This window comes from Caulobacter sp. SRI_014, assembly GCF_057586315.1.
On the sequence record NZ_JBYCZQ010000004.1, the window covers coordinates 109,863 to 164,174 of the forward strand.

General features: G+C 64.7%; 57 protein-coding genes and 1 pseudogene (1 of these 58 cut by a window edge). 29 read left to right on the forward strand and 29 right to left on the reverse strand.

The genetic code is table 11. The features are described from left to right. Window positions 1-674: the 5' portion of a GGDEF domain-containing protein gene (locus AC2YG9_RS11405; RefSeq protein WP_487298094.1), read on the reverse strand. It extends 385 nt beyond the left edge of the window; the window shows 674 of its 1,059 coding nt (coding positions 1-674); it begins with the start codon at window positions 672-674; its stop codon lies off the left edge, out of view. 190 nt (window positions 675-864) lie between these two features. Between AC2YG9_RS11405 and AC2YG9_RS11410 the strand changes: the two genes are divergently transcribed. Both AC2YG9_RS11410 and AC2YG9_RS11415 read left to right on the forward strand, forming a co-directional pair. Beyond that, a complete protein-coding gene (locus AC2YG9_RS11410) occupies window positions 865-2,295 on the forward strand; it encodes a coniferyl aldehyde dehydrogenase (protein WP_487298095.1) in 1,431 nt (476 codons plus the stop codon). A gap of 131 nt (window positions 2,296-2,426) precedes the next feature. Next, the gene (locus AC2YG9_RS11415; protein WP_487298096.1) at window positions 2,427-2,765 is read left to right on the forward strand and encodes a hypothetical protein; all 339 of its coding nucleotides are present in this window, start codon (window positions 2,427-2,429) and stop codon (window positions 2,763-2,765) included. Window positions 2,766-2,836: 71 nt separating this feature from the next. Here AC2YG9_RS11415 and AC2YG9_RS11420 read toward each other — a convergent pair whose 3' ends face one another. Continuing rightward, window positions 2,837-4,561: a DEAD/DEAH box helicase gene (locus AC2YG9_RS11420; RefSeq protein ID WP_487298097.1), complete on the reverse strand. Its 1,725-nt coding sequence runs from the start codon at window positions 4,559-4,561 to the stop codon at window positions 2,837-2,839. A 191-nt stretch (window positions 4,562-4,752) separates the two neighbouring features. On the opposite strand from AC2YG9_RS11420, the gene AC2YG9_RS11425 reads away from it, so the two are divergent. Both AC2YG9_RS11425 and AC2YG9_RS11430 read left to right on the forward strand, forming a co-directional pair. Beyond that, window positions 4,753-5,097 (forward strand): hypothetical protein, encoded by a 345-nt coding sequence (locus AC2YG9_RS11425; RefSeq protein ID WP_487298098.1) that lies wholly within the window; start codon window positions 4,753-4,755, stop codon window positions 5,095-5,097. An 84-nt stretch (window positions 5,098-5,181) separates the two neighbouring features. Further along, window positions 5,182-5,544 (forward strand): hypothetical protein, encoded by a 363-nt coding sequence (locus AC2YG9_RS11430; protein ID WP_487298099.1) that lies wholly within the window; start codon window positions 5,182-5,184, stop codon window positions 5,542-5,544. Here AC2YG9_RS11430 and AC2YG9_RS11435 read toward each other — a convergent pair. The 8 genes from AC2YG9_RS11435 to AC2YG9_RS11470 form a co-directional block, all read right to left on the reverse strand. Continuing rightward, a complete protein-coding gene (locus AC2YG9_RS11435) occupies window positions 5,519-6,226 on the reverse strand; it encodes a sterol desaturase family protein (RefSeq protein WP_487298100.1) in 708 nt (235 codons plus the stop codon). The genes AC2YG9_RS11430 and AC2YG9_RS11435 overlap by 26 nt on opposite strands. A gap of 357 nt (window positions 6,227-6,583) precedes the next feature. Beyond that, window positions 6,584-8,002: an alpha,alpha-trehalose-phosphate synthase (UDP-forming) gene (locus AC2YG9_RS11440; RefSeq protein WP_487298101.1), complete on the reverse strand. Its 1,419-nt coding sequence runs from the start codon at window positions 8,000-8,002 to the stop codon at window positions 6,584-6,586. Further along, window positions 7,999-8,772 carry a trehalose-phosphatase gene (gene otsB, locus AC2YG9_RS11445; protein ID WP_487298102.1) on the reverse strand — a complete coding sequence of 258 codons (774 nt, stop codon included), beginning with the start codon at window positions 8,770-8,772 and terminating at the stop codon, window positions 7,999-8,001. The genes AC2YG9_RS11440 and otsB overlap by 4 nt, the downstream gene beginning before the upstream one ends. 318 nt (window positions 8,773-9,090) lie before the next feature. Beyond that, window positions 9,091-11,148 (reverse strand): DNA topoisomerase IV subunit B, encoded by a 2,058-nt coding sequence (parE, locus tag AC2YG9_RS11450; protein ID WP_487298103.1) that lies wholly within the window; start codon window positions 11,146-11,148, stop codon window positions 9,091-9,093. A 262-nt stretch (window positions 11,149-11,410) separates the two neighbouring features. Then, window positions 11,411-12,157: a VOC family protein gene (locus AC2YG9_RS11455; RefSeq protein WP_487298104.1), complete on the reverse strand. Its 747-nt coding sequence runs from the start codon at window positions 12,155-12,157 to the stop codon at window positions 11,411-11,413. 10 nt (window positions 12,158-12,167) lie between these two features. Then, window positions 12,168-12,623 carry a hypothetical protein gene (locus AC2YG9_RS11460; RefSeq protein ID WP_487298105.1) on the reverse strand — a complete coding sequence of 152 codons (456 nt, stop codon included), beginning with the start codon at window positions 12,621-12,623 and terminating at the stop codon, window positions 12,168-12,170. Further along, window positions 12,620-13,987: an amidohydrolase family protein gene (locus AC2YG9_RS11465; RefSeq protein ID WP_487298106.1), complete on the reverse strand. Its 1,368-nt coding sequence runs from the start codon at window positions 13,985-13,987 to the stop codon at window positions 12,620-12,622. Before AC2YG9_RS11465 ends, AC2YG9_RS11460 begins: the two co-directional genes overlap by 4 nt. After that, complete coding sequence (locus AC2YG9_RS11470) at window positions 13,984-15,444, reverse strand: amidohydrolase (protein ID WP_487298107.1); 1,461 nt, start codon at window positions 15,442-15,444, stop codon at window positions 13,984-13,986. The genes AC2YG9_RS11465 and AC2YG9_RS11470 overlap by 4 nt, the downstream gene beginning before the upstream one ends. 249 nt (window positions 15,445-15,693) lie before the next feature. On the opposite strand from AC2YG9_RS11470, the gene AC2YG9_RS11475 reads away from it, so the two are divergent. Together AC2YG9_RS11475 and AC2YG9_RS11480 are read left to right on the forward strand one after the other, a co-directional pair. Next, window positions 15,694-18,102 carry a hypothetical protein gene (locus AC2YG9_RS11475; protein WP_487298108.1) on the forward strand — a complete coding sequence of 803 codons (2,409 nt, stop codon included), beginning with the start codon at window positions 15,694-15,696 and terminating at the stop codon, window positions 18,100-18,102. Between the two features lie 64 nt (window positions 18,103-18,166). Beyond that, window positions 18,167-18,517 (forward strand): Kazal-type serine protease inhibitor family protein, encoded by a 351-nt coding sequence (locus tag AC2YG9_RS11480; RefSeq protein WP_487298109.1) that lies wholly within the window; start codon window positions 18,167-18,169, stop codon window positions 18,515-18,517. A gap of 1 nt (window position 18,518) precedes the next feature. Here AC2YG9_RS11480 and AC2YG9_RS11485 read toward each other — a convergent pair whose 3' ends face one another. The 3 genes from AC2YG9_RS11485 to AC2YG9_RS11495 form a co-directional block, all read right to left on the reverse strand. Next, on the reverse strand, window positions 18,519-19,115 hold the full coding sequence (locus tag AC2YG9_RS11485; RefSeq protein ID WP_487298110.1) for a YdeI/OmpD-associated family protein: 597 nt from the start codon (window positions 19,113-19,115) through the stop codon (window positions 18,519-18,521). A 71-nt stretch (window positions 19,116-19,186) separates the two neighbouring features. Beyond that, window positions 19,187-20,596 (reverse strand): type I glutamate--ammonia ligase, encoded by a 1,410-nt coding sequence (glnA, locus tag AC2YG9_RS11490; RefSeq protein ID WP_487298111.1) that lies wholly within the window; start codon window positions 20,594-20,596, stop codon window positions 19,187-19,189. Between the two features lie 45 nt (window positions 20,597-20,641). After that, entirely contained in the window at window positions 20,642-20,980 is a 339-nt protein-coding gene (locus AC2YG9_RS11495; RefSeq protein ID WP_487298112.1) for a P-II family nitrogen regulator, read from the reverse strand. Between the two features lie 388 nt (window positions 20,981-21,368). Between AC2YG9_RS11495 and AC2YG9_RS11500 the strand changes: the two genes are divergently transcribed. The 3 genes from AC2YG9_RS11500 (at window position 21,369) to AC2YG9_RS11510 (ending at window position 24,295) form a co-directional block, all read left to right on the forward strand. Beyond that, entirely contained in the window at window positions 21,369-21,938 is a 570-nt protein-coding gene (locus tag AC2YG9_RS11500; protein WP_487298113.1) for a histidine phosphatase family protein, read from the forward strand. 34 nt (window positions 21,939-21,972) lie between these two features. Beyond that, window positions 21,973-23,415 carry an NAD(P)H-hydrate dehydratase gene (locus tag AC2YG9_RS11505; protein WP_487298114.1) on the forward strand — a complete coding sequence of 481 codons (1,443 nt, stop codon included), beginning with the start codon at window positions 21,973-21,975 and terminating at the stop codon, window positions 23,413-23,415. Between the two features lie 277 nt (window positions 23,416-23,692). Beyond that, window positions 23,693-24,295, forward strand: a complete 603-nt coding sequence (locus AC2YG9_RS11510; protein WP_487298115.1) for a hypothetical protein — start codon at window positions 23,693-23,695, stop codon at window positions 24,293-24,295. Between the two features lie 11 nt (window positions 24,296-24,306). Here AC2YG9_RS11510 and AC2YG9_RS11515 read toward each other — a convergent pair whose 3' ends face one another. The 4 genes from AC2YG9_RS11515 to AC2YG9_RS11530 form a co-directional block, all read right to left on the reverse strand. Then, a complete protein-coding gene (locus tag AC2YG9_RS11515) occupies window positions 24,307-24,633 on the reverse strand; it encodes a hypothetical protein (protein ID WP_487298116.1) in 327 nt (108 codons plus the stop codon). Then, window positions 24,633-24,998, reverse strand: a complete 366-nt coding sequence (locus AC2YG9_RS11520) for a DUF3768 domain-containing protein (protein WP_487298117.1) — start codon at window positions 24,996-24,998, stop codon at window positions 24,633-24,635. Before AC2YG9_RS11520 ends, AC2YG9_RS11515 begins: the two co-directional genes overlap by 1 nt. After that, on the reverse strand, window positions 24,995-25,222 hold the full coding sequence (locus AC2YG9_RS11525; protein WP_487298118.1) for a hypothetical protein: 228 nt from the start codon (window positions 25,220-25,222) through the stop codon (window positions 24,995-24,997). Before AC2YG9_RS11525 ends, AC2YG9_RS11520 begins: the two co-directional genes overlap by 4 nt. A gap of 288 nt (window positions 25,223-25,510) precedes the next feature. Beyond that, on the reverse strand, window positions 25,511-25,786 hold the full coding sequence (locus AC2YG9_RS11530) for a hypothetical protein (protein WP_487298119.1): 276 nt from the start codon (window positions 25,784-25,786) through the stop codon (window positions 25,511-25,513). A gap of 146 nt (window positions 25,787-25,932) precedes the next feature. Between AC2YG9_RS11530 and AC2YG9_RS11535 the strand changes: the two genes are divergently transcribed. From AC2YG9_RS11535 to AC2YG9_RS11565, 7 genes are all read left to right on the forward strand, one after another. Then, window positions 25,933-26,265, forward strand: coding sequence for a copper-binding protein (locus tag AC2YG9_RS11535; RefSeq protein WP_487298120.1), 333 nt, complete (start codon window positions 25,933-25,935; stop codon window positions 26,263-26,265). Window positions 26,266-26,347: 82 nt separating this feature from the next. Continuing rightward, complete coding sequence (locus AC2YG9_RS11540) at window positions 26,348-26,980, forward strand: DUF2231 domain-containing protein (RefSeq protein ID WP_487298121.1); 633 nt, start codon at window positions 26,348-26,350, stop codon at window positions 26,978-26,980. 102 nt (window positions 26,981-27,082) lie between these two features. Further along, window positions 27,083-28,852, forward strand: a complete 1,770-nt coding sequence (locus AC2YG9_RS11545; RefSeq protein WP_487298122.1) for a copper resistance system multicopper oxidase — start codon at window positions 27,083-27,085, stop codon at window positions 28,850-28,852. Next, complete coding sequence (locus AC2YG9_RS11550) at window positions 28,849-29,877, forward strand: copper resistance protein B (RefSeq protein WP_487298123.1); 1,029 nt, start codon at window positions 28,849-28,851, stop codon at window positions 29,875-29,877. Before AC2YG9_RS11545 ends, AC2YG9_RS11550 begins: the two co-directional genes overlap by 4 nt. After that, complete coding sequence (locus AC2YG9_RS11555; RefSeq protein ID WP_487298124.1) at window positions 29,868-30,326, forward strand: DUF411 domain-containing protein; 459 nt, start codon at window positions 29,868-29,870, stop codon at window positions 30,324-30,326. Before AC2YG9_RS11550 ends, AC2YG9_RS11555 begins: the two co-directional genes overlap by 10 nt. Before the next feature lie 127 nt (window positions 30,327-30,453). Then, a complete protein-coding gene (locus AC2YG9_RS11560; RefSeq protein ID WP_487298125.1) occupies window positions 30,454-31,578 on the forward strand; it encodes an acyltransferase family protein in 1,125 nt (374 codons plus the stop codon). Between the two features lie 17 nt (window positions 31,579-31,595). Then, the gene (locus AC2YG9_RS11565) at window positions 31,596-32,060 is read left to right on the forward strand and encodes a YybH family protein (protein ID WP_487298126.1); all 465 of its coding nucleotides are present in this window, start codon (window positions 31,596-31,598) and stop codon (window positions 32,058-32,060) included. Here AC2YG9_RS11565 and AC2YG9_RS11570 read toward each other — a convergent pair. The 4 genes from AC2YG9_RS11570 to AC2YG9_RS11585 form a co-directional block, all read right to left on the reverse strand. Continuing rightward, window positions 32,057-32,632 (reverse strand): RNA polymerase sigma factor, encoded by a 576-nt coding sequence (locus tag AC2YG9_RS11570; RefSeq protein ID WP_487298127.1) that lies wholly within the window; start codon window positions 32,630-32,632, stop codon window positions 32,057-32,059. The genes AC2YG9_RS11565 and AC2YG9_RS11570 overlap by 4 nt on opposite strands. Then, complete coding sequence (locus tag AC2YG9_RS11575) at window positions 32,629-33,072, reverse strand: Spy/CpxP family protein refolding chaperone (RefSeq protein ID WP_487298128.1); 444 nt, start codon at window positions 33,070-33,072, stop codon at window positions 32,629-32,631. The genes AC2YG9_RS11570 and AC2YG9_RS11575 overlap by 4 nt, the downstream gene beginning before the upstream one ends. Further along, complete coding sequence (locus AC2YG9_RS11580; protein WP_487298129.1) at window positions 33,069-33,395, reverse strand: hypothetical protein; 327 nt, start codon at window positions 33,393-33,395, stop codon at window positions 33,069-33,071. Before AC2YG9_RS11580 ends, AC2YG9_RS11575 begins: the two co-directional genes overlap by 4 nt. Window positions 33,396-33,466: 71 nt before the next feature. Beyond that, window positions 33,467-33,742 carry a metal-sensitive transcriptional regulator gene (locus AC2YG9_RS11585; RefSeq protein WP_487298130.1) on the reverse strand — a complete coding sequence of 92 codons (276 nt, stop codon included), beginning with the start codon at window positions 33,740-33,742 and terminating at the stop codon, window positions 33,467-33,469. 83 nt (window positions 33,743-33,825) lie between these two features. Between AC2YG9_RS11585 and AC2YG9_RS11590 the strand changes: the two genes are divergently transcribed. The 4 genes from AC2YG9_RS11590 to AC2YG9_RS11605 all read left to right on the forward strand — a co-directional run bounded on the left by AC2YG9_RS11590 (window position 33,826) and on the right by AC2YG9_RS11605 (window position 38,018). Continuing rightward, window positions 33,826-36,249, forward strand: coding sequence for a heavy metal translocating P-type ATPase (locus AC2YG9_RS11590; RefSeq protein ID WP_487298131.1), 2,424 nt, complete (start codon window positions 33,826-33,828; stop codon window positions 36,247-36,249). A 102-nt stretch (window positions 36,250-36,351) separates the two neighbouring features. Next, window positions 36,352-37,452, forward strand: coding sequence for an acyltransferase family protein (locus AC2YG9_RS11595; RefSeq protein WP_487298132.1), 1,101 nt, complete (start codon window positions 36,352-36,354; stop codon window positions 37,450-37,452). A 92-nt stretch (window positions 37,453-37,544) separates the two neighbouring features. Next, window positions 37,545-37,826, forward strand: a complete 282-nt coding sequence (locus tag AC2YG9_RS11600) for a hypothetical protein (protein WP_487298133.1) — start codon at window positions 37,545-37,547, stop codon at window positions 37,824-37,826. 39 nt (window positions 37,827-37,865) lie between these two features. After that, window positions 37,866-38,018 (forward strand): hypothetical protein, encoded by a 153-nt coding sequence (locus AC2YG9_RS11605; RefSeq protein ID WP_487298134.1) that lies wholly within the window; start codon window positions 37,866-37,868, stop codon window positions 38,016-38,018. Between the two features lie 75 nt (window positions 38,019-38,093). Here AC2YG9_RS11605 and AC2YG9_RS11610 read toward each other — a convergent pair whose 3' ends face one another. From AC2YG9_RS11610 to AC2YG9_RS11620, 3 genes and pseudogenes are all read right to left on the reverse strand, one after another. Then, window positions 38,094-38,261 (reverse strand): metal-sensing transcriptional repressor, encoded by a 168-nt coding sequence (locus tag AC2YG9_RS11610; RefSeq protein ID WP_487298135.1) that lies wholly within the window; start codon window positions 38,259-38,261, stop codon window positions 38,094-38,096. Between the two features lie 19 nt (window positions 38,262-38,280). Beyond that, window positions 38,281-38,358 (reverse strand): annotated as a pseudogene (locus tag AC2YG9_RS11615) (hypothetical protein); the annotation flags it as partial. A 10-nt stretch (window positions 38,359-38,368) separates the two neighbouring features. Next, on the reverse strand, window positions 38,369-39,514 hold the full coding sequence (locus AC2YG9_RS11620; protein WP_487298136.1) for a nickel/cobalt efflux transporter: 1,146 nt from the start codon (window positions 39,512-39,514) through the stop codon (window positions 38,369-38,371). A gap of 220 nt (window positions 39,515-39,734) precedes the next feature. On the opposite strand from AC2YG9_RS11620, the gene AC2YG9_RS11625 reads away from it, so the two are divergent. Both AC2YG9_RS11625 and AC2YG9_RS11630 read left to right on the forward strand, forming a co-directional pair. Continuing rightward, window positions 39,735-40,508: a type IV toxin-antitoxin system AbiEi family antitoxin domain-containing protein gene (locus AC2YG9_RS11625; protein ID WP_487298137.1), complete on the forward strand. Its 774-nt coding sequence runs from the start codon at window positions 39,735-39,737 to the stop codon at window positions 40,506-40,508. Further along, complete coding sequence (locus tag AC2YG9_RS11630) at window positions 40,501-41,451, forward strand: nucleotidyl transferase AbiEii/AbiGii toxin family protein (protein WP_487298138.1); 951 nt, start codon at window positions 40,501-40,503, stop codon at window positions 41,449-41,451. Before AC2YG9_RS11625 ends, AC2YG9_RS11630 begins: the two co-directional genes overlap by 8 nt. Before the next feature lie 29 nt (window positions 41,452-41,480). On the opposite strand, the gene AC2YG9_RS11635 is transcribed toward AC2YG9_RS11630, so the two are convergent. Then, complete coding sequence (locus AC2YG9_RS11635; protein ID WP_487298139.1) at window positions 41,481-42,902, reverse strand: MobA/MobL family protein; 1,422 nt, start codon at window positions 42,900-42,902, stop codon at window positions 41,481-41,483. 914 nt (window positions 42,903-43,816) lie between these two features. On the opposite strand from AC2YG9_RS11635, the gene AC2YG9_RS11640 reads away from it, so the two are divergent. Together AC2YG9_RS11640 and AC2YG9_RS11645 are read left to right on the forward strand one after the other, a co-directional pair. Beyond that, on the forward strand, window positions 43,817-44,239 hold the full coding sequence (locus tag AC2YG9_RS11640; protein ID WP_487298140.1) for a hypothetical protein: 423 nt from the start codon (window positions 43,817-43,819) through the stop codon (window positions 44,237-44,239). Window positions 44,240-44,380: 141 nt separating this feature from the next. Then, complete coding sequence (locus tag AC2YG9_RS11645) at window positions 44,381-46,144, forward strand: type IV secretory system conjugative DNA transfer family protein (protein WP_487298141.1); 1,764 nt, start codon at window positions 44,381-44,383, stop codon at window positions 46,142-46,144. Between the two features lie 6 nt (window positions 46,145-46,150). On the opposite strand, the gene AC2YG9_RS11650 is transcribed toward AC2YG9_RS11645, so the two are convergent. Genes AC2YG9_RS11650 through AC2YG9_RS11660 form a run of 3 tightly spaced genes read right to left on the reverse strand, consistent with a single transcriptional unit; the run spans window position 46,151 to window position 47,861 of the window. Next, window positions 46,151-46,660 carry a hypothetical protein gene (locus AC2YG9_RS11650; protein WP_487298142.1) on the reverse strand — a complete coding sequence of 170 codons (510 nt, stop codon included), beginning with the start codon at window positions 46,658-46,660 and terminating at the stop codon, window positions 46,151-46,153. Window positions 46,661-46,672: 12 nt separating this feature from the next. Further along, on the reverse strand, window positions 46,673-47,527 hold the full coding sequence (locus AC2YG9_RS11655) for a hypothetical protein (RefSeq protein ID WP_487298143.1): 855 nt from the start codon (window positions 47,525-47,527) through the stop codon (window positions 46,673-46,675). Window positions 47,528-47,537: 10 nt separating this feature from the next. Then, window positions 47,538-47,861: a hypothetical protein gene (locus AC2YG9_RS11660; protein ID WP_487298144.1), complete on the reverse strand. Its 324-nt coding sequence runs from the start codon at window positions 47,859-47,861 to the stop codon at window positions 47,538-47,540. A 123-nt stretch (window positions 47,862-47,984) separates the two neighbouring features. Here AC2YG9_RS11660 and AC2YG9_RS11665 point away from each other — a divergent pair, with 123 nt between their 5' ends. The 5 genes from AC2YG9_RS11665 to AC2YG9_RS11685 all read left to right on the forward strand — a co-directional run bounded on the left by AC2YG9_RS11665 (window position 47,985) and on the right by AC2YG9_RS11685 (window position 53,093). Continuing rightward, a complete protein-coding gene (locus AC2YG9_RS11665; protein ID WP_487298145.1) occupies window positions 47,985-48,203 on the forward strand; it encodes a helix-turn-helix domain-containing protein in 219 nt (72 codons plus the stop codon). A gap of 231 nt (window positions 48,204-48,434) precedes the next feature. After that, on the forward strand, window positions 48,435-49,565 hold the full coding sequence (locus AC2YG9_RS11670; RefSeq protein WP_487298146.1) for a ComEC/Rec2 family competence protein: 1,131 nt from the start codon (window positions 48,435-48,437) through the stop codon (window positions 49,563-49,565). Between the two features lie 58 nt (window positions 49,566-49,623). Further along, complete coding sequence (gene cap2-3 / locus AC2YG9_RS11675; protein WP_487298147.1) at window positions 49,624-51,813, forward strand: anti-phage 6A-MBL system cap2_3 protein; 2,190 nt, start codon at window positions 49,624-49,626, stop codon at window positions 51,811-51,813. A gap of 1 nt (window position 51,814) precedes the next feature. Beyond that, complete coding sequence (locus tag AC2YG9_RS11680) at window positions 51,815-52,429, forward strand: hypothetical protein (RefSeq protein WP_487298148.1); 615 nt, start codon at window positions 51,815-51,817, stop codon at window positions 52,427-52,429. A gap of 40 nt (window positions 52,430-52,469) precedes the next feature. Continuing rightward, on the forward strand, window positions 52,470-53,093 hold the full coding sequence (locus AC2YG9_RS11685; RefSeq protein WP_487298149.1) for a DUF2026 family protein: 624 nt from the start codon (window positions 52,470-52,472) through the stop codon (window positions 53,091-53,093). 2 nt (window positions 53,094-53,095) lie between these two features. On the opposite strand, the gene AC2YG9_RS11690 is transcribed toward AC2YG9_RS11685, so the two are convergent. Continuing rightward, complete coding sequence (locus tag AC2YG9_RS11690; RefSeq protein WP_487298150.1) at window positions 53,096-54,289, reverse strand: hypothetical protein; 1,194 nt, start codon at window positions 54,287-54,289, stop codon at window positions 53,096-53,098. Window positions 54,290-54,312 lie beyond the last annotated feature (23 nt).

The following is a 54,312-nucleotide window of genomic DNA, read 5'->3' on the forward strand; positions in this document are numbered from 1 at the left end:
GTCTTGAAGTGGTCGATGTCGAGCACCGCCAGGGTCAGGGCCGTGCCCTGTTCGTCGGCGTCGGCGCAGGCGCGGGCCAGCTCGTCGTCAAAGGCCTTGCGGTTGGCCAGATTGGTCAGGCCGTCGGTGGTGGCGTCGCGGCGCACCTGTTCCAGGTGTTCGCGCAGACGAGCGACCTCGGTGGTCGAGTCCGACAGCTTCTGCTCGAGGGTGTCGTTCTGCTTCTGGACGCGCTCGGTGGCGCTGGCCAGGGTCTGCACCATCTTCTTGAGCGAGGCGGGGTCGGTCGCGGCGCCCAGGCTGTCGCTGGCCGTGGACAGGGTCTCACCATAGGCGGCGGTCGACTTCTGGGCCGTCTGGATGGCCTTGGCGACCGAAGCCAGTTCCTTGGTCAGCTGGTCCCCGGCGTCACGGATCTGTTCGTTGAGCTTGGCCTTGGCCAGGTAGGCGGCGGCCAGTTCCTCGCTGATCGCCTCGGTCATCGGCTCGCCGGCGCTGATCAGCCGGGTCAGTTCCTTGGCCAGGGCGCCTTCGGGATCGGCGACGAAATGCGACCAGAGCTCGAAGTTGAGCGGGGTCGGCCAGATGTTGTGGCGTTCCATCATGTCGATGGCCTTGCGGGTGATCTTGTAGGCCTGAGGCCCCCGCAGGGATTGTTCAAAAGCGCCGGGCATCGTCTCGTATTCCCCCGAAACGCAGCCGCTTTCGGCGGATGCGCGTGTTTCAGTGGAACGACACTAGTGGGTAACGCCAAACGTCAGGTTAAAACTGGACGCTGTTGCGCGCTTGCCGACACAGCGTTCGACCGCCATGCTGATCAGCGATCACCTGAGCCGGAGCAACCGGCCGCCTGGGAGGGAAACCATGACCGACGCCGCCGCGATGCAAGGCATCCTAGACCGCCAGAAAGCGGCCCACCTGCGCGACGGCGCGCCGACGGCCGAGCAGAGGATCGACCGGATCGACCGCTGCATCGGCCTGCTGGTCGATCACGCCAAGGCCATCGAGGATGCGCTTAACACCGATTTCGGCAACCGGTCGCGTGAGGCGACGCAGCTGACCGACATCGCCGGCTCGATCGGGCCGCTGAAGCATGCACGCGACAACCTGCGCAAATGGATGAAGGGCGAGAAGCGCAAGACCTCGCCGGCCATCCTGGGCCTGTTCGGGGCCAAGGCCGAGGTGGTCTTCCAGCCCAAGGGCGTGGTCGGGGTGATCAGCCCCTGGAACTTCCCGGTCAACCTGACCTTCGCGCCGCTGGCCGGCATCCTGGCGGCGGGCAACCGGGCGATGATCAAGCCCTCGGAGTTCACCCCGGCGACGTCCGAGTTGATGAAGGTGATGTTCGGCAAGGTCTTCTCCGAAGAGGAGATCGCCGTGGTCACCGGCGGGCCGGAGGTGGGGCAGGCCTTCAGCGAGCTGGCCTTCGACCACATGATCTTCACCGGCGCGACCAGCGTGGCCAGGCATGTGATGCGCGCCGCCGCCAATAACCTGGTGCCCCTGACCCTCGAGCTGGGCGGCAAGAGCCCGGTGATCATCTCGCGCAGCGCCGACATGGCCCTGACCGCCGCCAGGGTGATGAACGGCAAGACGCTGAACGCCGGCCAGATCTGCCTGGCGCCCGACTATGTGCTGGCCCCCGAAGAGAAGGTCGGCGAGTTCGTGGCCGGGGCAAAAGCGGCGGTGACGAAGATGTTCCCGACCATCAAGGACAACCCGGACTACACGGCCGTGGTCGCCCAGCGGCACTACGACCGGATCATGGGCTACATCGACGACGCCCGGGCCAAGGGGGCCGAGATCGTCGAGATCAAGCCCGAGGGCGAGGACCTGACCCAGCAGGAGCATCGCAAGATCGCTCCGACCCTTATCCTCAACCCGACCGACGACATGAAGGTCATGCAGGAAGAGATCTTCGGGCCGGTGCTGCCGGTGAAGACCTACAAGACGCTGGAAGAGGCGACCGGCTACATCAACGCCCACGACCGGCCGCTGGGCCTCTACTGGTTCGGGACCGACGAGGCGGAGAAGACCAGGGTGCTGGAGACGACGACCAGCGGCGGCGTGACGGTCAACGACGTGGTCATGCACGTGGCCCAGGAAGAGCTGCCGTTCGGCGGTGTGGGGCCGTCCGGCATGGGCAGTTACCATGGCCACGACGGCTTCAGGGAATTCAGCCACCGCAAGGCCATCTATACCCAGTTGAAGAAGGACATCGGTCCGCTGGTCGCCATGCGGCCACCCTACGGGCCGGCGATCCGCAAGATGCTGGCCGGGCAGATCACCCGGTAGCTGAACCAGGGCTGAAGATTTGGGGCGCGGCGCTACGGCATAGAGCCGCAGTGTCGCGCCCTTTCAGCGCCGTTATTCCTACCTACATTGTAGGTGTCGCGGATCGTCGCGACTCGAAACGGAGAATGCTCATGCGCGCCCCCATCCTGGGCGGGCTGATCCTGGCTACCCTGACCGGTTTCTCGGTCCAGGCCCAGGGACCTGTCGACTTCCGCGCGCAGGCCCGGTGCCTTGCTGTCTATGAAGCGGCCGCCAGTGCGGTCGAGCAGGGCGGCGGCGACAAGGCCCTCGTCAAGAGCTTCGACCGTAACCGCGAACGCACCGCCCTGGCCCTGGCCGCCCGCCGCGACCTGCCGGCCGGGACCAACCCCGCCGCCATCCAGTCAGCCGAAGCCGACAAGCTGGACGGGCAGGGCAAAGACGCCTTGGTCAACGAAGCCAAGGCCTGCGACAAGGCGCTCGGCTACTAGCCAGGGCCCGAACATGAAGACGCCCGCCCGCGAGACGCGGACGGGCGTTTTTCTTTGCCTGCCTCTTGGGCTCAGTCGTCTTTCGACGGCGCCATCGGCGGGACGGGGCGGGCCAGGAAGGCCGGCAGTTCGTTGCCGAAGCCAACCACGCGGCGGTCGTCGTCGTCACGCGGCGTCGGCGCACGGACGCCGCGCACCGGGTCGGGGCGGCGTTCAGGACGGGCAGGGCGCTCGTCGCGTTCGGCGCGGTCCTCACGGGCCGGGCGCTCTTCACGCGCAGGACGCTCTTCGCGGGCGGGGCGTTCTTCACGGGCTTCGACGGGAGCGGCCTCACGGGGCGCCTCGTCGCGCGGCTTGCGGTCGCGACCACGGCCGCCGCGTTCGCGGCGCGGACGTTCTTCGCGGGCTTCGTGTTCGACCGGAGCGGTTTCCTCGGCGGAGAACACCGGCTCGGTGCTGGCCCGTTGCGGGCGGTCTTCGCGGGGCGCGCGTTCGGGGCGCTCGGCGGGGGCGCTGATGGCGTCCATGCCGACAGTCGAGGTTTCCGATTCCGGACGGCCACGGCTGAATTCGCGTTTGCGCTCGCGACCCCGGTCGCCGCCACGCGGGCCGCGTTCACGGTCGATTTCCTTGCGGCGGGCGTCCTTGTCCTTGGCGGCGGCCCAGTCGAGGTCGAGAACGACTTCGTTCGGCATCTTGCCGGTCAGCTTGAGGACCTTGTCGAGGTTCTTGTCGTCGGCCGGGGTGACGATCATGTAGGTCTCGCCCAGCTTGCCGGCCCGGCCGGTGCGGCCGATGCGGTGGACGTAGTCGTCGGCATGGTGCGGCACGTCGTAGTTGAAGACGTGGCTGACGTCCGGAATGTCGAGGCCGCGCGCGGCGACGTCGGAGGCCACCAGCAGCTTGAGCTCGCCCTTGCGGAAGCGCTCCAGCGTCTTCATCCGCGTGCCCTGGTCGAGGTCGCCGTGGATCGGGGCGGCGTCATGGCCGTGGACAGTCAGCGACTTGGCGACGATGTCGACTTCGCTCTTGCGGTTGCAGAAGACGATGCCGTTGCGGACGTCGGCGCGTTCGACCAGCGATCGCAGGGCCATGCGCTTGGCGCTCGGCGAGACGACGGGCACGCGCACCAGGTGCTGGGTGATGGTCTCGGCGGTGGTGGCGGGACGGGCGACCTCGATGCGGGTCGGGTCCTTGAGGAACTGCTTGGTCAGCCGTGTGATTTCCGGCGGCATGGTGGCGCTGAAGAACAGGGTCTGCTTCTTCGGCGGGGTCATCTTGAAGATGCGCTCGATGTCCGGGATGAAGCCCATGTCGAGCATGCGGTCGGCTTCGTCGACGACCAGAGTCTGGACGCCGGTCATCAGGAGCTTGCCGCGTTCGAAATGGTCGAGCAGCCGGCCGGGGGTGGCGATGAGGACATCGACGCCGCGGTCGAGCTTCATTTCCTGGTCGCCGAACGAAACGCCGCCGATCAGCAGGGCCCAGGTCAGTTTCTGACCCTTGGCATACTTCTCGAAGCTCATCGCGACCTGGTCGGCCAGCTCGCGGGTCGGGCAGATGACCAGGCCGCGCGGCATGCGGGCCTTGGTGCGGCCGGCCGCCAGCTTGTCGATCATCGGCAGGGTGAAGGCGGCGGTCTTGCCGGTGCCGGTCTGGGCGATCCCGAGGACATCGCGGCCCGCGAGGGCGACAGGGATGGCCTGTTCCTGGATCGGAGTGGCGACAGTATAGCCGGTGTCAGCCACCGCCTTGAGGGTGAGGGGCGACAGCCCCAATTCGGAAAATTCGGTCATTATCACTTTGCATGAATTCGAAACCGCCCAGGCTGGGCGAGCGGGCGGCGCGGAATCGCCAGACCTGTCCCGAATGCCGGCCTAGATAGGCGTTATCGCCGCAAAGTCAATGCAAAGCTGGCTTTGGCCCAGATTCCCTCAAGTCAACCAAAGCTCAATTTGCGCGTTACTGGGCGATGAAGAAGACTCTCATGCTGGCGACAACGATCGCCACGATTATGCTCGCCCCGACGACAACTTTCGCCGCCTCGCCGGTCGAGGCGGCGTTCGGCAACACCATTGTCTCGACCTACCCCAGCGGGCGGTCGACGAAGCTCTGGCTGAACCGCAACGGCACCTATCAGGGCCAGCGGACCAACGGCAAGCGCACGGCCGGCAAGTGGTCGCTGAGGGGCGGCAAGGTCTGCCTCAAGCAGAACGGCCTGCCGCTGACCTTCTGTTCGAAGATCCCGACCGGCAAGGTCGGGCTGACCTGGTACAGCAAGAGCCCCAAGGGCGAGCCGCTGAAAAATCGCCTGGTGGCCGGGCGCGGCTGACATAACAGTGGTTAACGAGCGGGTTTTGCTCCGCTAGGCTCCCGCCGCCCAAGTCGGGCCAATCAAACGGTGGGAGCGAAATCAATGAACATCCTGGCGAAGGCGGCCGTGGCCGCCCTGGCCCTGGCCGCTGTGGCGAGCCCGGCCCTGGCTGATCCGATGGCCTCGGCCTATGGCAACACGGTGGTGGTCACCTATCCCGGCGACGCCAAGGTCAAGATCTACGTCAACGCCGACGGCACCTACACCGGCACGGCCCCTGATGGCTCGGCCAGTAGCGGCGCCTGGAAGATCGAGGGCGGCCAGACCTGCTTTACCCAGACCGCGCCGGCGGCGGGCCCGCCCTCCTGCTCGCCGACGGTCGAGAAGAAGGTCGGAGACACCTGGACCGCCACGGGCCAGGGCGGGGCCCCCGTTTCGATCACGATCGTCGCGGGACGTCCGTAGGACCTGGGCTTTCGGGGGCGGGCATGACGTCCGTCCCCATCAGCCTGTCCCAGAGGCGAAAGTGCAGGCCGAAGTTTGTCTGCATGCGCTTGTGATGCATGCCGTGGTGGGTGGCGGTGATCAGCCAGCCGCCGATGGGCCCACGCACGAAGCGGGCGGGCAGGATTTCCACCCCGCAGTGGTTGAGGGTGGCCGTCGCCGTCATGGCGATCAGCAGGAACAGCACCACCCCGACATGGATCGGGATCAGGAAGGTCAGCAGCGGCAGGACCCAGGCGACCAGCGCCGCCTCGGTCAGGTCGAAGGCGAAGCTGGCCCAGGCGGTCGGCGTATGGCTGCGGTGATGGCCGGCGTGGAACCAGCGGAACAGGGACCGGTGATGCATCAGCCGGTGGACCCAATAGTAGTGGGCGTCCTGGATCAGCAGGTAGGCGAGGGCGGATAGCGGGACCCACCACAGGGGGTATTGGCTCCAGTCGCTGTAGATCAGGGTGTGACCGGCCTTCCACTGCTCGACGACATAGGCCGCGGGCAGGGCGTAGACGGCCGATGAGGCCAGCGAGAGCAGGATCTCGTGACGCACGGCGCCGGGCGGTGGCGTCGGCTTGTCGGGGCGGCGCTGGACGAGCGCATAGATCAGCCCCGAGGTCAGCAGATAGCGCGCCGCGATGATCGCGGTCATGGCGGCGAAGGTGATCAGGAAGCTGGTCAGGAGCGGGCCCGGGGCGGCAGGGTGGTTTTGCGCTGTCGAAGCGATTGTAGCATATTCGGCCGAGCGGGGCGCGGATAAAACGCTATAAAAAACAAACGGATATGACCACCCTGCGGTCTGCGAACGACCTGTCGGATTGCGACTTTCGACCAGGTTTCTGGCCGCCAGGGACCACCCGGAAACCACCCTGCATAGACGGCTGTGGCGGCGGCGGGGGTGAGATGGCGTTAGAGACGGGCAAGTGGGTGATGAATATGTCTAGACATATTCATCTGGCGGTGGCGGTGACAGTCATCCGGCTGCGCCGGAGGGCAGTCACCGTGCAGCCTAGCGCGCCGTTCCGCCGACCCGGACCATGCGCGGGCTGGGCTTGGGGCGTTCGGCGAGGGCTTCGAGGAAACCCTGCCACCAGTGGTCGAGGGTCTCGGCGTCGAGGCCGGACTTCAGCTCGCGCCAGCGCAGCATGCGTTCGGTCAGGTCCATGGTCAGGGCGCGGTGGATGGCCTCGGCCATCTCGTCGCGGTCGTAGGGATTGACGATCAGGGCGGCCTTCATCTGGGCCGCCGCGCCGGCGAAGCGCGAGAGGATGAGGACGCCGGGGTCGGCCGGGTCCTGGGCGGCGACGTACTCCTTGGCGACCAGGTTCATACCGTCGCGCAAGGGCGTGATCAGGGCGGCGCGGGCGGCGCGGTAGATGCCGGCCAGTTCGTCCTGGCGATAGCCCGAGTTGACGTAGCGCAGGGGGACCCAGTCGAGGCTGCCGTACTGGCCATTGATGTGGCCCGCGATGGCGTCCAGGCGGTTGCGCATCTCCTGATAGGCCTCGACGCCATCGCGGCTGAGGGTGGCGATCTGGAGCATGAAGACCTTCTCGTGGGCCTCCGGGTGGTTCTCCAGATACTGCTCGTAGCCGAGGAAGCGCTCTTCCAGGCCCTTGGAATAGTCGAGGCGGTCGACGCCGATGATCATCTGGCGGCCGGCCAGGCTCTTTTCGGTCCGCTTCTGGGCGTCGTCGGAGGCCGGCGAGGCGTTCTCCGGGGCGAAGTCGGCGGTGTTGATGCCGATCGGGAAGACGCCCAGTCGGGTCTTCTTGCCGAAGGCGGAGGCCAGGCCGTCGTCGCCGACCTCGACGTTCAGCTCGTTGTGCAGATAGTCGGTGAAGGCCGACAGCCATTCGGCGGTGTGGAAGCCGATGAGGTCGTAGTCGAACAGCTGGGCGACCAGCTTCTCGTGTCCGGGCAGGGTGGTGAACAGCTGCCGCGCCGGCCAGGGGATGTGCAGGAAGAAGCCGATGCGGTTGGTAATGCCCAGCTTGCGCAGCTTCGAGGCCAGCGGGATCAGGTGGTAGTCGTGGATCCAGAGGGTGTCGGTCGGCCCGACCACGGCGCGCAGGGCCTCGGCGAACCGCTGGTTCACCCGCGTGTAGCCGGCGGCGTAGGCGCGGCTGAAGTTGGTCAGGTCGAGGCGGTTGTGGAACAGCGGCCACAGGGTGTTGTTCGAATAGCCGTTGTAGTAGGCGGCCACATCGTCGGGCTCTAGGTCGATCTTGGCGACGGTGACATCGCCGATGCGATCCAGCGCCAGCTGGCCGGTGTAGTGCGGGGTGGTCTCGCCGCTCCAGCCGAACCAGACGCCCTGGTTCTGTCGCAGGGCGGCGGTGATGGCGGCGGAGAGCCCGCCGACGGCGCCGCCGCCGACATCGCGCGACAGGCCGACCCGGTTGGAGACGACGATCAGGCGGCTCATGCGGTCACCGGGGCCATGGACGCTTCCAGCCAATCCAGCAGGGCGTCGGGGTCGTCCAGCCGCCAGCGCGAGCGGCTGCGGCGAGGCAGTCCGATCAGGATGGCGTCCCCGCCGTGGGCGACGGCGGCGGCGAAGGCGTCCTCATCGGTGAGGTCGTCGCCGATCATGACGGGTTTGGCGCCCTTGAAGGGCGCCTCGCGCATGAAGGCCGCCAGGGCCTCGCCCTTGTCGGGACCGGGGGTGCGCAATTCGGCGACCATATGGCCTTCCTGCAGGATGAGGCCCGTCTGGCGCGCCAGGCGGCGGGCGCAGTCGATGACGGCAGGTCCGGCCTCCGGCCGCAGACGGTAGTGCAGGGCGACGCTGGTCTGTTTGTCCTCGAGCAGAAGGCCGCGCTCGGCCCTGGAGAGCAGGGCGAGGGTTTCGCGGACGTCGGCGAGGGCTGGGTGGGGCGGTGTGCTGTCGAGCTTGCCCTCGGCGGTGCGGCGGTCGAGGCCGTGCATGCCGGCGACGCTGGGGACGGCGTGTTCAAGGATGCGGTCGATTTCGGTGATCTCGCGGCCGCTGAGGATGGCGAGGCGGCCGTCGAGGGCGCGGCCGAGCGCCTTCAGCACCCGCGTGCGACGCGCGACCGGTCCGACCTCGCCGGGGGTTTGCGCGATATCGGCCAGGGTGCCGTCGAGGTCGAGAAACAGGGCGGTGGTGGAGAGGTCGAGACTCGGCGGGGTCTGGAAGGGGACTTCCAGGCGCTCGTCGGGAATGTCGTGCATCGGATTACCGTGGGCCCCGGGGGTACAGGCGCGCGGACCCGGGCGGGCCTGCGCGTTCGTTGCGGGGTGAACGCGGGACGCGGGCGATGGCTCCCTCGGTCGAGGGATTGTGACGAGGAGCAAGCTCTCCCCCCGCGAAGTGGGGGGAGGACAGATTTCGAGCCTTGGCGAGAAATCAGGAGGCGGGCCCCACCGGCGGTAGGGAGGTTCCTCCTGCAACGGAGTTGCCCCCCTCCTGCTTTGTCGCTGAACGCTCCAAAGCGGTCCTCCCCCCGCTCGCGGGGGGAGAGCTTAGATCTTGCTGCCTTGTCGGTGGCTTCAGACGTCCAGTTCGCCGGCGAATTCGGCGTTTTCCTGGATGAAGCGGAAGCGGGCTTCGGGTTTGCGGCCCATCAGGCTTTCCACCAGTTCCTCGACCAGTTCCTCGGCCTTGGGCAGGGTGACCCGCGCCAGGGTGCGGGTGGCCGGGTCCATGGTGGTTTCCTTGAGCTGGCTGGCCATCATTTCGCCGAGGCCCTTGAAGCGGCTGATCTCCGGCTTCTTGCCCTTGAACTCGGTGGCCAGCAGTTCGTCCTTGTGGGCGTCGTCGCGGGCGTAGGTGGACTTGCCGCTGTGGGTGATGCGGTAGAGGGGCGGCAGGGCGAGGTACAGGGCGCCCGAGCGGATCATCTGCGGCATGGTGCGGTAGAAGAAGGTGATCAGCAGGGACGCAATGTGGGCGCCGTCGACGTCGGCGTCCGTCATGATGATGATGCGGTCGTAGCGGAGGTCTTCCTCCTTGAACTTGTTCCCCGGCTGCACCCCGAGGGCCAGCATCAGGTCGCTGAGTTCCTTGTTCTGCGTCAGCTTCTCGCCGGTCGCCGAGGCGACGTTGAGGATCTTGCCGCGCAGGGGAAGGATCGCCTGGTTCTTGCGGTTGCGGGCCTGTTTGGCCGAGCCGCCGGCGCTGTCGCCCTCGACCAGGAAGATCTCGGAGCCGCCGGCCGCTTCACCCGAACAGTCGGCCAGCTTACCGGGCAGGCGCAGCTTGCGGGTCGCCGAGGCGCGGGCGACGTCGCGGTCCTTGCGGCGCTTGAGGCGCTCCTCGGCCCGCTCGATGACGAAGTCGAGCAAGGCGCGGGCGACCTTGGGGCTGGCGGTCAGCCAGTGGTCGAAGGGATCGCGCAGGGCGGTCTCGACCAGCTTCTGGGCGTCAGAGGAGCTGAGGCGTTCCTTGGTCTGGCCCTGGAATTCCGGGTTCTTGATGAAGACGCTGATCAGGGCCCCGGCGTTGGCGATGACGTCGTCCGCGGTGATGATCCCGGCCCGCTTCTCGCCGGCCAGTTCGCCGTAGGCTTTCAGACCCCGGGTCAGGGCGGCGCGGAAGCCGCTTTCGTGGGTGCCGCCCTCGGGGGTCGGCACGGTGTTGCAGTAGCTTTGGACGAAGCCGTCGGCCTCGCCGAAGCCCTGGGGCGTCCAGGTCACCGCCCATTCGACGGCCCCGGCTTCGCCCTGGCGCTCGATGCGGCCGGTGAAGGCCTCCGGCGTGACGGTGTTGATGCCTTGCGTGCGCTCGGCCAGGAAGTCGGCCAGGCCGTTAGGGAAGTGGAAGGTGGCCTCGGGAAGCGTCTTGTCCTGGATGCGGCTGGGGTCGCAGGACCATTTGATGGTCACGCCGCGGAACAGGTAGGCCTTCGACCGGGCCATGCGGTAGAGCCGCGCCGGCTTGAAGGCGACGCCCTCGCCGAAGATCACCGGATCGGGGATGAACTTGATGGCCGTGCCGCGCTTGCGGCTGGGGGCGATCTGCTCGAGCTTGCCCAGCGGCTTGCCGCGCGAGAACACCTGGCGGTGCTCGAAGCCGTCCTTCCAGACGGTGACCTCGACCCGTTCGGACAGGGCGTTGACGACGGAGACGCCGACGCCGTGCAGGCCGCCGGAGGTCTCGTAGGCCTTGCCCGAGAATTTCCCGCCCGAGTGCAGGACGGTCATGATGACTTCCAGCGCCGACTTGCCTGGATATTTCGGGTGGGCGTCGATCGGGATGCCGCGGCCGTCGTCGCGCACGGTCAGGGCGCCCTCGGCGTCGAGGCTGACCTCGATCAGCTTGGCGTGGCCGGCGACGGCCTCGTCCATGCTGTTGTCGAGAACTTCGGCGAACAGATGGTGCAGGGCCCGCTCGTCGGTGCCGCCGATGTACATGCCCGGGCGCATGCGCACCGGCTCGAGGCCTTCGAGGACCTCGATGCTGCTGGCGTTATAGTCGCCGCCTTTCGGGGCGAGGGACGGTTTCGGTTGGGCCTTGGGCACAGGCTCGTGCGGCGTCGCCAGCGGCGGGGCGGCCGGCGGGTTCAGGGCGTCATCGAAGAGGGAGGGGAGCGGCTCGGGCTTGGACATTACGCTGGGGAGTCTAGGCGATTCGGGACCGGACTAATGGGCTGACATGTCGTCGCGCGCAAGCTCTCCCCCCGCCTCGCGGGGGGAGGACAGCTCTGGAGCGCCAGCGACAGAGCAGGAGGGGGGGAAGTCTGCTGCAGGAGGAACCTCCCGACCGCCGGTGGGGCCCGCCTCCTGCTTTCTCGCTTGGGCTCGAAAGCGGTCCTCCCCCCACTTCGCGGGGGGAGAGCTTGATTGGCTGCTTTGCGCCTGAAGTCTGAAATCAAGCGGTGGTCTGCAGATAGACCCGCGTGCCGCACAGCACGACGGCGCCATCAGCATCTATCAAACCACGCCGCTTGGCCGCCGCCCGCGCCGCGTCAGGATCGGGCAGGGCGACGTCGAAGCCTCGCAGGCCTTCACCCCGCTCATCGCCCAGCGGAACGAACCGAACTTCGCCGCCCTCCAGACCGATGCGCCAGGCGTAGTCGGTGCGTTCGGCGGGCCGCCCGAGCACTTCACTCCAGCGCGCGGCCATCGCCGCGGGGTCGTTCGCTTGCAACTCCGCCCCGACAATCGCCTGGCCGGGAACCGCATTGGCCTGCCAGCCCTTGCCGCCCCATTCCCAGCGCTCCCAGGGGTCCATCCAGTCGATGGAGAGGATCGCCGCGCCGACATCGCGCGGGTGGTAGTGGGTGGCGGCGACGCCGTCGCGGTCGATCTGGTCGACGATGCGGGCCCCGGCGGCGGCGGCCGTGGCGCGGGCGGCGGCGAGGTCGCGGACCTGCAGGATGACCATGTAGCCGCCGTCGCCGCCGCGCTTGTCGATCAGGCGGCCGGCGGTGGTGCCGTCCTGTTTGGGCGAGACCACTTCCAGGAAGGTGTGGCCGACGGCCCAGACGCCGTTGCGCAGGCCGTAGTGGCCGACGCCCGGGTCGTCGTAGGGGCTGCGCACGCCGAGGACGGCTTCGATGTCGGCCGACACGGCGGCGAGGTCGGCGCCGACGAGGGCGATCTGGCGAAGGCGCATGGCGGTTCCTCTAAGGCGCGGCCGCCGCCAGGGCCTTGAACAGATCGGCTTCCATCTCGCCGGTCGAGGGGCAGTCGTAGGTCTTGGTCACCCGACGGCCCTTGATGAACAGGAAGCGCCGGCGGCGCACCAGGTCGCCGGCCCCGTCGAGGCTGACGATGACCGTGGTGCGGTCGGCGCCTTCCGGCGCCAGCATGACGGTCAGCTGGTACTCGCCGGTGATGTGCCTGATCTTCGGACAGGTGACGTAGGCGGCCCAGACCTTGTCGCTGGAGGCGACGATCCGGCCGTTGGCCCGGTCGGCCACCGAGGGCGTCAGGTCCTTGGCGGCGAGAAACTTCAGGACCTCGACCCAGGCCCGATCCTGGCTGAGCGGAACGGTGCGGCTGGCGTCCGTCGCCTGGGCGGCCGCCCCCAGAGGGGCGGCCAGCGCCAGGATCAGCGCAAGGGGAAGCAGGCGTCTCACGGCTTGGTGTAGGCCTGCGGATAGGCCCCCACCGGCGCGGCGTAGCGGTCGCGCAGTTCGAAGGCCCGGACGTCCTGCGGCTGCCGCTGGCCGGCGATGAAGACGTCGGTGGGCCAGGTGGAGAGTTCCAGCGGGTCGCCGGTCCAGACCACGACGTCGGCCGTCTTGCCGACCTCCAGGCTGCCGACCTGGCCGTCCATCTTCCAGATCTTTGCCGGGTTGAGGGTCAGCGAGGCCAGGCCCTGCTGGTAGGTCAGGCCGTAGGACACGGCCAGGCCGGCGTTGAACCGGGCCTGGCGCAGGTTGTTCTGGTCGCGGCTGCCGATGATGGCGACCGTGACGCCGGCGGCCTGCAGCCGGGCGGCGTTGTCCAGGCGGGCGGCGAGGGTCTCGAAGCTGGTGGGCAGGTCGCGCTGGGCGTCGACGATGACCGGGACCCTGGCGGCGGCGATCTGCTCGGCGACCAGCCAGCCCTCCTCGGCGCCCTCGAGAATGACGGTGACGCCTTCCTCCTTTGCCATCTTGAGGACCTGCAGGATGTCTGAGGCGCGGCTGACGCGGACGAGCAGGGGCGTGCGGCCCTGGACCACGGGGACGAGGGCCTCCAGGTCGATGCGCGACAGGCCGAACTGGCGGGTTTCACCCCGGTCGTAAGCGGCCTTGTTGCGGGCGTAGACGCGGGCGTCCTCGAAGGCCGAGCGGACCAGCACCATGGCGGCGCCGCGCGAGCCGGCGGCCTGGGCCCCGGCTTCGCCCATGTCGAGCACGACGGCGGCCTTCGACCGGATCAGGAGGTCGTTCTGGCCGGACGCCAGGCTGACCACGGCGGCCTGACCCCCGAACAGGTGGGGGTCGCCGTCGCCGTTGCCGCCACCGCCGCCGGCGGTCTCCTGCTCGGCGCCGCTGTCGTCGTGGTGATGGCCGCCGCCGCCGCCGGTCAGCACCGGGGTGGCCACCGCCCGCGTCAGGCCGCTCTGGCGGGCCCAGGGGATCATCGTCGAGTTGGGGTTGATGCCGTACTGGATGTCGAAGCCGGCCGACAGCTTGCCGGAGCGGTCATCCCGCGTGGACTGGACCGCAGAGACTTCCGACACCGTCAGGTTGGAGGAGACGGCGATGAAGCCCGGCGTCACCACGCCGCCCTTGGCGTCGATCACCGTCGCGCCGGCCGGAGCCGGGACGCCCGCGCCGACGGCGGCGATCTTGCCGTCCTTGATGACGATCGTGCCGTTGGGAATCGTGCCGGCCGGACCGACCGTTTCGATACGGGCGTTGGTGATGGCGTAGGTCTGGGCGGCGGCGGGGCCGGCGATCAGAAGCGCCGCCCCAATCAGCGTGCTGGAGGCGAGGAGGAGGGTTCTCATGGGTGGAAGGCCCCTTCACCGGGCTGGCCGAGTTCGAAATCGGATTTGGGCTGGAAGCGCGGGTCGCGCCGGTCGTAGGCGAGGCCGCCGTCGATGAAGACCTTTTCGGCCTGGCTGTAGACGCTGAACGGGTTGCCGCTCCACAGCACGACATCGGCGCGCTTGCCGACGGTCAGGGAGCCGGTCTGGTCGGCGATGCCCATGGCTTTCGCCGGATTGGACGTGATCCAGGCGATGGCCTCGGCGTCGGTGATGCCGAAGCCGATGCGGTTGCCGGACGCCATGGCGATGGCGGCTTCCTGGTTCAGGTGCTGGGTGATGGTGTCGTCATCGGAGTGGATGACGGTGCAGGCGCCGGCCTTGTAGGCGATGGCCGCATTGGCCTCGATGCCGTCCAGGCTCTCCATCTTGAACGCCGCCCAGCTGGCCCAGGTGGCGAAGCAGATGTCGTTCTCCTTCAGCAACGGGCCGACCTTGTAGGCCTCGTTGGCGTGGTGGAACATGGTGATCTTGTAGCCAAACTCCCTGGCGATATCGATCATCACCGCCATCTCGTCGGCGCGGTAGCAGTGGTTCTGGATCAGGATGTCGCCGCGCAGGGCCGAGGCCAGCGTTTCCAGCTGCAGGTCGCGCTTGGGGGCGTCGGCCTTCTCGCCCTTGTCCTTCTTGGCGTTGTAGTCGTCCCATTTGCGACGGTACTCGGCCGCGTCGATCCAGGCCTTGCGGAAGCCGAAGACGTTGCCCATCGCGGTAGAGGGCGAGCGGCCCTTGCCGCCGTAGACGCGCTTGGGGTTCTCGCCGCAGGCCATCTTCAGGCCATAGGGGGCGTTCGGGAACTTCATCCCCTGCATGGTGACGGATGCCACGTTGCGCACGGTCACCGAGCGGCCGCCGAACAGGTTCGCGGACCCCGGGAGGATCTGCAGGGTGGTCACCCCGCCCGCGCGGGCGCGGTTGAAGCCGGGGTCCTGGGGCCAGATCGAATGCTCGGACCAGACCTGGGCGGTGTTGGGGTCGGTGGCTTCATTGCCGTCGCTGCGGGCGCTGACGCCGGGCGAGGGATAGACGCCCAGGTGGCTGTGGGCGTCGATGATGCCGGGGGTGACGTACTTGCCCTTGCCGTCGATGACGTCATAGCCGGCCGGGATGGCGGTGCCCGGACCGCCGACGGCGATGATCTTGCCGTCGCCGAAGATGACCACGCCGTTGTCGATCTGCTTGCCATCGGCGGTGAGCACCGTGGCCCCGACGATGGCGGTCGGCCGGCCGGGCAGGGCGCGGTAGGTGCTGGCGAAGGGCGCCGGGTCATCCTTTCCGCCGGCCCCGGGGCTCAGCGGCCTGTTATCGACCTTCTCAGGCGGCTTGGCGGCGGGGGCGGCCCCGCCCGTTGTAGCGCAGGCGGCCAACAGGGCCGACAGCGCGACGGCGGAGGCCGCCGTCTTCCAGCGAAGTGTCATGGAGCAATCCCGAACAGCAGAGGTGAGGGAGATCAGACGAATTCGGCACGGGGATCAAGGGCCGTTCCGATTGCGGATGAACCGCAAAGCCCGAGGTAGCCCTACAGACAGTCGCCGTCGGCCAAATTGCCACGGCCCCAGGGATTTCGAGATGGAGACGGATTACTACACTGGTCGCCCCCGCCCTCGTCGGCAGAGTTTCAGGCAAGTATTTCAAAGACGCGGCCGCTGGGCCGGGGGGAATTCAGCATGCCTTTCGCGGCCACCTTCGCGATCTCGTCGATCGATGGGTCCAACGGCTTCCGTATTCACGGTGGCTCGAACTATGACCGTATCGGTCAGCTGCTGTCCTCGGTCGGGGACATCAATGGCGACGGGTTCGACGACTTTGTCTCCGGCGCCTGGTCCGTCGATGCGCAGGGTCGGCACCAGGCCGGATCAGCCTGGGTCATCTTCGGCACGGCCTCCGGCCTGCCGACGGACTGGCAGGTCAATGCGGTCAACGGCGTCAACGGCTTCCGGATCGACGGCGAGGGCTACCAGACCCGGCTGGGCACATCCGTCGGCGGCGGCAGCGACGTCAACGGCGACGGGATCGACGACCTGATCCTCGGCTCGCCGGGCGGCAGCGGCTCGGGGGCCGCCTATGTGATCTTCGGCCACACCGGCCCGTTCGCCAACGTCGATACCCAGAACATGTCCGCCAGCGTCGGCATCCAGCTGAACGGCGGTACAAACGCCCGCGCCGGGTACGGGGTGGCGGGCGTCGGCGACGTCAATGGGGACGGGGTCGGCGACTTCCTGGTCGGCGGCTATGGCGCCAACAGCAACACCGGCGCGGCCTATGTCGTGTTCGGCGGCGGCGGCGGCGGCGGCCTGACCGACGGCTTTGACCTCTCGACCCTGAACGGAACCACCGGCTTCAAGATCCAGGGCACGACCAACAGCCGCCTGGGTGACGCCGTGGCCGCGGCGGGGGACGTCAACGGAGATGGCCTCGAGGATCTGATCGTCGGGGCGCCCGCGAACTTCTCCAACACGCCCGGCCAGGCCTACGTCATCTTTGGCGCCAACAGTTTCGCCGCGACGCTCGATGTCTCGACGCTGAATGGCGCCAATGGCTTTGCGATCCAGGGCGCGACCAACAACAGTCGGACGGGCCACACGGTCGTCGGCCTGGGGGACGTCAACGGCGACGGCTACGATGACGTGGCGGTCAGCTCGTCCAGCGTGTTCGACATGATGACGTTCACAAACACTCCAGGTAGCGTCTCCATCGTCTTCGGCTCCGGCGCTGTGTTCCCGGCCACCCTGGCCACCACGGCCCTGAACGGGACGAACGGCTTCCGATTGACAGGCAGCAGCAACCTTGGCGGCATCGACGGCGTCAGCGGCGGCGATGTGAACGGCGACGGCCTGGCCGACATTCTTGTCAACGCCGGCGGCTCGATCAACTACGTGATCTACGGCAAACAAACTGCCTTCGGCGCCACCTTCGACGTGACGACCGTGGACGGTACGAACGGGTTCAGGATCGACGGCGAGGGCTACACCATCGCCGGGGCCGGCGACTTCAACAATGACGGCGCCGACGACATCCTGATCGGCAATTTCAACGAGTACATCTACGGAAACGGCACCGGCGGCGCCTATCTGATCTACGGGATCGCCACGCCCGTCAATTTCATCGGGACCGCCGGCGACGAGACGGCCAGCGGCGGCGGCGCGGCCGACTCCCTGTCCGGCGGCGGCGGCAAGGACACGCTCAACGGCCTGGCCGGCGACGACACCCTCGACGGTGGTGACAGCAACGACCTGCTCAACGGCGGCGACGGCGCCGACGACCTGATCGGCGGCCTCGGCGGCGACACCCTCAACGGCGACGCCGGCGCGGACGAGCTCAGCGGCGGCGACGGGGCTGACAAGCTCTACGGAGGAACGGGGGCCGACCAGTTGAACGGCGGGACCGGCAACGACCGTATGGACGGTCAGAGCGATGTCGATACGCTGAACGGCGGCGCGGGCAACGACTACCTCGACGGAGGGCTAGGCGCCGACATCATGTCGGGCGGGACGGAGAACGATGTCTACATCGTCGATAACGCCGGCGATCAGACGATCGAGCTGTCCGGCCAGGGCTTCGACATCGTCCGCACCACCCTGAGCTGGATCCTGGCCGACAACCTCGAGGCCCTGGAACTGCAGTCGGCCACCAACGCCTCCGGGACCGGCAACAGCGGGGCCAACAACCTGCAGGGCAACAGCGGCGCCAACACCCTGTCAGGCCTGGCCGGGGTCGATACGATCAATGGCAACGACGGTAATGACATCGTCATCGGCGGCCAGGGTAACGACCTGCTGCGTGGGGGTCTGGGCGCCGACACCTTCCGCGTCGAGCACGCCTTCAGCGGGGCGCTGGAAACCGACCAGATCTATGATTTCCAGACCGCCGAGGGCGACATCATGGACTTCTCGGCCCTGTTCGCCGGGACCATCGCAAGGGTGACCAGCTTCACCGGAGTCGCCGGCCAGATGACCCTGGCCTTTGCCGCCGGGATCACGACGGTCCGCCTTGATATCGACGGCAACGGGGTCGCCGAGTACCAGGCCAAGATCAACGGCGATGTCACCGCGGACTACGGCGGCTGGCTGCTCTGACGGCGTTCAGGCGACGTTCAGCGGGCTTTTGCGTTACCTTGGCCACAACAAGGAGAAACGCCCGATGATCCGCCAGTTTCGCACCCTAGCGGTGGTGGCCTTCACCGCCCTGGCCATGACCGCCTGCCAGACCGACGGCTCGGCCCACCCAGGCCCCGCGCCCGACCCGCGCGCGCCTCGGGCAGAGGGTCAGATGTGCGGCGGCATCGCGGGCTTCCAGTGCCAGACCGGCCTCTACTGCCAGATGACACCGGAGATGCAGAAGATCGCCGACGGCTCGGGGACCTGCCGCCAGCGGCCGCAGATGTGTACCCGCGAGTACCGCCCTGTCTGCGGCGTCGACGGCAAGACCTACGGCAACGCCTGCACCGCCGCCTCGGCGGGGGTGAGCGTCGCCAAGCAGGGCGAGTGCTAGCTCAGCCCTTCTGCGGATAGATCGTCTCGCCGCGTTCGAGCATCTCGACGAAGGCGGTGATCTTCTTCTGCTTGCCGGCCTCGGTCTTGAGGTTGTGGACGCGGAAGGCCAGGGCGAAGCGGTTCTGTTCGGTCAATCTCGGCAGCATCGCCTTGGCCTTCGGGCTGGCGTCGATGGCGGCCTGCAGGTCTGGCGGAATGGGCAGGCCCTTGCCGCTGCCGTAGGCGCGGTCCCAGCGGCCGTCGGCCTTGGCGGCTTCGACCTCGCGCAGGCCGTGCGGGGTCATGCGGCCTTCCTTGATCAGCCGGGCGACGTTGTCGATGTTGAGCTTGCTCCAGATGCTCTTCCTGCCGCGTGGGGTGTAGCGCTGGAGGAAGCTCTGGTCGTCGAAGCTTTTGCGCACCGCGTCGATCCAGCCCCAGCAGAGGACGACGTCGACGGCCTCCTTGGCGGTGATCGAGGGCAGGCCGGAGGCGACCTTGTGGATCTTGATCCAGGCTTCGGGCGCCTTGTCATGGTTCCTGGCCAGCCATTCGTAGAAGGACCCGGCGTCCCTGAACTCATGCACATGGGCGGGATCGACGACGATGGCGGCCATGGGGTCCCTCGCAACGGAAAAGGGCCGGAGATCGCTCTCCGGCCCTTCCACACTAGCTCAGCTTTTGCTGGTTAGCACTTGTAGTACATGTCGAATTCGACCGGGTGCGGATGCAGCTGCAGGCGCATCACCTCTTCCATCTTCAGCTCGATGTAGGCGTCGATGAAGTCGTCGTCGAAGACGCCGCCCTTCTTGAGGAAGGCGCGGTCCTTGTCCAGGTTCTCGAGGGCTTCGCGCAGGCTGCCGCAGACTTCCGGGACCTTCTTCTGCTCGCGGGGCGGCAGGTCGTAGAGGTTCTTGTCCATGGCCGGGCCCGGATCGATCTTGTTCTCGATGCCGTCGAGGCCGGCCATCAGCAGGGCCGTGAAGGTCAGGTAGGGGTTGCCCATCGGGTCGGGGAAGCGGGCTTCCAGACGCTTGCCCTTGGGGCTGTCGACGTGCGGGATGCGGATCGAGGCCGAGCGGTTGCGGGCCGAATAGGCCAGCTTCACCGGGGCTTCGTAGCCGGGCACCAGGCGCTTGTAGCTGTTGGTGGTCGAGTTGGAGAAGGCGTTGATGGCCTTGGCGTGCTTGATGATGCCGCCGATGTACCAGAGGCATTCCTGCGACAGGCCGGCGTAGAGGTCGCCGGCGAACATCGGCTTGCCGTTCTTCCAGATCGACTGGTGGACGTGCATGCCGCTGCCGTTGTCGCCGAACATCGGCTTGGCCATGAAGGTGACGGTCTTGCCGTAGGCGGCGGCGACGTTGTGGATGACGTACTTGTAGAGCTGCAGGCGGTCGGCCATGACCACCATGGTGTCGAACTTCAGACCCAGCTCATGTTGCGCGGGGGCAACCTCGTGGTGGTGCTTTTCCGGCTTCATGCCGAGCTCGCCCATGACGGCCAGCATCTCGCCGCGGATGTCCTGGCCGCTGTCGACCGGGTTAACCGGGAAGTAGCCGCCCTTGGGGCCCGGGCGGTGGCCCATGTTGCCCTCGGCGTACTCCTTGGCCGAGTTGCCGGGCAGCTCGGTCGAGTCATAGCTGTAGAAGGTGTTGTTCGGGGCGGTCGACCAGCGCACGTCGTCGAACATGAAGAACTCGGCTTCCGGGCCGAAGAAGACGGTGTCGCCGATGCCCAGCGACTGCACATGGACCAGGGCCGCCTTGGCGATCGAGCGGGGGTCGCGGTTGTAGGGCGTGCCCGTGTCCGGGTTCACGATGTCGCACATCAGGCAGAGGGTGGTCTGCTGGTAGAAGGGGTCGATGATGGCGCTGTCCAGGTCGGGGCGCAGCTTCATGTCGCTCTCGTTGATCGCCTTCCAGCCGGCGATCGACGAGCCGTCGAACATGGTGCCGTCTTCGAGGAAGTCCTCGTCGACCAGGTCGATGTCGAAGGTGACGTGTTGCAGCTTGCCGCGGATGTCGGTGAAGCGGACGTCGACATACTTGACGTCCTTTTCCTTGATCATCGCCAGAATGTCTTTAGCGGTCGTCATAGAACCTATCCCCTAGGTGTTTGATCTGCTGAGAGTTTTGTCGAACTAGATGGCTTGGGCGCCGCTTTCGCCGGTGCGGATGCGGATGACATCAGCGATGTCGGACACAAAGATCTTGCCGTCGCCGATGCGGCCCGTGCGGGCGGCGTTCTGGATGGCCTCGAGGGCCCCGGCCAGCTGGCCGTCGTCGACCACGACCTCGACCTTGATCTTGGGCAGGAAGTCGACGACGTATTCGGCGCCGCGATACAGCTCGGTGTGGCCCTTCTGGCGGCCGTAGCCCTTGGCCTCGAGCACGGTCATGCCCTGGACGCCCAACTCCTGCAGGGCTTCCTTCACCTCGTCCAGCTTGAACGGCTTGATGACGGCTTCGATCTTTTTCATGTCGGTCTCGGGCGGTTGACGGCGAACGAACACAGCGGTGGGCCAAGGGACAAGCCTTGAGGCGGCCCGCACCGCAGTGCTTGCAGTTGAGGCTTTGCGGCGCCGCAAATCAAGGCGCCCTCTGCTCAGGATTCGGGCAGGGCCGGAAAGGGGGCTGTTGGTCTTCCTTCGCGGGTGCGATCCGGCTCGGTTGCGGGGCGTCGGGTGTTGGAAGCGGTCGGTTAGCGGGTCGGTTTTCGGGAAAGGCGACCGTTTTGCGCAGGGGCCGTCCGCGCCTGTCGTCGCGGCAGGGCGGCGCCTGCTGAAGATTGCAGCGGATGAGGGGCGTGGACGCGTCGCGCGGCTGTGCTAGCAGCAAATGAAACGCCCACCGCTGGAGCCGCGCGCCATGACCACCGTCTATATGATCCGCCACGGCAAGCCGGCCTCGACCTGGGGCGACGCCGATGAGGATCCGGGCCTGGACGAAACCGGGCGCGCGCAGGCGCAGGCGGCCGCGCAGGTGCTGTTGGCCCTGCCGCAGAGCGTGCGGCCGACGCGGGTGGTCAGCTCGCCGCTGAAGCGGTGCCGGGAGACGGCGCAGCCGTTTGCCGATGCTCTGGGCGTCGAGGTCATCATCGATCCGCGCGTGGGCGAGATTCCCACCCCGAAGGCGGTGTCGGCCGAGGATCGGGGCGCCTGGCTGCGCACCGCCTTTGGCGGCCACTGGCATGAGATCGTCGGCGACCTCGACTATGACCAGTGGCGGCGCGGGGTGGCGGCGGCCGTGGCCGGCTATCCGGGAACAGCGGTGTTCAGCCACTACGTCGCCATCAACGGGGCGGTGTCGACGGCGATGGACGACACTCGGGTCATGGGCTTCCGACCCGACCACACCTCGATGACCACCTTCGCGATCGAGGACGGAGGCTTGAAGATCGTCGAGCGCGGGCGCGAGGCGGCGACGCAGGTCCTCTAGCGGAGCGCCGCGCCGCCGTGCGACGGTGCCGCCGATGAGCCGTGAAATCCTCACCGTCGCCCAGATGACCGCCGCCGACGCGGCCGCCGTCGCCGCCGGTACGCCCAGCCTGGTCCTGATGGAACGGGCCGGCGAGGCCGTGGCCGACGCCATCCGGGCGCGGCATCGGGCCTGCAAGGTGGCGGTGCTCTGCGGGCCCGGGAACAACGGCGGCGACGGTTATGTTGTGGCCCGGCTGCTCAAGCGGCGCGGCTGGAATGTCTGGGTCGAGGCCTCGGCGCCGCCGGCCAGCGCCGACTGCAAGGCGATGGCGCGGCGGTGGACCGGGAAGGTCTATCCGCTGGGCGAGGGGCCGAAATGCGAGGTCATGGTCGATGCCCTGTTCGGGGCCGGCCTGACCCGGCCGCTGGACGGCGAAGCCCTGACGGCGGCGCGGGCCAGCCACGGCCATCCGGCGGTGGTGGCGGTCGATATGCCCAGCGGCATCTATGGCGACACCGGCGCCGCGCTTGGCCAGACCGCCTTCCGCGCCGACCTGACGGTCACCTTCCACCGGCGCAAGATCGGCCATGTGCTGCAGCCGGGGGCAGGGGCCTGCGGCGAGCTGGTGGTGGCCGACATCGGCTTGGCCCCGGCCGACACCGGGCTCTACGAGAACGAGCCCGGGCTTTGGCGCCGCGCCCTGCCGATCCCGACCTCGACGACCCACAAGCATTCGCGCGGCCGGGCGGTGGTGGTCGGCGGCGATGCTTTGCACACCGGGGCCGCCCGGCTGTCGGCGCGCGGCGCGCTGCGCATCGGCGCGGGCCTGGTCACCCTGCTTAGCCCGGCCGACGCCGCCCGCACCTATGCCGCCGCGCTCGAGGCGGTGATGCTCAGCCCCTTCGAGACCGACGCCGATCTGGCCCAACTGGCCGCCAGCGCCGACGCCGCCGTCATCGGCCCGGCCGCCGGGGTCACCCCCCAGACCCGCGCCAACCTCTTCGCCCTGACCCGCACCGGCGCAGCCCTGGTCGTCGACGCCGACGCGCTGACGGTGTTCAAGGACCGGCCCGACGACCTGTTCGGCGTGCTCGACAAGGACGATGTGCTGACCCCGCACCCCGGCGAGTTCGAGCGCCTGTTCCCCGGCCTGCTGGCCTCTGGCCCGACCCGCATCGACGCCGCCCGCGCCGCCGCCGCCCGGGCCGGGGCGGTGGTGTTGCTCAAGGGGGCGGACACGGTGATCGCCGCGCCCGATGGCCGGGCGGCAGTGAACCTCAACGGCACGGCCTGGCTGGCGACGGCCGGGTCAGGCGATGTGCTGGCGGGGTTCATCGCCGGCCTGATCGCGCAGGGGATGGAGAGCTTTCAGGCGGCCTGCGCCGGAGCTTGGATTCATGCCGACGCCGGGGCGCGGTTCGGGCCAGGGCTGATCGCGGAGGACCTGCCGGACCTGGCGCCCGCGTGCCTTGGTTGGCTGCACGCCCGCGCCTAGGTGACAGTCTCGCCGATTTTGCCGAAGCGCCGCATGGACGCACCGTAACTTGCCTCGCTCCGCAACCGCCCGTATCTCTCCGCCCGAACCTCGCGGATGTGGCGGAACTGGTAGACGCACTGGATTTAGGTTCTGTCTAGGATGTAGAAAAACCGATAAAAAACAACCAATTATAGCCTTGAAAATTCCTTATGTGGCTAAAACTGTGTCCGAAAATGTGGCTGGATGTGCATCGACAGATATCGGACACAAGGCGGATCAATCCGTAGGGGGCGTTATGCGCACCGGCACGCCACATATCGGTCTCCTGTGCGAAGACCAAATTCCGCCTGCGCTGATTGAAGGATTTCAAGACCTGGTGGCCGCTGAGGGCCTCGATCTTGAGATCGAGTATCGAGAGACCAGCAAAGGTTATGCGGGCGTCGAATGGCTCCTACCGACGGCCGTCATGTTGTTTGTCGCCAAGTCCTATTTCGATGGGTTCTTGGGTGAGATGGGGAAGGATCACTACCAGGCGCTCAAGGCGGGCATTCGCCTTCTTCGTGACCGTCTCGGTTTGGTCAAGGTGACCCTCATCGGCACGCCCGGCAAAGTCTCAGCCGAGCAACCCTATTCATTGGTTTATTCGATCTGGTTCGCGCCTTCTCAGGAGAAGTCGTTCAAGTTCCTGGTGCCGAACGATCCTGCGGAATCGGAAATAGCGCTGAACGCGTTCCTCGACTTTCTAGAGGCGTTTGCTGCAGGGACGCTTCCCATCGACGCGATGGAAGCCCTGCTCTCCGCCCGTGCGTTTGGGCGGGTCGTTCTGCTCGCCTACAATCCGAAATCGGGAGAAATCGAGCCAATCAATCCAATGACGCGGCTCTTCGGGCCGACCTAGCCGGCCCGCGCCTAAAAGAGCGAGAGTTGTCGGCTTGCCTGTTCGTAAAGAATCCACTCGCGCGACTTCGACATCTCGTCGAGCCAAGCGGTGGCAAAGGCGACTGGCCCGCCAGCTGACTCGACCTCGCCCATGAATAGGAAGTGCGAACGGTAGCCGGTTTCGGTCACCGGCAACCTAGCGTGCTCTGGTGCAACTGAGCGGAGCTGAAGGTGGGCCGTAGCGAAGTGTTTGGAGCCGCGCGCGGCGGCTCCCAGCCAATCGGCCTCGTACTCGACCTGCACGGTGATCCCGCGCCAATCGAAGGTATCGGTGACGATGCTGCGTTCGGAGGACATCAGTATTCCTCCGCAAGCATGATGGTGATCATCCGCGTGGTGTTCGCGTTGTCGGCGGGATCGTCCGCGCCCCAGGGCGTGCCGCGCTGGAGATAGTCGATCTTCCAAAGGACGCGCGTGTGCTCGATCTCGAAGCTGCCGAAATCGTGCTCGCCGTGCGGGTCGTTATCGGGGGTGAAGGTCTTGAAGACCTGCGTGCCGATGAGCGCCAACCACATGAACTGCGGGCCTTTGGCCTGCACGCCGCTGGTGATGAGCCAGGAGCCATCGAACTTGATCCGGCTGAGTGCGGGGCCCGCGCTGCGGAACTCGTCGTTGAGGGCGGCGATGATCGCCTTGCGGGATTTGGAGGAATGGGGGGTCATTGCTGACCCCCTGCGGCTTGCGCGCGCTCTTCGATGAAGCGCAGGACGATGCGGCCTTGAAGCGGCACGGCATCGCAGCTGAGGCTGAAGCCCTTGCCGTCTTTGTGCGGCCAGGCCGCCCCGATGGGCGTCCAGTTGGAAGCTTCGCCGTCGCCCAGGACGCGGTACAGGCGATGGGTGGGTTTGCGGCCCATAGACAGTTTGGATTGGGGTTGCTTAGGCATGGTGGTCTCCCTGAGTTGCCGCGGACCATTCCGCGGCTTCATGGGGAGCCCGGGGCACGGGCCAGGGAGCCGGCCATCAAACCCCGCGCGTCAGCGCGCCCGAAGGGAACGGAGCTGCACGGAGCGAAGCGTAGGAAGCGAGTTGGGTTGAGGGTCGGCGGGCCCGTGCCACACCGCTCGCCACTGTGAAGCCGTGAATGAAGTTCGCTACAGGCCGTGGGGGAAAAGGCTGCTGAGCACGCCCAAACCTCTCCCTATGCGGCCCAGAAACCTCGCCTGCTGAATACGCTAGCGACGACGTTCCAGCAGAGTGGACGGCGCGAGCGCGGCGCTGGCATCCAAGGAAGCGACGGGCGCGCTCGCAAACGCCGTAGCGGTAACACCGCCAACGCCAGTGCCCACGAGCAAAGCGAAGAGCACCGCGACGAGGCGAAGGGCTGCGCGGTCATCCGCGCGCCTAACATCCTGCCTGCGCTGCCGCACCGCCGGCTCCAGAGCGTCTAGCCGGTGGTCGGTTTCGGTGTCGCGCAATTGCGAGAGCAGAGTGTCGAGCCGGTCAGTCATTGGGAGTCCGCGAAACGCTAGGTACACGCCATAAAAGCGCAGCCTGCCGATAAGCGCTAGTGCATGGCGCGTGAGGGATGCCGGGAGAAGAGCCGTATATCTCCTCAACGACGCCGGATCGGCGTGGAAACGATTGGAGTTTTTCGATGAAGAGCAAACTGCTGATCGCGGCGCTCACCGCGATCCTCTCGACGACGAGCGTCGCCGTTCCGATGGCGATGGCCCATGCCGGCGAAGACCACGCGCCGGTGCCGCAAACCGCTGAAGGTCAAGGCACGGTCAAGGCCGTGGATGCCAAAGCGGGCACGATCACCATCGCGCACGGGCCGATCCCGGCGCTGAAATGGCCGTCGATGACGATGAAGTTCAAGGTCGAGAAGGCCTCGCTTCTGACCGGCGTCACGGCCGGGAAGAAGATCCACTTCGTGCTCAAGAACGTCGGCGGGAAGCCGGTCATCACCCAGATCCACGTGATCTAAACCGCAAGGGGCGCGCAGCGATGCGCGCCCCTTCGGCGTCAAGGAGGGGCGCGCAATGGCATTTCAGAGTCTGCGGGGCGGTATGCTCGCCCTCCTTGTTGCGCTGACCTTTACGGCAGCGCCCCTTTATGCCGCAGAACCGGCGAGCGCGCCGCCCGCAGCGGAAGCGCCTGCTTCGGCAGAGGCGGGTGCTCCTGCGACCGACGACATGCCGGTCACCGATATGGCCTGGCCCACGGAAGGCGGCATGCAGATGTCGCACGAGAAACCCAAGACCTTCGAAGGTCGGCTCGTCTCGTGGCTCGGGATGTGGCACCCGGCCGCCATCCATTTCCCGATCGCGCTGGTGCTTGTCGTTGGCCTACTCGAAGCGGCGGCCGCCTTGCGGCGTCAGCCCGTCTATGCGGCGAGCAACAAGCTGCTGCTTGGCATCGCCACCTTGGGGGCTTTCGTCGCCGCCCCCTTGGGCTGGATGAGCGCCGGCCTGCCAGCGCCGGATGACGAGAGCGCGCTGGTCTTCCACCGCTGGCTAGGGTCCGCCTTGCCGTTCCTCATCCTCGCGTTGTGGTGGCTAAAGAGGCCTGCCGAACAGGCCGCGCGTCGCCTCAGCGCACGCGGCTATGAAGCGGCGCTTGCGCTCACCGTTTTGCTCATCCTCGTTCAGGCCTATCTCGGAGCCGAAGTGACGCATGGCGCAGGCCATTTGAAGTTCTGATCTGCTCGCGCCGTGAGGGGTTAGCGCCGCGCGCGCGTATAAACAAGGCGCACCCCGTGACGTTGGAATTGATCGGCGGGCCAAAGTGACTGGGGTTTTCTAATGGCTGATTTGGCCCGTCGTACATTGCTCAAGAACGCAGGCCTGCTCGGTGCAGGCCTTGCGATGTCGAGCCTCTTTCCGGCTTGGGCGCGCAGCAATTCACCAGGGCTCGTGCGCGACCTGCCGAGTCTCTCCGGCACTGACATCAAGCTTCGCATCGGCCACACCCAATGGCCGGTGAACGGTCGCAAAGGCCATGCCGTCACGATCAACGGAACGGTGCCGGGTCCACTCATTCGCCTCAAAGAAGGTCAGATCGCCCGTATCGCGGTGACCAACGATCTCCACGAGGACACCTCGATCCACTGGCACGGCCTGATCCTGCCCTTCCAGATGGACGGCGTGCCGGGCGTGAGCTTCCCCGGCATCAAGCCGGGCGAGACGTTCGTCTACGAGTTCCCTGTCGTGCAATCTGGCACCTACTGGTACCACAGCCATTCCGGGCTTCAGGAGCAAGAGGGCCATTACGGCCCAATCGTCATCGAGCCGAAGGACGCCGATCCGGTCGCCTTTGACCGTGAGTACGTCGTCGTGCTCTCGGACTTCGCGTTCATGCACCCGCATGAGATTTTCAAAAAACTGAAGGCTCAGGCCGGCACGTTCAACTTCCAAAAGCAGACCGTCGCGAGCTTGCTCGCCGGAAAGGACCAGTCGCTCAAGGACCGCGCCGAGTGGGGCAAGATGCGGATGGACCCGACCGACGTCTCCGACGTCACCGGCTCGGTCTACACCTTCCTCATCAACGGCCATGGGCCGGACGACAATTGGACGGCGCTGTTCAATCCCGGCGAGCGGGTGCGCCTGCGGTTCATCAATGCGGCGGCGATGACGATCTTCAACGTCCGCATTCCAGGCCTTTCGATGAAGGTTGTGCAGAGCGACGGGCAGAACGTGAAGCCGGTCGACGTGGAAGAATTCCAGATCTCGGTCGCCGAGACCTTTGATGTCGTTGTGCAGCCGACCGAGGACAAGGCCTTCACGCTCGTTGCCGAAGCGGTCGACCGCTCGGGTATGGGCCGGGCCACGCTCGCGCCGCGCCCTGGGATGGTGGCGGCCGTGCCGCCGCTACGCGAGCGCCCGCTCGCGACCATGAAAGACATGGGCATGGATATGAGCGCCCATGGCTCGATGGACGGCATGGACCATGGCGGAATGGAGGGCATGGATCACGGCGAAGGCGGCGGCATGCAGATGGATATGTCCGGCATGGACATGTCGATGCGCAATCCCGAGAACGCGCCTCAGGTTAAAATGGGACCTGGTGTGCAGACCATCTCACCGATGCCGATGGATCGCACCGGCGAGCCCGGCCAAGGCCTGGAAAATGTCGGGCACAAGGTGCTCGTCTATAAGGACCTAGAAGCGCTTCACCCCAACCCCGACACGCGCACGCCGACGCGTGCGCTGGAGCTTCACCTGACCGGCAACATGGAACGTTTCATGTGGTCGTTCGACGGCGAGAAGTTCTCCGAAGTCACGAAGCCGATCCCCTTCCGTCTAAACGAACGAGTGCGGGTGACGCTCGTGAACGACTCCATGATGGCGCACCCGATCCATTTGCACGGGCATTTCTTCGAGCTGCTCACCGGCCCCAAAGGGATGCACCCGAGAAAGCACACGGTGAATGTCGCGCCGGGTGGAAAGGTCACCTTTGATCTCACGGCGGACGCGCCGGGCGACTGGGCGTTCCACTGCCATATGCTCTACCACATGCACGCGGGCATGTTCCGCGTGGTGAGCGTGCGACCGATGACGGGAGCCTCGCAATGAGAGCCGCCGTCTGCCTGACCGCCTTGACGCTCGTGCTCGCGACGCCCGCTTTCGCGCAACAGCATCCCGGCCATCCCATGCCGGCGCAACCCGCCCCGAAGGCTGCTCCGGCAAAGCCGGCTCCAGCCCCGGCCCCAGCGCCGCCGGCCGCGCCGGAAGAAGAGGCGATGCCGGCGATGGAATGGCCCACGGAGTTGCCCGCCGGCGCTGCGCCCCAGGACGACATGAAGGGCATGCCCGGGATGGAAGGCATGGACCACAGCGCCCATGGCGAGATGGAAGAAGAGGTCGGCAGCGAACCGCCGCCGCCCGCGCCGACCGATCACCCAGCCGACGCGATTTTCGGGGAAGAGGCGATGCGGCCCTCGCGCGAGCAGCTGCGTGAAGAGCACGGCGGAAGCCGCACCTGGAAGGTCATGATCGACCAGGCCGAGTGGCGTGTTCGCGACGGCGAGGACGGCTACGCCTGGAATGGCGAAGCGTGGTGGGGCGGCGACTACAATCGTCTCGTCGTGAAATCGGAAGGCGAAGGCGCGAGCGGCGATCTCGAAGAGGCTGAGCTGCAGTTGCTCTATTCGCGGGCGATCTCGCCCTATTTCGATCTGCAGGCTGGTCTTCGCCAGGACCTTCAGGACGGTCCCAAGCGGACCTATGCGACGGTCGGTTTCGAGGGCCTCGCGCCGTATTGGTTCGAGACCGAGGGCGCGGTGTTTCTCTCGAACAAGGGTGAGGCGTTCGCGCGCCTTGAGGGCAGCTACGATCTGCGCTTGACCCAGCGTCTGATCGTGCAGCCGCGCGCCGAGATGAACCTGTCGGCGCAAGACATCCCCGAGCTCGAGCTCGGCTCGGGCGTCACGGATCTCGAGCTGGGCGTCCGCCTCCGCTACGAGGTCACGCGCGAGTTCGCGCCCTATGTCGGCGTCGTCTACGGACGCAAATTCGGTGGCACCGCGGACTACGCGAAAGCACATGGCGAGGACGACGACGAGACGAGTTTCGTCGTTGGGGTGCGCGCATGGTTCTAGGGACGCGCCGCGCTTTTCTCGTGCTCGGAACCACGCTCGTTCTGGCGGCGTGCGAGCCCGACAGCGCCGTCTCCAAGACCATCACCGTCTACAAGGACCCGAGCTGCGGCTGCTGCACCGGCTGGGTCGAGCATCTCAAGGCGGCGGGCTTCACGACGCAGATCGTGGAGACAACCGATCGCTCTGATTTGCAATCGCGTCTCGGCCTAACGCCGGAGATGGCGTCCTGCCATACGGGCCAAGTCGAGCAGTATTTGATCGAAGGGCACGTGCCGGCGGCCGACGTGCAACGCCTTCTCAGAGAGCGGCCCGACGCACGGGGTCTCGTCGTGCCGGGCATGCCGATCGGTTCTCCGGGCATGGAAATGCCCGATGGATCGAGCGAGCCCTATGACGTGCTGCTCATCAAGGCGGACGGTACGACGAGCGTTTTCGCGCACCACAAATAGAGACCCGAAAACGCTCTAGAGCTGAGGGTTCTAGGCCATCGCTGCGTAGAGACTGACGAGGGGACGTCGTCTATGCACAGCGATCTATCAGCGGCTAACGGAGCGATCTGCACACGGAGCGCCCGCCATGATGCCGGGTGAGTTTGAGCAGGCGCGCTATCCGGCAGAGCTGAAAACACTCACCTCCCTCCGCTTCTTTCTCGCGCTCGGGGTTGTCCTCTTCCACCTGCATCTCGGGTGGCGCTACGACGACATGGCGCTGACCTGGCTCTTCGAGCGCGGACGCCTCGGCGTGGATGTGTTTTTCATTCTTTCGGGCTTCGTGCTGACGCATGTCTACGCCCGGTCAAACGAAGACAGCTCGTTTAGCTATCGAGCCTTTCTGGCCGCCCGTATCGCCCGCATCTTTCCGGTCCACATTCTGGCGCTTGGCGGCATGCTCGCCATGGTGCTGGCTGCTGAGCTTTTGAACCAGGACTATAGAAGCGAGCATTTCACACTGGTCGGTTTCTTGAAGACCTTGCTGCTGGTTCAAGCTTGGTTTCCGACCAGCACGTTGAATGAGTGGAACGGGCCCTCTTGGTCGCTTTCGGCGGAGTGGTTCGCTTATCTGCTGTTTCCGGTTTTTGCGTGGATTGGCCTGAAGCTCCAGCACCGCAGCTGGCTTATTCTAGTCCTGGCCGCCGTCCTGTTCGTTGGGCTGGATGCAGGCTACCGCGCCTCGTTCGGCAAGCTTTTGACTCACGCCGAGGAAAACCTCGGGATCCTGCGCATCATCCCGGAATTTCTCTTCGGCATCGGCCTCTACCATCTAGGCGGACGCCTCGATCCTAGGCCGCGGCTCGTGGTTTTCTACGCAGGCGCAAGCGCCGCCGCGATGATCCTCGCCATGCATTTTGGCGTCGATGACCGGATCATCGTTGTGTTGGCCGGTGCGGTCGTTCTGAGCCTGGCCTTGCTCTCGAAGGCCTGCCCGCCGGCGAAATCGTCTGGCGGATTTCTCAAGCTGCTCGGGGAAGCGTCCTACGCGCTATACCTGACGCACATCCCGCTGTTCACCGCTTGGCGGGGCGTGATGGCCGCACTGCTGGACAAGCCGAGTTCCTACAAGCTCGGGTGGGTCGAGGCTGGAGCTATGCTGCTGACAGCGCAGACCGTCGCCATCGTTCTCTACATCTGGTTCGAACGGCCGGCGCGCGATTGGATCAGATCTAAACTGAGCAAACCCAACTCATCAGCTCCCTCACTTTGAAGAAGGACAACTACATCATGGATCGTCGCACTTTGCTCGCTATCGCGCCGCTCGGCCTCCTTGGAGCCGCCACCCCATCGCTCGCGCTCGCCGCATCTCCAAGTGGGCCCGTTCTGACAGTCGATGCGTTTCACGCGGCGATGGGCAAGGGCGACGCGGCGGGCGTGGCCGACCTTCTGCTCGACGACGCGGTGATCTTTGAGCAAGGCGGCGCCGAGTCCTCAAAAGCTGAGTACGTCGAAGCGCACCTGCCCGGCGACATCGCCTACAGCCAAGGTATGACCGACACGATCACCAGCCGCCGCAGCGTGGTGGAGGGCAAAGTCGCTTGGGTCATGACGCAAGGGCGGACGACGGGCACCTATGACGGCAAGAAAGTCGACCGATTGACGGTGGAGACGATGGTCCTCAAGCGGACCAAGAATGGATGGCGTATCGCGCATATCCATTGGTCGTCGCGCGCTGCCCCTGCAGCTAGCTAGGCGTCCTGCAACGATAGGGCTGAGGTGAGCGCCTTGCGGGCACGATAGACCCTCACTTCGACGGCCTTGGCACTGAGGCCCAGAAGCTTGCCAGCCTCGTCCTGGGAGAAGCCTTCGAGCGCCGTGAGGATCAGCGGCTCTTTGAGACCGGCGGGCAGATCGGCAATCGCGCGATCAAGGCGCGTGAGCTGCTCCTGATCGGAGACGTTTGTTTCCGGGGAGGGCTCGTCGGCAGCCAGGTTCTGCCCCGTCCAGTTGTCGAGGCCTTCGTTGCGGGTGAGCCAGCGGCGCACCGTCCTTCGGCGCGACCAATCCCTGCATTTGTTGAGCGCGATGCGGCGCAGCCAAGTGGGAAAAGACCGCGCGCGGTCGTAGCGATTCAGTGCGCCCCAAGCGGCGGTGAAGCTTTCTTGCAGGAGGTCGTAAGCCTCGTCCGCGTCCCCCGTGTAGCGACGAATGAATCTGTAGAGCGCATCCTTGTGGCGTTGCATCAGCCACGAGAAAGCGCGCTCGTCGCCGGCGACCGCGCTGGCGGCAAGCTCTGAATCAGACGGCTCGGAAGCCGCGCTCACCGGCCCTCTTCGGTGAGGGCGGCGGTGATTTCAGTGTCGAACTTTTTGGCCTGCTCGGGGGTGAGCACGGCGCGCATGTCGAAGACATGCGTGATGGTCGCCTTTTGGAGCGCGCCCATCGCCATGTGGAGGTGATCGATGGCGGCGTCGAGTTCGGGCGAGTCTTTCTTGCCCTTTTGAATGGCGAGCGCGAGTTCGCGATTGGCGGCGCGGACTTCACCTTCGAGGCGCGTTCGCTCTGCTGCGTAGCTCGTCTCGATGGCTTCGAGCTTGCGCGACTGTTCGGGGCTAAGGTCGAGATCCTTGTGGACCATGTCGTGCAATGACGGCCCCTGGGCGTGATGGCTGACCACGTAGTGGGCGCATAGCCAAGCGCCGCCGCCGGCCGCGATCACGACAAGGGCGATGGTGATGAGGAGATTGCGCAGACCCGGCTTCATCCGCGTCCCTCCAGGAGTTCGGAGGGCGCAAGCGCCGGGGTCATCAAGGAGGCGGACGGCTGTTGCGTGCGTAGGAGGGCGGTGGCTTCGGCTCCGCCGAAGGCGATGCCCGTCACAAGCGCGAAAGAGGCGGCCAGCATCTGGGCGGTGCGCCATCGACGCTCCAGCGCGGCCCGCGCGCTTGCGGTGCGGACGCGGGTCCACACCTTGTCTTCCAATCCGTCCAATGCGGGCTCGCGGTTTGACGAGCCAAGGACGCGCAATGTCTGTTCGAGCGTATTCATGAAGCGGCGCACCTCCCGCACCCCTTTCACAATACGCATCCATAGGCTCGATCCCTCACGAGCGTGAGGGGCGGGCCCGCGAGGCGCGTAGATCACACAAAGGGCCTCGCTCATCGCAGTGACCTTTGCAGCAGGGCCACGAGCTCGTCGGCCTTGGCGCGCTGTTCAGCAGCGTCGCCGCTCGCAAAGGCCGCGCCGACGCAATGGTCGATATGCTCACGCAAGAGTTCCTGTTCGACCTTCGTCAGTGCGGCGCGCACCGCCTGAAGCTGGGTGAGGATGTCGACGCAATAGCGGTCCTCTTCGACCATGCGGCCGATGCCGCGCACCTGGCCTTCGACGCGGCTGAGGCGGTTTTGCAGATTGGCTTTGTTCGTGCGGTGCATCGAGCGTCTCCTGAAGCAACCAACGTATACCCCTGGGGGGTAATTGACAAGTACCCCTGGGGGGTATATCTCGAACTCATGAAATGCCCCCAGGGGGTATTTTGAAACACATTCAAAAGGAGGCGGGCGTGAGCGATCATCATCATCATCACCATCACGACCATCATGGGCACGACCACGAGGGCCATAGCTGTTGCGCTGGTAAGCCGAAGGCGGCGGGCACGGTGATCGATCCGGTCTGCGGCATGAGCGTCGATCCGGCGACGACGCAGCACCACGCGACGCACCAGGGCGAGGCATTCCATTTCTGCTCGGCAGGCTGCCGCACGAAGTTCACGGCCGATCCGGAGAAATATCTCAACAAGGATCGGGCTGAAGATCCGCCCGCCCCTCCGGGCACGATCTACACCTGCCCGATGCACCCGGAGATCCGTCAGGTCGGCCCGGGTTCCTGTCCGATCTGCGGCATGGCGCTGGAGCCTGAGACGATCACCGCCGATAGCGGCCCCAACCCTGAGCTTGCCGACATGACGCGCCGCTTCTGGGTGGCCGTTGCGCTTGCCCTTCCGGTCTTCGCTTTGGAGATGGGCGGGCACCTTTTCGATCTTCACCATTATCTGCCGGGGCAAACGTCAAATTGGATTCAGTTCGCGCTCGCAACGCCCGTCGTTCTCTGGGCCGGCTGGCCGTTCTTCGAGCGCGGCTGGGCCTCGCTTAAGACCCGCAATCTGAACATGTTCACGCTCATCGCGATGGGCGTGGGCGTCGCCTGGCTCTACAGCGTGGTCGCCGTCACCGCGCCGCAGATATTCCCCGACGCCTTCCGGCAAAGCGACGGCTCGGTGCCCGTCTATTTCGAGGCGGCGGCGGTGATCACCGCGCTGGTTCTGCTTGGTCAGGTGCTGGAGCTGCAAGCGCGGGAGCGCACCTCGGGTGCGCTCAAGGCACTGCTCGATCTCGCGCCCAAAACGGCGCGGCGCATTCGCGACGACGGTACGGATGAAGAGGTCTCGCTGGACCTCGTCGCAGTGGGCGACCGGTTGCGCGTGCGCCCCGGCGAGAAAGTGCCGGTCGATGGCGCGATCCTCGACGGGCGGGCGTCGCTCGATGAATCGATGGTCACGGGCGAGTCCATGCCGGTGACGCGCGATGTCGGCGATGCCGTCATCGGCGGCGCGATCAACAAGACGGGCTCCTTCGTGATGCGCGCCGACAAGGTCGGGGCCGACACGCTGCTCTCGCAGATCGTCCAGATGGTCGCCCAAGCGCAGCGGAGCCGCGCACCGATCCAACGTCTTGCCGACCGTGTGTCGGGTTGGTTCGTGCCGGGCGTCATCCTGATCGCGGCGATTGCCTTCATCGCCTGGGCCATTGTCGGTCCCGATCCGCGCTTCAGCTACGCGCTCGTCGCGGCCGTCTCCGTTCTCATCATTGCCTGTCCCTGCGCCTTGGGTCTGGCGACGCCCATTTCGATCATGGTCGGTGTGGGCAGGGGCGCGCAGGCCGGCGTTCTGATCAAGAATGCTGAGGCGCTGGAGCGCTTCGAGAAGATCGACACGCTTGTCGTCGACAAGACCGGCACCCTCACCGAAGGCCGCCCCGCCGTCACCGCGATCAAGCCTGTGAACGGCGTTGATCGGCTCACGCTGCTGCGTCTCACGGCGAGCCTCGAGCGTGGCTCGGAGCATCCGCTCGGCGAGGCCATCCTGCGCGCCGCCGAAGAAGAAGGCGTAAGCCTGACCGAGGCCAGCGAGTTCGACTCTCCCGTCGGCCGCGGCGTCCTCGGCATCGTCGAAGGGAAGCGCGTCGCCATCGGGAGCCGTCGCTTCATCGGCGAGCAAGGTGCGGACATCACGCCGCTCGATCAAGAGGCCGATGCGCTGCGCCGCCAGGGCGCGACGGTGGTCTATGTCGCGCTCGACGGACAACTTGCTGGGCTCCTCGGCATCGCCGACCCGATCAAGGACGGCGCGCGCGCCGCCATCGATGCGCTCAAAGAGATCGGGCTCCGCATCGTCATGATGACGGGCGACAACGAAACGACGGCGCGCGCCGTCGCGGACAAGCTCGGCATTTCTGAAGTCGCGGCCGAAGTTCTGCCCCAGGACAAGGCGGCGGTCGTGGAGCGGCTGCGCAGCGAAGGCCGCGTCGTCGCCATGGCGGGCGACGGCGTCAACGACGCCCCCGCATTGGCGGCGGCCGATGTCGGGATCGCCATGGGCGCGGGCGCTGATGTTGCGATAGAAAGCGCCGGGGTGACGCTCCTCAAGGGCGACCTTTCCGGCATCGTGAAGGCTCGGACCCTCTCGCGCGCCGTCATGCGCAACATCCGCCAGAACCTCTTTTTCGCCTTCGTCTACAACGTTGGCGGTGTGCCGATTGCGGCCGGGATTCTCTATCCGGTCTTCGGGCTGTTGCTCTCACCGGCCATCGCCGCGCTCGCCATGGCCTTGTCGTCGGTGAGCGTCATCGGCAACGCGCTGCGGCTCCGCGCGGTGAAGCTCTAGAAAAAGTGCGCGGGCGTTCCTCGATCCTGAGGGATGCCCGCCTGCGCGCCGTATAGCCCTTAGAGCGCCCTGCGATCAGCGCGCTCTCGCACGGGGGCGCGCATGTATCCAAACGACATCCGGCCGTTGACGTCATTGCGGATCGCGGCCGCTCTGTGGGTGCTCGTCTACCATTTTCGGGATCATCTCGGCCTGGATGTCGATCGCCTGGGGTTCGTCGCCAAGGGCTATCTCGGGGTCGATCTCTTCTTCATCCTCTCGGGTTTCATCCTGAGCCACGTCTATCTGAGCCGGGTCGAAGAGAAGCGCTTCAACTACGGTTCCTTCTTGTGGGCGCGTCTATCGCGGATCTACCCCGTCCACCTGGTCACCTTGGCCGCCACGATTGCGATCTGGCTGGTCGCAATGAAGATGGGCGCGCGCTTCGACCCCGTCGCCTTCGATCCGAAAGTGTTGCCGCAGCATCTGCTGCTCATCCACGCCTGGGGCACAACGCCGTCGGTGCAGTGGAATTTTCCCTCCTGGTCGATCTCGGCGGAGTGGTTCGCCTATCTGGTCTTTCCGCTCGCGGCCTTGATGGTGCTTGCCCTGCGCCGGCTCGCCTGGCTGGCGGTCGCGCTATCGCTCGGACTGTTCTTCGTCATGTTCTGGAGCGTCGAGTCCAACGGGCTCCCACTCTCAGAAGTGACGCGTCTGGGATTCATCCGCATCGTTCCGGCCTTCCTGTTCGGCGCGGCGCTCTACCAGCTGGGCCGCACAATCAGCCTGCCGCGCTTCGCCTCGCTGCTCGGCGCGGGCCTGGCTGCACTTTGGATCGTCGTCGGCTCTTCGCTGCATTGGAGCGACGCCGCGATCTGGCCGGCTTTTGGATTGCTGATCTTCTCGCTCGCCGAGGCTTCGAAGTCGAACGCGCGGGGCCTTCTGGGCGCGGCGCTGCTCGTCTATCTCGGCGAGGTCTCCTACTCGGTCTACATGGCGCATCTGCCGGTCGACATCGCGTATTTCCACGCTCTCGACCGCCTCGCGCCCGGCCTTATCGGCGCGGCGGCCTGGGCCGCCTGGCTCGGTGTGTTCGTGGCGACGCTGATTGCCTCCATCGCCACCTATCACCTTGTGGAGCGCCCAGCGCGCAACTGGATGCGCAGGAACGATCCGTTCTTGCGCAAGCCGCCCTCAGAGCCGAAACATGAGCCGGTGATCTGATGCGCAACTCGAGACGCCCTTTGTCGATCCGAGCACGCCGGTCATTCGGCGGTGCGGTCGCGCGTCTCGCTGTTGGGATTGTCGGCGCGTTGATGCTCCTGGCCGCCCCTTTGTGCGTGGCGCAAGCGCAGAGCAGTGCATGCGACACGATGGCGATGATGCCGATGGATAGCGGCGATCATCACGGTCATGATCAAAGCGCACCGACGGCCAAGCCGGATTGTGCGGTCGGCTGCCGGCTGCTGCCGCAGCTAGGCCCGCAAGTCATCGCGCCCGTGCGGGTCGTCTATGAGGTTCAGTTTGAAACGGAGCAGCGCACGCCAGCCGGGATCGTCGTCGATCCCGCCGTGCCGCCTCCCCGAGGGGTGGTCTGAAAGAGAAGACCATCCATCAACTCAACAAGGACTATTGTTATGAAACGTATCCTGATCACCGCCGGCCTCGTGTTGCTGGCGTCCGGCACGGCCGCTTTTGCGGCTTCGCCGGAAACGGTCATCCAGGCCGTGTCGTCCTGCTGCGAGGCCCTGGCGGCCTGCTGCAGCGGCGGTGCGCCCTGCTGCCCGTAAGGGCTAGCGAGCGCTAGCTAAGGGAACGCCCGCGCTGGAAACGGCGCGGGCGTTTTCCGTTTCGAGACCAGATACTCAAAGATATTTGGCGAGCTCGCCGAGGCCCGCCAGTTTTTCACGCGCCTCGCGCGGCAGTGGTCCGACGATCTCTTCGAGGTGATGCTCGATGTGGTCCGCGACGATGGCGGTCTTTGCCTTTTCTAACGCGCCGATCACGGCCTGCATCTGTTGGACGATCTCCAAGCCATCGCGATTGGCCTTCGATCATGGTGATGATCTTGGCGAGATGGCCCTGCGCGCGCTTCAAGCGGTTTTGCATGGCTTTGTCGTGCGTGTGCATGGCCGCCCTCCTAGTGCCCGCCGCTTATGGCGAGATAGCCGTTTATCCCGATATAGAGGCCGATCAGCAGGATGACGACGCCAGAGAAGAAGGGCGCTTTGCGCACGATCTCTCCAAAGCCTGACCAGCGCTTGGAGACATGCTTGACGCTGAGCGCCGCGATCACGCCGGAGGCGACCATGGTCAGCGCCAAGCCCACGCTGAAACACAGCACGAGAACCGCGCCGAGCGTGAACTCCTTGAGCTGAAGGCACAGCAGCAGGACTGTGATCGCGCCAGGGCAGGGAATGAGCCCGCCTGTCAGACCGAACAGAATGATCTGGCCCGTCGTGACGTCGCGACCGGCGAAGCGGCGGCGAATGTCGTTGGCATGGGCAAGTTCGTGAGCGTCCTGGTAGCCGCCCGCCGACACGTCGAGGCCGCGCAGCTCTTCATGGACATGATCATGACCATGGTCGTCTTCGAGGAAGGCCACGTCATAGTGGTGCGCATGATCCACATGGCGCAGTTCGAGCCGGGCAATGAAGGCATGCGGCTCGGGGATCTCATCCACCGACTCCAGGAAGCCGTCGCGTTCGACGAAAGAGAATGTCTGCCGAGCGCCATCGGTGCGCTCGGTTTCGACGGCCACCTCAGCCGCCTTGAGCGCACGCCCGTTGGGCGAGACGAGGCGAAAACGCGGGGGCACGCCGTCCTCGAAAATGGATAGCGCGACGACGCCGTGGCCGGTGTCTATCTGATGCGGCGCGTCGTGGTGATGGTGGTAATCTTCTTCTTCGTGATGATCGTGATCATGCAGGGCGGCGAGCTGCTGATCGCGGCGAGTCCGCCAGATCATCCAAAGCGCCATGCCGACGATGATGATGCCGGAGGCGAGTTGCAAGTAGGGCTCAAGCGTTTCGCTATCGATGCCGCGCCAGAGATAGAGCCCGCCCAACGCGATGATCCAGACCACGGCGGTGTGCGAGAGCGTCGCGCAAATGCCGAGCAGCACGGCCTGTCGGATCGTCCCGCGAATGGCGATGATGAAGGCGGCCATCATCGTCTTCGAGTGGCCGGGCTCCAGCCCATGGAGAGCGCCCAGGAGGATGGCGCTTGGGATGAACAGCCAGGCGTGCGCTGCGCCCTGCTGGAGCAATTCAGTGAAATCGAGCATGCCGTAACCTATCCCCCTGGGGAGGATATGTCGAGGCTTCCGTGGTTCGGTAGCCGGGTCGCTTCCGAGTAGCCATTTTGGAGGGCTCGTCGCTTGGCTTCGTTTTCGAAGCTTGATTTTCAGGGGCTCGCTATACCTTCGGTATATTTCAGCCCCATCTTTTAAGGCTCACAGAACGCCCGTTGTGGATTTTCCTCGAAAATCATGCTAAAAATATACCATGAGTGTATCGAGCCAAGAAAAACTAAGGCCACTTTTGGAGCGCTGGATTCCGGCGACCGTAATGACGAGCGCCCATTTGCGGGCGTTAGGCGTCACCCCCCAGCACACCCAAAAATATGTGGCCGGCAAATGGATCGAAGCCGTGGGAGTGGGCGCATTCAAACGCCCCAGCGACACCCTCACATGGCAGGGCGCGCTCTACTCCTTACAAAGCCAGCTCGGCCTTCAGGTTCATGTCGGGGCCCGCACGGCGATGGAGGCTGGCGGCGTCAGTCACTACGCCCGCTTGGGCAAGGTCACGATATTCTTGCTGTCCTCGCCCGGGACGAACCTTCCGGTCTGGTTCAAGGCCCAGGACTGGCCTGAAACGATCTGCCATTTCCAAAGCAAGTTTCTGCCGCCGGATGAGGGGCTGACCACCACGGACGACGGGGGCTTTGCTCTGCGCACCTCGACCTCCGAACGCGCGGTCCTGGAGATGCTTCATCTCGCACCGCGCCACATCGATCTCGTTGAGGCCTACCAGATCATCGAAGGCTTGCGGACGCTGCGGCCGAAGATGATGCAGAGGCTCTTGGAAGCCTGCGGGTCGATCAAAGTCACGCGGCTGTTCCTGTTCATGGCCGAGAAGGCCAACCTGCCGGTTCTTCGTCACCTTGATGTAAGCAAGTTCAATCTTGGCTCGGGCGACCGCAGCCTGGTGCCGCATGGGGCGTACAACGCAAAATACGGTCTGATCCTGCCTAAAGAGCTGGTGGGGCTGGATGGATAAGCGCTATCGCGACCAGGTCCAGCTGCTTCTCGATGTCCTGCCCTATGTTGCCGAGGAGCCGGCCTTCGCGCTGAAGGGCGGCACGGCGATCAACCTGTTTGAATGGGATTTGCCGCGCCTCTCGGTCGATATCGATCTGACGTATCTGCCCCTTGAAGATCGAGGCACGTCGCTCAGGTCCATCACGGATGGGCTCTTGCGCATCAAAAAGCGCATCGAGGACAAGCTGAAGCCGACCAAGGCTACCCTGGTCAATCAGGGCGGCGGCCTTGAAGCGAAGCTGCACTGCCAGCGCGGAACGACCCAGATCAAGATTGAGGTCAATCCGATCCTGCGCGGCCACCTTCTGCCTATCCGCACGATGGCGTGCAGCGCGCGCGTCCAGGAAATGTTCGAGCTCTTCGTCGAGACCCCGGTTGTTTCCCGCGGCGAACTTTTTGGCGGAAAGATCTGCGCTGCACTGGATCGGCAACACCCTCGCGACCTGTTCGACGTGAAGCGGCTGCTCGACGAAGGCGGCCTGACTGACGAGGTTCGGTACGGGATGCTGGCTGGTCTCGCCAGCCACGGTCGACCGATCGCCGAACTGATCAAACCGAGCTTGAAGGATCGGAAGGAGGCTTTCGCGTCCCAGTTCGAAGGCATGCCCTTCGAGCCTTTTACTTACGACGATCATGTGGAGACGCTGGAGCGTCTGAGCGCCGCCATCGCGAACGGGCTCACAGACAATGAGCGCGCTTTTCTGACGAGCTTTGAGGGTGGCGATCCGGAGTGGGCATTGTTTCCGCTTCCGGGCCTTGAGGCATTGCCCGCCCCGCAATGGAAACTGCAGAACCTGCGCAAGCTGCGCGGCGCGGAACCCGACCGACATGCGCAAGGCGTCGAAGCGCTGAAGCAGGCGCTCGCAGCAACAGCGGCAAGCGACGACAGCGAAAATGGCTAGCGTCGCTAGGCGCAGAAAGACGCCTTGAGTTACCTAGACCGTCCTGGGCCAGGGCGCTCTCGCCCAAAGGCGAGATGGTCCGAGCCGCGCGAGAGCTGCAGGTTGGTTTGGAGGTCACGTCGTTCATGCTCCCGGACGCTTTCTCGAAGCTGCAGCCGCGCCTCGATCATGGCGTTCACGCGCGTACGCATGTCGCGCAGATCGCCGCGCGTCTTACCTAACGCGTCGTCTAACGCCGCCCTAAGCGGTGCGTAGTGGTTTTCTAGTGAAACCCTAGTCTGTTCCCACCTAGAGAGCGCGGCCAATGCGTGCTCCCGACGCTCCATTTTATGGGTGGCGCTGAGAAGCTGCCGCGCTTCCTTTTGTCGCCGCTTCGTCCCGCCTGTGATGTCGATGGCCCGAGCGATACGTCGCCAAAGCGAAGATTGCTCAGTCTTGAGGGCGGCGCGTTCTCGCGCCTGGCTTTCGCGAAGGGCCTGGCGAACGGGAGCCGCCTGACGGCGGTGTTCGGATCGGGCCTCGTCACGGGCGCGCTTGTGCTGGGTGCGCAGTGCCCGGACCTCGTTCCGATGTGCGGAAAGCACCCGGCGCTCCTCGCGGGTGTGCTGGCGCGCTATCGCCGCGAGCTCATAGGCCAGCTTGCGATCAGCGGCGGCCTGGGCTTTCTCGAATTTCGCCCAAGCCCTGGTCTCAGCATCCGGAGACCTGGCCGCCCGTTCGAGGTTGAGATCGATGATCTCGGCGTGCCGCTCTTTGCGCGTGCGGCCTCGGTCGATGGCGGGGTAATCGACCTCACGGCCGAGCGCGTTCATCTTCTTCTTCGAACGCGGCCGATGCACGTGACCGTCGACGAACATGCCGCGAGGCCCGAGGTGGATCGTGGGTTCGCGCTCGATGCCTTGGGCGTCGAGCGTCCGACGATCGATGCGCTGCTCATGGCCGGCGCTCTCTAGGGCGGCGTTGGCAGAGGCCTCCCAACGCTGCCTGATCCACTCGACAGCCTTGGGCTCGAGGCCGGCAGCCTCGCGCTCCCGAGAAGAGTCGGAGAGGCGCAACACGCGCCGGCCGGTCTCCAAATCCCGATCGCGCACCACGATGTGCGCGTGCGGGTTCTGCGCGTCCTTGCCCTCCTGGTGGATGGCCAGCATCCATGGGATGCGATTGCCCGTGAGCTCTTCGCAGAAGTCTCGGGCCAGCTGCAGCCGCTGTTCCTTCGACAGCTCGCGCGGCAGTGCGATCCGGATTTTGTCGAGCACGCGGGCATTCTTGCGGTCCGCCAATTCCTGGCGGTCCATCCATGTGCGCGCATCGACCGGATCGGAGGGCATCGCGTGTACCGCGAGCACGGGTTCTGCGTCTTCGCGCGCTATGTAGCGAAGATGCGCGCCGGCTGTGCCGGCGGCGTGCGTCGTCCGTCCCACGGACGCGAGGTTGCACGAGTAGATCGCCATTTTGGCGGTCTTCACCTTTCGTAAACGGCACACACAAAAGAGTAGGTGGGACGAGGCCTGCTGCGGCTCCTTCCGCGCAGGCGCCCTCGACGCGAGGGCTCCCTTGCTTCCGGGGGCGCGGTCAATGCCGCGCCTTGCGGAAGCACCCGCCGCCTCTCTTGGCGGCGTGGGTACGGGGTCCAGGGGTCTTACTGACCCTTGGCTAGGCGGGTGCGGGAGGATGGCATCTTCCCGCGTGGCCACGGGCCACTGGGCGTGGGTTTGCAAAGCAAACCCAAAAGTGCGCCCTCCAAATTCGAAGAGATCACGACACGATCATGAGTTGCAAGTCTGAACCGATATCAGACACAGTCATGTATGCGGCTTCCAGCCGCCGCGCGGTGTTGAAAGGCCACGCCTTCCGCGCAGCGAACAGCGCCCGCGATGTGAGCCAAACGTAGCTTGCGCCAAAGCGCTCCGTTCTCGCCACCTTGCGGCGTCAGCCGAGCTGAGAGAAGCTAGTCGCTCCATCCCTCGCGAGGCCACCATGGCCGACGACAAGAACAATGTGCCTGGTTGGAGGCCGCCGCCGGAAAGACCGCCCACACCGGCCTTCGAAAGGGCGGTGCAGATGCCCGGGATCGACAAGGTGGAGCAAGCCCAACGCTCCCAGCCTAGAGAGAAGGACGGCCCAAAGGTCTCGGCGATGCGAGCCCGTCTACGTCAGCTTGAGGGCCAGCTTGGCCATGGCGCACCGAAGCAGGAGTTGAAACCTGGGGGCACCACGAAGGCGCGTGACCTACAGGGGGTCGAAAAAGAACGAAGGGCGCTGGATAAGCAAATAGCTCAGATAGATAGAGTGCGAGAACAATTTAACGAACGTAACCGAGAGGGCCGAAGTAGATAATTTGGCCGAACTATGATATAATATTCGAATGACTTTAAATCTATCTAGACCTCTCAACATTATTACCGAAGAGTATCCCGAGGAAAAATTCTTCGATATCTACATTCCAACATTTTCCGGCGATCTCCGGCGCATCACAGTTCCGGAAAAGCATAAGTACTTTCTTTACTGGCTTTTGGATCCTGAGTCAGACCACGCCCTTGAGGTCTTGGACCAGATCGTTTGCGAAAAGCCTGCGGCCGAGGGCTGCACATATGCAGAGCGGCTACTTCAGTCCCTCAAAGACATCAAAGACGATCCCACTTATTTCTATCCTTGGTGCCAAGCCCAGAGAGATCGAAAATACTGGCTCGGAATGACGCTGCGTGCCGATCAGGACCAGCAGCAAAAATGTAGAGCTTGGCGTGAGACCCACAGCAATTTTGAACCGCTGCCCCCTGCATACGATTAACCGCGGCTCGCGCGCTGCGCGCGCTCGCCAAATGCCGTAGGCAAAAGCAGACCAGAACTGCCTATTGCTCACTCCAAAGGACTCGCTTTCTGGATGCGTTCGCCTTAGCGTTCTCGCATTGCGGTCAGCGGGGGCTACGCGGTGCTCATCATCATCTTCATTTGGCTGTTGCAGATTGCGGCGGCCATCGCGCTTGCGTTCATCCAGGGCGGCGGAAACCTCGCCGAACTTGCCAAGCGGCTCACCGCGATCCTGAAGGGATCTACGGGCGTATGGGTCCTGGCGGCCGGCGCGATCCTTTTCACTTTCCTCGCGCTGACGGCCACGACAGACGCGCAAGCTGCCCTCCCTGCGGGCATGGCCAATTTGCCGGGCATGCCACAGGCCGAGGACGGGGGAGAGGCGCAGCGCGTTCCAGATCTGGCCGTTCGGATTGTCGCCGGCGTCAGCGCCCTCGCACAATTTGCCTTCCTCGTTTGGATCGTGATCGCGAAGTTGTTCGATCAGCCCGACCTGGTGTTCGGTTCGGCGAAATTCGCAACGCCCGAACATGCGCAGGAACTGGCGTTGCTCGGTGAAGTCGGCATCCGCCTCGGCTTCCTGCGCAATCCCGATCCCAATGCCCGGGCTAAAGAAGACAAGAAAGGCATCAGGCGTCCGCTCCACTACACAGGACAGCGGCATCTGCTTACCGTCGCGCCGACGCGCGCCGGCAAGGGTGTCTCCACCATTATCCCCAACCTTCTCACCTATGAAGGTTCGGCGATTGTGATCGACCCGAAGGGCGAGAACGCGATCCTCACCTATGATCGACGCGCTCAGTTCGGACGCGCCATCGCGCTGGATCCGTGGGGCCTGACAGGAAAGCCCGGAGCCAAGTTCAACCCGCTCGCGACCCTGTCAGCGGATTCCCCGACCTTGGTCGAGGATGCGCTTTTGATCGCAGACGCCCTCGTTATCCATGAAGGGAAGGGCGACACCTTCTGGAGCGACGAAGCCAAGGCCCTAATCATGGGCTTCATCGTCCACCTGGCCACCTCGCCCGACGAAGAGGGGCAACGCCACCTCGGTCGTTTGCGCGACATGCTCACGGCCGGTCCCGAGGATATGGCCGAAATAAATGCCGCCATGCTGTTTTCGACCTCACCTATTGTCCGGGCTTCGGCCTCGCGCATCATGGGTAAGTCGGACAATGAGAGGTCTGGCGTGTTTTCGAGCGCCCAGCAAAACACCCATTTTCTGGAGAGCCCTGCGCTGCGTGCGCACCTTGAAGCGAGCGACTTCCGGTTTGCGGACGTCAAGGGCGATAGCCCGGTGTCGGTCTACATCGTGCTGCCTGTTGATCGACTGTCGACCTACAGTCGCTGGATGCGGATGCTCATCGCTCTGGGCATCGCCGATATCTCTCGATCATCCGCTAAGCCTGCTCGGCCAGTGCTGTTTCTGCTCGACGAGTTCGCGGCGCTTGGCCGCCTCAAGATCGTCGAGGACGCGTATGGGCTCATGGCCGGCATGGGCATTCAGCTGCATGCCATCGTGCAAGATTTCAGTCAGCTGGAACGCCTCTACGATAAGGGGTGGCAGACCTTTATTGCCAACGCCGGCGCGATCCAGGTCTTTGGGACGCGTGACCTGCAGACAGCGGAGTACGTGTCGAAGATGATCGGCGTGACGACGCAGAAGATGCGCAGCACATCACAAGGGGGCGGCTCTGGAGGATCGAGCAGTTCGGTCAGCCTCACCCCAACCCAGCGACCTTTGCTTTTCCCGGACGAGCTCATGCGCATGGATAGCAATGCGCAGATCGTTCTGATCGAGAACGCTGATCCGGTCCTTGGTGAGAAAATCCTTTGGTACGAGGACGAGCGCCTTAAGGCGCTCGCCTCGGCCTCACCGAACAACTAACTCCGCTTAGCTTTCGGCTATGTGCTTGGGGTCGAAGAGGGTGTAGGCAATCCGAGCGAAGAAATCTTCGACTAGTGCCAACGCGTTGTAGATGGGATCGAGGACGACGCGCACGAGCGCCAATCCGCGCCCACCAGGCAGGCGTCCGATTGTTGCGCACATCAAGACAATGGCGCGCGGCAACCAACTGAACGCTCCGACCAGGACAATCAAAATCGCGAACAGCGCGAGGGCCCAGGCGAAGAGGAGAACGTGCTTGGCACCCGACCAAAATGCGTCGGCGGCAGCCGCGTCCTCAGCTGTCCAAGGCCTCGCCAACGGCGGGGGCGATGCAGGAGACCACGACGACCACGCATTGGGCTTGGCGTTGGACCACGCGTTAGCTTGGTTCTGCAGACCCGTATAAAACGCCTGCTCCTGCCGGGCGGACGAGCCGGCGTTGAACGATCCCCAATCGCCATTGGAGGGACGTTTCATTCCACCGAGACCGTCCTGATAGCCTTGATTGAAAGACATCGATCTATCTCCTCAGCGTTGGCATGAGCCCCGGCGAATGGCGGCGGTCGCGCCCTTGCCGGAGAAGGTGGCCGTCCATTGGGACGAGACGACTTCGATTGACGCGGAGCGCTTCACCGCGGCGAACGCGGCCTCGCTCATCGCTCCGCCGAGCCACGCGACACCCGATCCATCGGGAGCGCGTTGCACCGTGATCGTCGCCGAACCGATGAGCTTGCCCTGACCGTCGAGCGCTTTGACGGTCGCGCCCCTGAAGCCTCGGAACTTGCGAGCGAAGGCGCTGTTGCCTGCCATCTGTCCGGATGTTTCGATGCTCCCCGCGCCATTCGGGATGCCAATGGCGACGAAAGGGTTGCCGTCCTCGACGCCGCACCCGACTTCGAGGACCAGGCCCAACCCGCCCGCATCGCGAACGAATGACTCGCCACCTGCGGTCGCGATCCAAGCCGGACCAGGAGCGCTTGCTGCTGCTGCCCCGCCGCCAGACGGTTTGACCGTGCCGCTGAAGCCGCATGAAGCGCCGTGCATATAAGCGCAGCCGCTTTCGCTCACGCTGAGCCCGCCAGCGTTCCGCGCCAGCGTGACGACGCAAAGGCCGTTGTCGGTGGGCACTTCGAGCGAGAGTCGGTTACCGCGCGCCGTGCCGACACCGCCAACACTGCCGCCGCAGCCGTTCGAACTTCCGCCGACCAGGACGTCGACCTTGTAGTTCGAGCCGTTGGCCGACGGCCCGGCGATGATCACTTCGCCATTGCCACCATCGAACGGACCGACATAGCGGCCGGCCCAGGTGGCGGAGGATTGGGCCAGGGCTCCCGCGCCGATGGCGCTCAGGAGTCCAGCCGCGAGAAAGGGTTTGATGCGCATGTCGGCCCCCTCAGTTCGGCCGGCCGGCGCGAGCGGCCTCGCGGGCCAGTCGTTCTCGCTCACGCTCGCCCGTGGAATTGACCGCCTGCTGCATGCGCAGGGTACATTTCGTGTCGGCGGCGGTGCGCGTGTTCTGAGCCCGCTGCTGGCAGTTGCGCAGAAGATCGCCGGTCTTGCTGGTGCAGAGCTTTAGCGCCGCTTCCTTCGCCTTCTCGGCGTCATCGATGCAGTCGCTGTAGACTTTCTTCGGATCGTCATTGGTTGCCTGTGCCATCTGTGCGCAGGCGAGCGAAAGGGCGAGCGCGAGCGCGCCCCGAACGGACGTATTCTTCATGGGGAGACCCCTGATTTGAATCCCTCGATCAGTAGAGTTTGAATCACATCGCGGCGGCCACCGCCAGCGAAAACTCTACTGATCGTTCCTTCAATCGATCCGTAGACCTGACACGCTTCGGCGGTGTCCAAAGAGTCTCAACTCAAAGCGTTCGGAGCGCAGGTTAAGCGACTGCGCAAACAGCAAGGTCTCACCCAGGAGACGCTTGCTGAGCGCAGCGGGCTATCGGCGCGCTACGTATCGCGCGTTGAGCTTGGCAATGTGAACCTCGGCCTGACCGCCATTCTCGACCTCGCGCGCGGCTTGGATCTTGAGCCCGCGCGCCTGTTCGACCGAGCCTAACGGACAACTCATCTTTGCGGCTATCGCTAGGCCGCCCACAGCTAATGCGTTCACGCTCATTGCGCCTTTCGCCGGGTCAGTCATGGTTGTTGCGGATATGTTCTTGATTCGCGGCTGATGCCTCTATATCGTGTGTCGTCAACCAAAATCACTACAACATCTTGAAATGTGGCGACGCAGCCACCAACTCGAATAGCGCCACGCGTCAGGGCGGGGGCTGGGAGAACTACAATGCGTGGCGACTACAGGGTCACGGTGTTCGCGGCAGGCTGCGGCGACAGCATCATGATTGAAGCCCACCAAAAGGTGGTGCTGACCGACATTCACTATCGGCGCAATCAAGCCGAAGACCCGGAAAATGACCGTGTGCCGAACTTTGCGCCGGACATCCGCAAGGCGTGCGGAAACCATCTCGACGTTTTCGTTTCGACCCACCCCGACAAAGACCACGTCGCGGGCTTCTGCGACATCTTCCATTGTGGGCGACCTCAGGATTGGGATTCCGACCCGGAAGAGGGCGAGCCCAAAATCATTGTCGATGAAATCTGGTGTTCGCCGTATGGGGCCAACCCGCACTATGTGACGCCGCAGTCGGAGCCGCTCACCAATGAGATCAAGCGCCGCAAGGCGCTGGCTGCGACTTGGGAGGCGGACCTCGATGGCAACCGCCTCGTCATCATGGACACGACAACCCATTCGACGGGAAAGGTGACCGAGAGTTTCGAATGGCGGCTCCTCGCGCCGACCCCGGCCGAGTGGGACATTCCAAAGGCGGAAGACGGGTGCCCGCCGACGTCGTCGAACTCCACCAGCCTGGTAATTCAGTGGACGATCACGCGCGGCTGGGGCGACAACAAAATCCTGCTGCTGGGCGACACGACAGTCGAGGTTCTCGAACGCCTGGAGAAAGACGTTCAGCAGAAGAACCCCGACCACATCGCGTGGCACATCATGGCTGCGGTTCACCACTGCTCAAGGCGGTCGATTGGTCGGGTCTGGCAGGGTGGCTGTGTCGATGAGGAGTTTGAAGAATCCGCCGGCGCGCTGGCCGCGCTCGGCGAGCAGCGCGGAAAGGGGTTCGTCGTGGCGAGCAGCCGGCGGGTAATCCGTGGGGGAAACACGCCTCCTTCCTACCATGCCAAGCTTCGCTATCTGCGCATCCTGGCCGATGGAGGCCTCGTGGATGACAAAGTTCGTGCGCGCTTCAAATGCACGGGCGGCGATGCCGACAACGATAAGCCGGCCCATGTGATCTTCAACCTTTCGGTCACGGGGCCTAGCTTGGCGGCAACCGCTGCACCGGCGTCAGTTGGATTGGGCGGCAGTTCCGGCTCAGTCAGCGGCGGGGGTTCCTACGGCTGATATGGACGGGGAAGGGACGCCGCAGCTGACATATCTGGAGGAGCTGGAGCTCCTCCGCGTGCGCCGCTCTGCCGGCGTCATCCCCGACTCCGTCGCGTTGCACCAAGCGGAGGATGGCGTGGTTCTTCGGTTTGACCTTCAAACCGAGCAGACCATTGGTGAGCCGGCCGCGGATATTCGCGATGTGGAGACCGTCGAGTTTCACTACTACGCGGGATACCGCTTCGGCTTCACAGCTCCGAGGAACGTCATCTGCCCTCGTGGGGATTTCCCCCGCAACATCGGGCATCTGTGTTCGGGACCGCCTGGCTGCCCTGCGGCGCCGTGTTTGGCCCTTGGCGGCATCCAGCCGGTTTATGAGCGTGGTGGCATCGAAGCTCTCATGGAGCGTCTCCGGGGCTTCATGCGCGACGCCAAAACCGGATCCTTGATGGCGGAAGGTTGGGAGGCGGTGCCGTTCGGCGTCGCCCAGACCTACCGGCATGGTCAGGTCGATCCTGGCTTCTTTCAAGACCATGCGTTCGCCAATCTCGATAAGCGAAGCGCGCTTGGCGTGGCCGTTGTCTACGAGCAGGCTGAAGGCAGTCACGTCGCCTTGGTTTCGCAGATCATCGAGATCAACGACATTCGTGCGGCGATCGGGTTTCGCAACAAGGGAGGGCCGAAGCGGGGCGTTCCTTTTGTCTTCCTCTGGCCCGAGGCGGAGAAGGTCGAACACGATCCCATTTTCGAAGAGTGGCCGACGATGCTCGAGTTCCGGAAGGGACTTCAGCGCATCGGCGTCGAAGGGGCGTTTGACGCTGCCCTGGGCGGGCTGCTCCTGAATGACGCTAGTTTTGTCTATGAGCACCCAGAAGGCCGGCGAGGATTCGTAGTCGTCTTGGGCGTTTGGCGTCCCTCCCCACTGCTCGCGAACTATTTCGGTTACTCGGAGAATCCGAAAGCGAGGCGCTTGGAGCTTCGCGCCTATTTTGTTTCGCAAAAGCTCGCCAAGAAGGTCATCGACGACGACGCGCAGGTCGATGCGGTTGTCGCAGACCATCCACCGACACCAGAACTGCTAAGGTGGGTATCCGGGGTTGGCACGCTTCCGCCGATCACCTTGTTTGGTGCGGGGGCGCTGGGCAGCGCGATCTTCAACAATCTCGTCCGTGCCGGCGCAGATGATGTCGTGGTCCAAGACTCAGACCGGGTCATGCCGCACAACTTGGCGCGCCATACCGCGCGTACCTCTGACATCTATCGGGGCAAGGCCGCGCAGAGCCTGACACTGACAAATGCGGTCCTCGTCGAGGGCTCAGAGCCTAAGCTCGTCGTGCACAAAGACGACATTCTCGATCTGCCTGACGATGATCTGACCGCGCGAACGCGCGGCAGGCTCATCATTGATGCGACGGCTGATGAGCGCGTCCGTTTAAAAATGGACGCGCTTCGGACCGTCGATCCCGGCACAGTCATTCGCTCGGAAATCTTTCACGACGGTCGTTTGGGTGCGACCTTTGTCTCGCTTCCCACGGGGCCCAGCTTGGCAGACCTGATGGCGTCCATGCTGGCCTTGGCGGTGGATGAGCCGTCGGTCGCCCGCTGGCTCGACTACGAAGCTGAGCACCCGCTCGGACCTGATCCCTTTCTGTATGGTTTCGGGTGCGGCTCGCAGACGGTGCATTTGCCGAACTACGTCGTGGAGCAACATGCGGCGACAGCGCTGCCGTCCATTGTCGGTGGCCAAACCGAATCCGGAATCGGGCTGAATCCCTTGGACGAGAACTTCCGGCCCCTTGGGTGGCGGTGGTTTCCCGTCGGTCCGTTCTCATCCTTCGTTCCACCGACCCAGGCCGAGTGGCGGGTTGCGATTTCCGTCCCAGCGCTAGATCGCATGAAAGCTCTGCGCGCCGATGCTCTGCCGTCAGAAACCGGGGGATATCTATATGGCAACTGGGACCCCGCCCGTAAGACCATCACAATTCTCTTTGCTAGTGCGCTTCCACCTGGTTCGACTTTCAGCGCCACCACGCTAGAACTCGGCCCCGCCGGGCATCTGGCAGAAGAACGACGGCTTCTCCGAAAAACACGCGGACGACTGTTTCTCTGTGGCACTTGGCATAGCCACCCGAACCAGTCTGCGGCGATGTCTGGGAAAGACTACAAGGCGATGGAAAAGCACCACGCCGTCGACGTCGAGCATGCGCGCCCGACCCTCATTGTCATCGTTGCCGACGGTGACGTACAAACACATCTGAAGATTTGAAATGGCTGAGACCCTCAAGAAAGGCATTGGTGCCAAATATCAGCTGCCGATCCTCGCGGCCTATATCGGTGCGGCGACGTATTTTGGTGTCCACAATGCCAGCCTACTAGATGCTTTCTTGAAGCACGGCGCTGTCGCCGGTTTGGCCGGCGTCTTCCTTTTGGTACTTCAAGAGGTCTTCCCACGTGCCGTGAAGGAGGCTTTGGTGTTCTGGCGCATCAAGGATCGGTTGCCGGGTTGCCGGGCGTTCTCGATCCTGGCTCCGCGCGAAGCGCGTATCGACCAGGCCAAGTTGGCGACCCTGCTTCCTTCGGCGACCATGTCGCCGTTGGAGGAGAACGCTCTTTGGTATCGCTGGTTGAAGGAGTTCGAGGAGAACGTCGTCGTTGCTGAAAGTCATCGGCGATATCTGGCCCTACGGGAGTCGGCAGTCCTGCTCGCCTCACTGAGCGGTGTGAGCCCGCTGCTCGGCCTAATCCCGCCGCACAATTGGGCGGGCGGTCTTCTACTCTGTGGGATCACGGCCATAGCGTATCTGGCAACCGCCTACGCGGCGCGGAACGCAGCCGAACGGTTCGTCTGCAACGTCATGGCTCTTAAGGCCGCCAAGAGCTGACCGTGCAGCGCCATTTCTCCCAACTGTCGGCAGGTGCGATTTGAGCCGGTTCCTTATTCCGCTGAGCGACTACAATCGTATCTATCAGGTCATCCATGGCGTGAGGCAGGCCTTCGGTAATTCCGAGAAAGGATGCATCTTCTTCGCCGCCTGCGGCGCTGTGGTCCTGAGCAAGCACTACAAGATTCCGGCGCGCCCTGTCGCAGGCGGCTTCGCGTTGCGCGTCAATCATATGTCCGAGGTTGTCTTTTTCGGTGAGCAGAAGGACGGGCGAATTTGCACCTCGCCGGAAGGCTTTCATATGTGGGTCCAAACCGAAACGCACTTCATCGATTTCATGGCCCCGATCTTTCCTGAGGCTTTCGCAGAGCGAAATGTGGTCGTGCCGCGAAAGATGTTTCAGCGGCCGAAAGCGTCCGAAGCGACAAGCTTTGATGACCTCGCCGAAGTTGGCGACTTCTTCACTCTGCCCGATCCCGACCTGACAAATTCTCTGCTCAAGAATTTCCTCAGTCGACCGTCAAGCGGCGATCTCCTGGAGGTTGCTGATACTTGGTTTGGGAGCCGGCGAAGGCCGCAGTTGAAGTCCGTTAAGATGGGCGACAGTGCCGGCGAAACGCATCACTTAGTCCTGCCCCGGACGACCGCGACTGGCTCTTGGTGACGCTAGAAATCCATGTTCGATTGGCGCATCCATGCATCGCCCCATCGGTCGATGTACGCTTCGCGGGCTTCGGCGGTGCCGCTTACCAATGACTTGTAGACTGTCAGGGTTTCGGCGTCGAATTGAGGGTCGATACCCGCATCGATCATCTGACGCACCCCTGCGAGGGGTCCGGCCGAAAGCAGACTATCGAAAGCGTCGAAAGCAGCGCAGGCCTCTTTGAAGTCGTCAGGTCCTACCGGGACAAAGTTGAATTGAACGCTGTCTTTATGACGAGTGAAATTCGCCGGCACGGTGCCAAGGGAGGGCAGGTGGACGAACAGTGAGCCGTGGTCGTTCTCGACGCCCCCGTGGGCAAACGGGTTGCGGATCCGCTCCTTGATCCGCTTGAGCTTTCCCAGGGCGAGTCCAGCACGGTGGTTTCCGCCGACGTCGAGAAACATCCCGACCTTCTCGTCCCATTTTGCCTTGGCTGAAAAGAAGTCGAGGAGTTCGCCTTCGGCCAGGGGCTTTCCAACGAACGCGCGCATCAAGGCGAGCTCGTGCTCCAATCGGCTGAAGTAAGCGTCGATCATTGCGATAGAAAAATAGAAGCCCTCCCGTTCGGCACGGACCTTGGCGTTCCAGCTTGCCGTCATTTCGCTCATGGCCAGCGCGATCTTCTCATCTGCGGTGGCGTCCTCCGGAATATCCTTTGGCCTGCCGGGCTTCTTGGCTGCCCTTGCATAGGCCTCCTTAGCGCTGTCACGGAAAAATCGGTAGCGTCCGTCAAACTGGCTGAAGCGATTGGCGATGGTCACGTTCCCATGGCGAGCTTGGAGCATCGCGATAGGGCGGAGGTATTCTTCGACGGACTTTTGGGCGCGCTTGAGCTGTCCGCAGACACGATCCACATCTGCCTTCGAGCCACCCTGCGTACGGATCATGAAGCCAGACTTTTGGAGCTGGACGGCAAAGGGAACTTCTTTGACGTTGAAATAGACGGTCCACGCGACCTTCTCTTCCGGTCCGGTCGCATAGAAGCCCATCGCGTTACGAAGGACGAAGAGGATGAGGGCGGGCACCGGGAATTCATCGTCGCTCGGTCGCGTGCGGCTCATGTCCGACGCGTCCAAACTGATCGGAAAGTTGCGAGTGAATCCGACGAGGAGCTTCGATAGCTTCCTCTTCAGTGCCTCACCGCGCTCGTTGATCACTGAAGATTCCTTTCGGAGGCGAT

Coding starts and splice junctions, on each gene's coding strand:
- AC2YG9_RS11410 (WP_487298095.1), top strand. CDS start 865: ATGACCGACGCCGCCGCGATGCAAGGCATCCTAGACCGCCAGAAAGCG.
- AC2YG9_RS11415 (WP_487298096.1), top strand. CDS start 2,427: ATGCGCGCCCCCATCCTGGGCGGGCTGATCCTGGCTACCCTGACCGGT.
- AC2YG9_RS11420 (WP_487298097.1), bottom strand. CDS start 4,561: ATGACCGAATTTTCCGAATTGGGGCTGTCGCCCCTCACCCTCAAGGCG.
- AC2YG9_RS11425 (WP_487298098.1), top strand. CDS start 4,753: ATGCTGGCGACAACGATCGCCACGATTATGCTCGCCCCGACGACAACT.
- AC2YG9_RS11430 (WP_487298099.1), top strand. CDS start 5,182: ATGAACATCCTGGCGAAGGCGGCCGTGGCCGCCCTGGCCCTGGCCGCT.
- AC2YG9_RS11435 (WP_487298100.1), bottom strand. CDS start 6,226: ATGACCGCGATCATCGCGGCGCGCTATCTGCTGACCTCGGGGCTGATC.
- AC2YG9_RS11440 (WP_487298101.1), bottom strand. CDS start 8,002: ATGAGCCGCCTGATCGTCGTCTCCAACCGGGTCGGCCTGTCGCGCGAT.
- otsB (WP_487298102.1), bottom strand. CDS start 8,772: ATGCACGACATTCCCGACGAGCGCCTGGAAGTCCCCTTCCAGACCCCG.
- parE (WP_487298103.1), bottom strand. CDS start 11,148: ATGTCCAAGCCCGAGCCGCTCCCCTCCCTCTTCGATGACGCCCTGAAC.
- AC2YG9_RS11455 (WP_487298104.1), bottom strand. CDS start 12,157: ATGCGCCTTCGCCAGATCGCCCTCGTCGGCGCCGACCTCGCCGCCGTG.
- AC2YG9_RS11465 (WP_487298106.1), bottom strand. CDS start 13,987: ATGAGAACCCTCCTCCTCGCCTCCAGCACGCTGATTGGGGCGGCGCTT.
- AC2YG9_RS11470 (WP_487298107.1), bottom strand. CDS start 15,444: ATGACACTTCGCTGGAAGACGGCGGCCTCCGCCGTCGCGCTGTCGGCC.
- AC2YG9_RS11475 (WP_487298108.1), top strand. CDS start 15,694: ATGCCTTTCGCGGCCACCTTCGCGATCTCGTCGATCGATGGGTCCAAC.
- AC2YG9_RS11480 (WP_487298109.1), top strand. CDS start 18,167: ATGATCCGCCAGTTTCGCACCCTAGCGGTGGTGGCCTTCACCGCCCTG.
- AC2YG9_RS11485 (WP_487298110.1), bottom strand. CDS start 19,115: ATGGCCGCCATCGTCGTCGATCCCGCCCATGTGCATGAGTTCAGGGAC.
- glnA (WP_487298111.1), bottom strand. CDS start 20,596: ATGACGACCGCTAAAGACATTCTGGCGATGATCAAGGAAAAGGACGTC.
- AC2YG9_RS11495 (WP_487298112.1), bottom strand. CDS start 20,980: ATGAAAAAGATCGAAGCCGTCATCAAGCCGTTCAAGCTGGACGAGGTG.
- AC2YG9_RS11500 (WP_487298113.1), top strand. CDS start 21,369: ATGACCACCGTCTATATGATCCGCCACGGCAAGCCGGCCTCGACCTGG.
- AC2YG9_RS11505 (WP_487298114.1), top strand. CDS start 21,973: ATGAGCCGTGAAATCCTCACCGTCGCCCAGATGACCGCCGCCGACGCG.
- AC2YG9_RS11510 (WP_487298115.1), top strand. CDS start 23,693: ATGCGCACCGGCACGCCACATATCGGTCTCCTGTGCGAAGACCAAATT.
- AC2YG9_RS11515 (WP_487298116.1), bottom strand. CDS start 24,633: ATGTCCTCCGAACGCAGCATCGTCACCGATACCTTCGATTGGCGCGGG.
- AC2YG9_RS11520 (WP_487298117.1), bottom strand. CDS start 24,998: ATGACCCCCCATTCCTCCAAATCCCGCAAGGCGATCATCGCCGCCCTC.
- AC2YG9_RS11525 (WP_487298118.1), bottom strand. CDS start 25,222: ATGCCTAAGCAACCCCAATCCAAACTGTCTATGGGCCGCAAACCCACC.
- AC2YG9_RS11530 (WP_487298119.1), bottom strand. CDS start 25,786: ATGACTGACCGGCTCGACACTCTGCTCTCGCAATTGCGCGACACCGAA.
- AC2YG9_RS11535 (WP_487298120.1), top strand. CDS start 25,933: ATGAAGAGCAAACTGCTGATCGCGGCGCTCACCGCGATCCTCTCGACG.
- AC2YG9_RS11540 (WP_487298121.1), top strand. CDS start 26,348: ATGCTCGCCCTCCTTGTTGCGCTGACCTTTACGGCAGCGCCCCTTTAT.
- AC2YG9_RS11545 (WP_487298122.1), top strand. CDS start 27,083: ATGGCTGATTTGGCCCGTCGTACATTGCTCAAGAACGCAGGCCTGCTC.
- AC2YG9_RS11550 (WP_487298123.1), top strand. CDS start 28,849: ATGAGAGCCGCCGTCTGCCTGACCGCCTTGACGCTCGTGCTCGCGACG.
- AC2YG9_RS11555 (WP_487298124.1), top strand. CDS start 29,868: ATGGTTCTAGGGACGCGCCGCGCTTTTCTCGTGCTCGGAACCACGCTC.
- AC2YG9_RS11560 (WP_487298125.1), top strand. CDS start 30,454: ATGATGCCGGGTGAGTTTGAGCAGGCGCGCTATCCGGCAGAGCTGAAA.
- AC2YG9_RS11565 (WP_487298126.1), top strand. CDS start 31,596: ATGGATCGTCGCACTTTGCTCGCTATCGCGCCGCTCGGCCTCCTTGGA.
- AC2YG9_RS11575 (WP_487298128.1), bottom strand. CDS start 33,072: ATGAAGCCGGGTCTGCGCAATCTCCTCATCACCATCGCCCTTGTCGTG.
- AC2YG9_RS11580 (WP_487298129.1), bottom strand. CDS start 33,395: ATGCGTATTGTGAAAGGGGTGCGGGAGGTGCGCCGCTTCATGAATACG.
- AC2YG9_RS11585 (WP_487298130.1), bottom strand. CDS start 33,742: ATGCACCGCACGAACAAAGCCAATCTGCAAAACCGCCTCAGCCGCGTC.
- AC2YG9_RS11590 (WP_487298131.1), top strand. CDS start 33,826: ATGCCCCCAGGGGGTATTTTGAAACACATTCAAAAGGAGGCGGGCGTG.
- AC2YG9_RS11595 (WP_487298132.1), top strand. CDS start 36,352: ATGTATCCAAACGACATCCGGCCGTTGACGTCATTGCGGATCGCGGCC.
- AC2YG9_RS11600 (WP_487298133.1), top strand. CDS start 37,545: ATGCTCCTGGCCGCCCCTTTGTGCGTGGCGCAAGCGCAGAGCAGTGCA.
- AC2YG9_RS11605 (WP_487298134.1), top strand. CDS start 37,866: ATGAAACGTATCCTGATCACCGCCGGCCTCGTGTTGCTGGCGTCCGGC.
- AC2YG9_RS11620 (WP_487298136.1), bottom strand. CDS start 39,514: ATGCTCGATTTCACTGAATTGCTCCAGCAGGGCGCAGCGCACGCCTGG.
- AC2YG9_RS11625 (WP_487298137.1), top strand. CDS start 39,735: ATGAGTGTATCGAGCCAAGAAAAACTAAGGCCACTTTTGGAGCGCTGG.
- AC2YG9_RS11630 (WP_487298138.1), top strand. CDS start 40,501: ATGGATAAGCGCTATCGCGACCAGGTCCAGCTGCTTCTCGATGTCCTG.
- AC2YG9_RS11635 (WP_487298139.1), bottom strand. CDS start 42,902: ATGGCGATCTACTCGTGCAACCTCGCGTCCGTGGGACGGACGACGCAC.
- AC2YG9_RS11640 (WP_487298140.1), top strand. CDS start 43,817: ATGACTTTAAATCTATCTAGACCTCTCAACATTATTACCGAAGAGTAT.
- AC2YG9_RS11650 (WP_487298142.1), bottom strand. CDS start 46,660: ATGTCTTTCAATCAAGGCTATCAGGACGGTCTCGGTGGAATGAAACGT.
- AC2YG9_RS11655 (WP_487298143.1), bottom strand. CDS start 47,527: ATGCGCATCAAACCCTTTCTCGCGGCTGGACTCCTGAGCGCCATCGGC.
- AC2YG9_RS11660 (WP_487298144.1), bottom strand. CDS start 47,861: ATGAAGAATACGTCCGTTCGGGGCGCGCTCGCGCTCGCCCTTTCGCTC.
- AC2YG9_RS11670 (WP_487298146.1), top strand. CDS start 48,435: ATGCGTGGCGACTACAGGGTCACGGTGTTCGCGGCAGGCTGCGGCGAC.
- AC2YG9_RS11680 (WP_487298148.1), top strand. CDS start 51,815: ATGGCTGAGACCCTCAAGAAAGGCATTGGTGCCAAATATCAGCTGCCG.